Genomic DNA, 56,603 nt, shown 5'->3' with positions numbered 1-56,603 from the left:
AATGCGTCGAGCGCAACGAGGCCTATCCCAGCGCTTTCCACTTCGATACCGGCATGAACCGGCTCGGTTTTCGGCTCAATGAGGCCGTCACCGTGCGTGAGCGCATTGCGCGGCTGAGCTATGCGCCGCAGATGGTGATGAGCCATCTGGCTTGTGCCGATATTCCGAGCCACGAGAAGAACCGCACGCAGCTGGCGCTATTCGGCTCTGTGCTGAACCAGTTCCCGGGCATTCCGGCTTCGCTCGCCAATTCCGCGGGCCTGATGACGGGGCGGGACTATCATTTCCAGATGGTGCGGCCGGGCATTGCGCTTTATGGCGGCCGCGCCGTCGTCGGGCGCAAGAACCCGATGGCGACGGTGGTGACGCTGCATGCGCCGGTCTTGCAGGTGCGTGAAGCGCGGACTGGCGAGACGGTGGGCTATGGCGCTTCCTATTCGCTGTCGCGCGATAGCCGCCTGGCGGTCATCGGCCACGGCTATGCCGACGGTTTTCTGCGCGCGCTTTCCGGCAGCAATGCACGACCGGGCGCAAAAGTGTTCGTGCGCGGCAAGCTTTGTCCGGTGATCGGCAAGATTTCGATGGACCAGAGCGTCGTCGATATCACCGAACTTGGCCCCAACCTGCCCAAGCCCGGCGAAGGCGTCGAGATATTCGGGCCCAATATCGGCCTCGACGAGCAGGCCGATGTGGCAGGCACGATCGGCTATGAGCTTCTTACGTCGCTCAAGGGGCGCTATACGCGCAACTATGTCGGCAATGGCTATCTGCCGGAGTAATTTTGTTCCCTGTTTGTTCTTGAGCGGACCGAACAAAATTGCTAGCGTTGGTGCTAAGAGGGAATCGACCGGATTGGCGCTGAACCCAAGCACATATGTGATCCTGCTGCGCGCCATCGGGCCGGTGACGCACAAGCTCATGACCATGGCCCAGTGGCGCGAGGCCTCGGAAGCGGCCGGCTTTGTCGCGCCGGAGACCCTGGTCAACACGGGCAATATGATTGCAGGGTTTGATGGCACGGAAGCGGCGGCTGTGACGACCACGGTTGGCGTGTTGCGCAGCTTTGGGCTCGGGGACAATGTGGTGCCGGTGGTGCGCAAGCCGGCGCTGCTGCAGAAGCTCATCAAGGCCGATCCGATTTCCGAAGCGGCGGCAGAGCGGCCGAACCAGACCGGGGTCTACTTTTTTGCCAGCAAGAAACCGGATTTCGACTGGCTGAAGCGCCATGACGGGCCGGAGACGGTGCATGTGGTGCATGACCATCTCATCGTCGATTTCAGCAGAGATGTGGCGCAGTCGGGAAAACTGATCCGGCTGATCGACAAGAATTGCGGGACCAACACCTCCCGGAACTGGAATAGCGTGCGGCGCATCGCCGAACGATGCGCAGCGCGAGAGAACGCATAGTGGCCAAGAACAAATCCAATTTCGTCTGCCAGTCCTGTGGCGCGGTGACCACCCGCTGGCAGGGGCGGTGCGATGCCTGCGGCGAATGGAACACCATTGTCGAAGAGCTGGTGGATAGCGGCATCGGCGCTGGGCCGAAGGCGGCGAAATCAGGCGGGCGGCCGGCTAATCTGCTGCCGCTGTCGGGCGAGACGGAAAGCGCGGCGCGCGTCGTCACAGGCATTGCGGAACTGGATCGCGTGACCGGCGGGGGCTTTGTGAAGGGCTCGGCGCTGCTCGTTGGCGGCGATCCCGGTATCGGCAAGTCGACGCTGCTGCTGCAATCGGCGGCGGCGCTGGCCAACAAGGGCAAGCGGGTCATCTATGTGTCGGGCGAAGAAGCCGTGGCGCAGGTGCGGTTGCGGGCGCAGCGGCTGGGGCTTGGCGAGGCCGATGTGCTGCTGGCGGCGGAGACCAATGTCGAGATTATTCTGGCGACGCTGGAGAATGGGCCGCCGCCGGATTTGGTCATCATCGATTCTATCCAGACGCTGTGGACCGATCGGGTGGAAAGCGCGCCGGGCACGGTGACGCAGGTGCGCACTTCGGCGCAAGCGCTGACACGGCTGGCGAAGAAGTCGGGCGCGGCTGTGGTGCTGGTGGGGCATGTTACGAAAGACGGGCAGATCGCGGGGCCGCGTGTGGTGGAGCACATGGTCGACGCGGTGCTCTATTTCGAGGGTGATGCGAGCCACACGTTCCGAATCCTGCGCGGGGTGAAGAACCGCTACGGGGCCACCGACGAAATCGGCGTTTTTGCCATGACCGAGCGCGGACTGGAGCAGGTGGCGAACCCTTCGGCGCTGTTCCTCGACCAGCGCGATCAGGACGCCGCGGGTTCCGCCGTGTTTGCCGGCATGGAGGGCACGCGGCCGATCCTCATCGAAATCCAGGCGCTGGTGGCCCCCTCCCCGCTTGGTACGCCGCGGCGCGCCGTCGTGGGCTGGGATTCCCAGCGGCTTTCCATGGTGCTGGCGGTGCTCGAAACACGTTGCGGTGTGCGGATCGGCGCCAATGACATCTATCTCAATGTCGCGGGCGGGCTGAAAATCAACGAGCCGGCGGCGGATTTGGCAGTCGCAGCGGCGTTGATTTCGTCGCTGACCGGATCGCCGCTGCCCAAGGAAGCGGTCTATTTCGGCGAAATCTCGCTGGCCGGCGGGGTGCGGCCGGTGTCGCATGCCGGGCTGCGGCTGCGCGAAGCACAGAAGCTGGGCTTCCAGTCGGTGGTCACCGGGCGCGTCAACAATGTGGACAAGACGGCAGGGTTCGAGGTCACGGAGTTTTCGCAATTGTCGGAAATGGTTGGCCGAATTGCGGCCAATGGCAAGAAGCCGGTGGCCGAGCCGGAAGGCTGGTAAGTTAAGAATCTCTGAATGTTTGACCTCCTCGCGCGCTCGTGGCCTTGGCAGGGGCGCGCAAAGTCGCTAATGGTCGCGGCAACAGGCCGACGGCAAGTGGAGCTAGCGAAGACATATGCTGACAGCGTTTGACGTTGGTGTGGGTGTCCTGGTGTTGATTTCGGCAATTCTGGCCACGGCCAGAGGCCTGACACGCGAGGTCCTGTCACTGGCGACCTGGGCCGGTTCGGCCGCCATCGCCATCTACATGTATCTCTACCACCCTGACATCGCGCAGCAGTATATCGCTGAAGAAATCGTGGCCAATATCGCTACGGTCGTGGTCAGCTTCATCGTTTCGCTGATCGTGCTGCATCTGCTCACCATGCGCATTGCCGATTTCGTGGTGGACAGCCGCATCGGGCCGATCGACCGCACGCTGGGCTTTATCTTTGGCGTCTTGCGCGGCGTTTTGATTGCCATCGTCATCACCATTTTCGGCGTCTGGCTGCTTGGGACCAACCTGCCGGAATGGGCGCGCAATTCGCAGTCGCTGCCCTATCTCGACAATATGGGCAAGACCCTGATCTCCATGCTGCCTGAAGGGCTCGAGCAGCAGGTCAACGACATTCTGCAGGGCGGCGGCGCCGACCTGACTTCGGATCCGGAAACCCCGGCTACGCCCCAGGAAACCGTGCCGCCGGTCGACCCGACCGTGGACGGCACCGTCGACCCGACCGAAGCGCCGATCGAAGGCGAAACGCAGACCTGATCCGGGACGGGCGCCCAGCGCCCGCCTCAGGCCTGCCGCCCAATTCTGTCATTGGTCGCCGGCCAAAAAATGCGCTATTGGCGTGAACCAAGAGACCGGCTCGGCCGGCGCTGACCGCTTTGGCGATCGGTGAGCAGAACGATATGGAGAAGTTCGGTGACCCACCCGAGCGACGACGATTTCGATCTTGAAGGCGACACGCTGCATGAAGAGTGCGGCGTGTTTGGCATTTTGGGGCATAGCGATGCTTCGACGCTGACCGCATTGGGGCTGCATGCCCTGCAGCATCGTGGCCAGGAAGCCGCGGGGATCGTCAGCTTCGACGGGCGCCAGTTCTACCAGGAAAAGCGCATGGGCCTGGTGGGTGACCACTATACGGACCCTGCCCTTCTCGCCAAATTGCCCGGCACCATGTCGATCGGCCATACGCGCTATTCGACGACAGGCGAAGTGGCGCTGCGCAACGTGCAGCCGTTGTTTGCCGAGCTTGAAGCCGGCGGCATCGCCATTGCCCACAACGGCAATTTCACCAATGGGTTGACGCTGCGCAAGCAGATCATCGCCACCGGTGCCATCTGCCAGTCGACCTCGGACACCGAAGTCGTGCTGCACCTGATCGCCCGTTCGCGCCACTCCTCCACCACCGACCGCTTCATAGATGCGATCCGGCAGATGGAAGGCGGCTATGCCATGCTGGCACTGACACGCACCAAGCTGATCGCCGCACGCGACCCCGTGGGTATTCGTCCATTGGTGATGGGTGAGCTCGACGGCAAGCCGATCTTCTGCTCGGAGACTTGCGCGCTCGACATAATTGGCGCCAAGTACATTCGCGACGTCGAGAACGGCGAAGTCATTATCTGCGAAATCCAACCCGACGGTTCGATCTCGATCGAAGAGCGCAAGATGGCCCGCAAGGCGCCGGAGCGGCCGTGCCTCTTCGAATATGTCTACTTTGCCCGTCCCGATTCCATGGTTTCGGGCCGTAGCGTCTACAAGGCGCGCAAGCATGCCGGGATGAACCTTGCCAAGGAAGCGCCGGTTGAGGCTGACGTCGTGGTCCCCGTGCCCGATGGCGGTACGCCGGCGGCAATCGGCTTTGCGCAGCAGAGCGGCATTCCGTTCGAGCTGGGCATCATCCGCAACCACTATGTCGGCCGCACCTTCATCGAGCCGACCCAGCAGATCCGCGCTTTTGGTGTGCGTCTAAAGCACTCGGCAAATCGGGCGGAGATCGCCGGCAAGCGCGTGGTGCTGATCGACGATTCCATCGTGCGCGGTACGACCTCGGTGAAGATCGTGCAGATGATCCGCGATGCCGGGGCGACGGAAGTGCATATCCGCGTCGCGAGCCCGATGATTTTCCATTCGGACTATTATGGCATCGACACGCCCGATCCGGACAAGCTGCTGGCGAACCAGTATCACGACATCGAATCCATGTGCCGGTTCATTGGCGCTGACTCGCTGGCATTCCTGAGTATCGACGGGCTCTATGAGGCTGTCGGGGGCGAGAAGCGCAACAATGCGGCGCCGCAGTTCACCGACCACTATTTCACGGGCGATTACCCTACCCTTCTCACCGACCTTAACGGTCGCTCCAACAACGATCCCAAGCAGATTTCGCTGCTCAAGGAAGCGGGTTAATGACTGAAAATACCGAACTGACTGGCAAGGTTGTGCTGGTCACCGGCGCGTCGCGCGGCATCGGCTATGCGGCGGCTGTCGAGGCGGCTCGCCGTGGCGCCCATGTGATCGCCGTGGCGCGTACCGTGGGCGGCCTTGAGGAACTCGACGACGCCATTCAGGAAGTGGGCGGCTCTTCGACGCTGGTTCCGTTCGACCTGCGCGATGGCGACGCTATCGACCGGCTGGGCGCGGCGATCTTCGAGCGTTGGGGGCATCTCGATGGCCTCGTGGCCAATGCCGGCATGCTTGGCACGCTGAGCCCCGTGCCGCACTTGAAGCCTGACGAGTTCGACAAGGTTTTTGCGATCAACGTCACGGCTAACTACCGGCTGCTGCGCTCGCTCGACCTGTTGCTGCGGCAGTCGGAGGCCGGCCGTGCGGTTTTCATATCGTCAAGCTCGGCGCGTTCGGCCCGGCCGTTCTGGGGCCTCTACGCTGCCAGCAAGGCTGCGCTCGATGCGTTGGTGAAGTCCTATGCCGGCGAGATGAACACCACCAATGTGAAGACCAATGTCTTCTATCCCGGCGCCGTGCGCACAGCGATGCGGGCCAAGGCCATGCCGGGCGAAGACCCGAACACCCTGCCCCAGCCGTCTGACATTGCGCCGAAGCTGGTTGACCTGTTGAGCCCAGGCGTCACCGAGAATGGCCGGCTCTACGACGTGACCAAGGGTGCGTTTGAGGACCTTTGAGGTCAATTTCCACAAACGCTGGCTGTCGCCCCGGCGAAGGCCGGGGTGACAACCGGGTTTGTGGCAGCTTCTCAGCGCAACAAACAAAAGGCCCCGGATCGCTCCGGGGCCTTCTTGTTTGTTACGCGCCTTCGCTCGGCTGCAACGGGGAGACCAGCACCTTGTCGATACGGCGTCCGTCGAGATCGACGACCTCGAAATGCCACCCTTCGCGCTCAAAGCTCTCGCCGGTCGCCGGTAGTCGGTTCAGTATGGACAGGATGTAGCCGGCCACGGTCTCGTAGCGGGCATCCTTGGGCACGACGATCTTGAAGCGCTCGGAGAAGTCGTCGACCGGCATCCAGCCGGCAACGAGCCACGAGCCATCCTGGCGCTGCACGATGGCCGGATCATCGCCCGGCTCTTCGTTGTAGACGCCGGTGATGACCTCAAGCACGTCGCCAAAGGTGACGATGCCCTCGAAGTGGCCGTATTCATCGACCACCAGCACCATTTTAACGCTCGACTGGCGGATGGCTTCCACTACGTCCAGAGCGTCTGCATGCTCCATGACCACCGGCAGCGGCTTGACCAGCTTTCGCAGGTCCGGCTGCTGGCCGGTGGCAAGGGCGGGCAAGAGATCCGCCAGGATCAGCACGCCGAGGATGGAATCGGCGTTGCCTTCCTGCACCAGCACCTGCGAATGCGAGGTGCCGAGGATGATCTTGAGATTGTCCTCAAAACTGTCTTCGAGATCGACCGAGACGACATCGAGACGCGGCGTCATGAGGCCGCGAGCCGAACGATCGGCGAGGCGCATGACCCCCGAGATCATCGAGTGCTCTTCGGTTTCGAACACACCGGCAGAGGTGGCCTCGGCGATGATGGTGCGGACCTCTTCCTCGGTCACCTGCTCTTCGCTCTGGCCGCTCTGGCCAAGGAGGCGAAGCACCAGCTTGCCCGAGACGTCGAGCAGCCAGACGATCGGCGAACCGACAAGCGCGATGATGGCCATGGGCTGAGCCACATAGGAGGCCACCATTTCTGGATTACGCAAGGCGATCTGCTTGGGGACCAGTTCACCCAAAATGAGCGAGCCATAGGTGATGAGGACCACGACAAGGCCAACGCCGCCGACATCGGCGATATTGGCCGGCACGCCGACTTCGGCGAGCCAGACGCTAAGGCGCGAACCCAAGGTCGCGCCGGAGAAGGCACCCGAGAGAATGCCGACGAGGGTGATACCGATCTGAACGGAGGAGAGAAACTTGCCCGGGTCATCGGCCAGTCTCATGGCCGTGGCTGCGCCTTTGTTTCCTTGGTCTGCCATGACCTTGAGGCGAGCGGAGCGGGACGAAACAACGGCCAGTTCGGACATTGCCAAGGCGCCGTTCACGAGAATCAGAACGACGACGATGATGATTTCTGTAAGCAACAAAGTGCAAAGTTGACACGCCGCTACCAATGGCGGGGTGCTACGACATCAGCACTATAGGGCAACGCCGGCCGGTGTGAATAGTCCAATGGACTGAATTGGTGGGGACCATTTTGTCCCCAACCCGTTGTCATATCCGAAAAAGCCGGAAATCCGGCCCTCTGACCCTATTTCTTGTCCGCGTAGGGATTTTTTCCGCCGCGCAGCCAGAGGCGGATCGGCGTGCCGGGCATGTCAAAGCTCTCGCGGAGCCCGTTGATCAGGTAGCGCTGATAGGACATGGGCACGACTTCCGGGCGCGAAGCGAAGACGATGAAGCTCGGCGGACGGGTCTTGGCCTGCGTCATGTAACGCATCTTGAGGCGGCGGCCGGAGACGGCCGGCGGCGGATGGCTCTCGGTCATGGCAGCAAGCCAGCGATTGAGGCGGGCCGTCGAAACGTGGGAATTCCAGGTGCGCTCGATCTCGAAGATCGCCTGCATCAGTTTGTCGATATTGCGACCGGTCAGGCCCGACAGGGTGACGAGCGGAATGCCGCGAAGCTGCGGCAACAGGCGCTCGCACTCTTCGCGCAGCTCGGCGAGCTTGGCGTTCTTGTCCTCGATCAGGTCCCACTTGTTGAGCGCGATGACCATGGCGCGGCCTTCGCGCTCGACGAGATCGGCGAGGGCAAGGTCCTGCTTTTCGAAGGGAATGGTGGCATCGAGCAGCAGCACCACGACTTCGGCATATTGGATGGAGCGCAGGCTATCGCCCACGGCCAGTTTTTCGAGCTTTTCGGTGACACGGGAGCGGCGACGAATGCCGGCCGTATCGACGAGATTGATGGTGCGGCCTTCCCATTCCCAGGGCACGAGAATGGAATCGCGGGTGATGCCGGCTTCGGGGCCGACGAGCACGCGGTCTTCGCCGACCATGCGATTGACCAGGGTCGACTTGCCGGCATTGGGGCGGCCGACAATGGCGACGTTGAGATAGCGGCGCGGGTTCCAGCGCAGGGTCGCGTCGTCACCCTCGCCTTCAAGCATGTCGGGGGTGATGTCGACATCGACCTCGGGGAGGTGATCGAGATCATCAACCGCGTCTGCGGCTTCTTCGGCTGCCTTCTTTTCGGCTGCCGTGTCGATGGCGGCGGAAACGATGGAATAGAGTTCCGAAAGGCCCAGGCCATGCTCGGCCGAGAGCGCGATGGGCTCGCCGAAGCCGAGCTTGAAGGCTTCCACCAAACCATGCTCGGCGGACTTGCTTTCGGCCTTGTTGCCGACGAGGTGCACGTCCTTGCCGGCTTTTCGCAGGACCTGGGCAAAGCGCTGATCGAGCGGCACGACACCGGCGCGGGCGTCGATCATGAAGAGGATGACGTCGGCTTCGCGGATGGCGAGCTCGGTCTGCTGGCGCATGCGGTCTTCGAGGGAGCCGTCCTTGACGTCCTCATAGCCGGCCGTATCGAGCACGCGGAAGGTGAGGTCCGCAATGTGCCCCTCGGCCTCGCGGCGGTCGCGGGTCACGCCCGGCGTATCATCGACCAGCGCGATCTTGCGCCCGACGAGGCGGTTGAACAGGGTCGACTTGCCGACATTGGGGCGACCGACAATGGCTACTGTGACCGTCATGGCCGCTCCCGAGCTGGTTCTATCTTACTGAGCCGCAGGCGCGGGCGCAGCCTCGTCACCATCGACGATGGTTTCGATGGCATCGGCGGCGACTTCGGCGTCCGAAGCGGTTTCTTCAGCGATGAGGCCGGCCGAGGTCATCTGCGCGATGTAATAGGCCACGCGATTGCGGATGCCTTGCTGGGCCAGCGGATCGTTGAGGACGGCTTCGAAAGTCGTCTTGGCGGCTGCGGCATCGCCGGCCTTGAACTGAGCAAGGCCAATGAGCTCGCGAGCGACGCGGCGCATCGGATTATCGTCCGTGGCAATGGTGCCGACGCGGGCTTCGACATCGGCGAGAGTGCCAGTATCGACGAGCAGTGTTGCGGCCTGCAGCAGTGCCAATTCGCGCAGGCGCACGTTGGACTGGGCATTGGCGAGCGCATCATAGGCGGCCACGGCACCGGCGGTGTCGCCCGATTTTGCGAGCAGCGAGGCCTTGGCGAATTCGGCAAGGACCGGATAGCCGCCCGAACCATTGGCGGCGAGCGCATCGAGTTCGGCCTGGGCGGCGGCAAGGTCGTCCTTGTTGGCACTATCGAGGGCCGCATAGAGCTCCTCGGACGAGCGGGCCGACTGGCTGTTGGTGTACCAGGCCCAGCCTTCGTTCACCGCCACGACGGCAACGATGGCCACGGCCGCGCCGATGACGAATGGCGCAATACGGCGCCAAAGCGCGCGCATGCGGTCGGAGCGCAGCTCCTCGTCAACTTCACGGAAAATATTGTCCTCGGCCATCTCGGTCTCTGGGTCTCAAGCAAATCCGGGGCACGTTTATCACGCTGCCCCCGGAATGCAAATTGCACGGCGCAAAACCAAGGTTATTAACCGCTACCATGGCATTAATGTCTGTGTGTGCCGCCGATAGGCTAAATTGCGGCCATGGCAGAGACCTCCAGATGAGTGCCAGGCGCGACCAGACCATCGACATGTTTCGCGGGATCGCCATCCTGCTCGTTGTGCTGTTCCATTTTACCGCCCGCCTGCCCGCCTATGCGCTCAACATCACCGAAGGCGCGCCCTGGCCGGTATTTTTCGGTTGGGTCGGGGTCTATTTCTTCTTCATCATCTCGGGCTACTGCATCTTCATGACGCTGGAGCGCTCGGCGACCGTCGGCGTTTTCCTCGCCCGGCGCATTTCGCGCATCTATCCGGCCTTCGTTGCGGCCGTATTGATCCTCTTCGTCTTCGGGCTGGTCGCCTACATTCCCTCGGTGCCAGAGGCGAAGTTCCATGTCATTCCGCCGAACTTGCTCGACGTGGTGATGAATCTCTTTTTCGTCGGCGAAATCGGGGAATGGGTCGACGGTTCGTTCTGGTCGATCGCAGTCGAGGTGAAATTCTACGTTCTGGTGGCCCTGCTCGCCGGTGTCTTTCATGACCGGGTGCGATTTACGCGGGTCTTTGCCTGGCTGGCGCTGGTCATGGCGCCAATCTGGGCGGTTTCAACGCTGTTTTCGCACCTGGGCAGCGGGCCGATCACGCCGCAATCCATGCTCAAATTCCTCGCCATTGCGCCCTATCTCAGCTTTTTCGCCGTCGGTATTCTGGGGCGGCAGTTCGAGGCGGGCACAAAGGGCACCGGCAGGCTGCTGGCAGCAAATGTCGTCGTCTCAACCGTGGTGGTCTGGATCGAGGCCTATTCGTTCGAATTGCACGATGGCTGGCTGACCGCGACCGTCTGCGCGCTGGTCTATCTTGTGCTCGTGGCGCTATTCCTGCGCTTCGTACAGGGCAAGGCGTTCCCGACCCTGCCGGGCCTCTCGTTCGGCATTGCCCAGATCGGGCTCCTCAGCTTCTCCTGGTATTTGATCCACGAAAATGTCGGGATCAGCATGCTGACGACGCTCGATCTCTATATGCCGGCACATGCGGCCTTGCTCGTCACGGTGGCTTCAACCTTCCTGCTGGCCATCGGCTTTGCCGCCTTGTTCGAGTGGCGGTTCAGGAAGCCGGTTGAACGTCTGGCCATGGCGGTGCTTGACTGGATCGGACACCGCGCGAACTGGCTGTCTCCGCTGCGCACGGCTGCAGCAACTCCGGCCGAATAATTCCTAGCGGCTCAGCGGCCATTCGGCCAGGTATTCGGGCCTGCGCATGCCCGGCAGCGTATGCACCAGCCAGAAGGAGCGCACAGGCCAACGGAAAGGCCTCCGCAGGATCAGATCGGGCACCTTTCCCGGACCGTACCAGATCGTCAGATGCGGCTCCATGGATTGCGGACCCACCGACAAGCCGAACCGCTGCATTTGCTGGCGGATATCAGCATAAAGCGCCTTGGCATCGCGGGCGCCATTGGAACAGGTGAGGACGACGGGATATTGCGCGCTGACACCGCCCAGCGAGCGCTTGGCGCCAAAGGTGCGGACCATGTCAAAGGCCAGTTCGAAGCCGGGCCGCCTTATCGCATTGCCGATTTCGAGCGCGTCATCCAGCAGGTCGCCCGCAATCTCCCTGCCCTTCTCGACGATGTGCAGCGACACGTGCTGTCGCTCGGCCCGCACAACCTTGCGAACGCCGTGGCGCAACGCCAGCATCCGTGCGCCGCGCTCCATTTTCTGCGCCAGCGCGGGGGGTGGTATCAGGGTGAAATAATAGCGGTGGTCCAGCGCCCTGGCCTCTTCCACAGCGGCCTTGCCTCCGAAAAAATCGAGTTGCATCTCCATGGCACAGCTCTATGTTCCTTGTTTGTTCCACGCTACAATTGCCTGTCGCCGAGGTCAATCGATGTGGCCGCCGTGAGTCGCACAAAGAGTCCGTTGACTCCTTCTTAATGTTGTGTTCACTCTTTGTTCACACATGGGAGGGACGACGTGTTGAACGGGGTGCGACGTGGACTTTCATTGATTTTGCTGCTGGCGATGCTGGGGCCGCTCCAGGCGAAGGCGACCGAGGAGGCTGGGTCGGCTTTCGTGGAGGCGCTGGAAAATATCGCCGCGATTAGCCGACCGGGCCAGGTTGGATATGCGACCATCTGGGACGGCAACAAGTATGTGCAGTGTTACACAGTGGACGCCGGAACCACGCGCTGCGAAGCGGCGGGCTCGCTGATGCAGCCTTCGCTCAAGCGCGTGATGCGCTCGGACGACCTCCTCGCACTTGGCTGGACGAGGGACGACAGTTTCGGAAATTTCGTGAAGACCTTCCCGTCTGAGGCCGGTCCGGCAGACATTGCGGCTGCCGCAGTTGCGGCCTTGACCGAAGCCTATGATGCCGAGCCGGAATGGTTCGAGGTGCAAACGCAGTGGCTGCCGGACACCGAGTGCCCACCGCGCAATGGCCCGACGCAAAATCTAGCCGGCATGATCAATGCCATGCCGGCGTCCGTGATAGCGTGCTCCTATGCAGAAGCGGCCCTGTTGCAGACGGCGGCGCTGGCAGCATCACCGGACCTTTACGAGCCGGCCATCGCCGCCGAGATTCAACGATTGCGGATCAATGCGAGTGAGCCCGTATTCGCAGTTTTTGACGCTGGCATCGGCTATGTACAATGCGCGCCCGATCAGGCGTCATCGGCACTCTATTGCGAGGCGCAATCGCCCGAAAGCTGGCCGGCCCTGGCGACAATCCTTACGCCCGAGCGCGTCGGCCTCTTGCATAGCGCAGGATATAGCGATCCCGGCCGTTCTCCCAATTACTGGAAGAACTATGCCATGGATCGCCAAACGGATTTGGCTATTGCCGGGGAAATCCTAACCCTCTTGCGCGATGTCTATGGCTTCACCGGCGAATGGGCTCTGGAGGTTCATACGGACTGATCGGCTGGTAGCCGGTTCATGGCCGTACGAACGTTCACCTCAAATCGCTCTGCCTGAGCGATCTGACCGGCCAGGGGCCAGTCGGTGCTCACTCCCACTCGATCGTGCCGGGCGGCTTGGAGGTCACATCATAGACGACGCGGTTGATGCCGCGGACTTCGTTGATGATGCGGGTGGCCGTCTTGCCGAGGAAGTTCATGTCGAACTGATAGAAGTCGGCCGTCATGCCATCGACTGAGGTCACCGCGCGGAGGGCGCAGACAAACTCGTAGGTGCGACCATCGCCCATGACGCCGACGGTCTGGACGGGGAGGAGCACGGCAAAGGCCTGCCATATCTTGTCGTATTGGCCGGACTTGCGGATTTCGTCGAGGTAGATGGCGTCAGCCTGACGCAGGATGTCGAGCTTTTCGGGCGTAATGCCGCCGGGACAACGGATGGCGAGGCCCGGGCCCGGGAAGGGGTGGCGGCCAATAAAACTGTCCGGGATGCCGAGTTCGCGGCCGAGCACGCGGACTTCGTCCTTGAACAGTTCGCGCAGGGGTTCGACGAGCTGCATGTTCATGCGCTCGGGCAGGCCGCCGACATTGTGGTGGCTCTTGATGGTGACCGAGGGGCCGCCGGTGAAGGACACACTTTCGATGACGTCGGGATAGAGCGTGCCCTGGGCCAGGAACTGCGCGCCGCCGAGTTTTTTGGCTTCTTCTTCGAACACTTCGATGAAGAGGCGACCAATGATCTTGCGCTTGGTCTCGGGGTCCGACTGGCCTTCGAGTTCACCGAGGAACTGCTTGGAGGCATCGACATGGACCAGCGGGATATTGAACTGATCGCGGAACATGGTGACGACCTGTTCGCTTTCGTTCAAACGCATCAGGCCGTGATCGACATAAATGCAAGTGAGCTGGTCGCCGATGGCTTCGTGGATCAAGACGGCCGCGACCGAAGAGTCGACGCCACCGGAGAGGCCGCAGATCACCTTGCCGCTGCCGACCTGGGCGCGGATCTTCTCGATCATCTTCTGGCGATAGGCGGACATGGTCCAATTGGACTGGATGCCGCAAATCTGGTGCACGAAATTGGCGTAGAGTTTGGCGCCATCGGGGGTGTGCACGACTTCGGGGTGGAACTGCACGGCCCAGATGCGGCGGGCCTCATTCGCGATCATGGCGAAGGGCGCGTTGGGCGATGTGCCCACGACTTCAAAACCTTCGGGGATCGAGACGACGCGATCGCCATGGCTCATCCAGACCTGATGGTCGGAGCCGGTGGCCCAGACGCCGTCGTAGAGAGCGCTCGGCTTTTCGACGTGAACGTCGGCTCGGCCGAATTCGCGGTGATGGCCGGCTTCGACCTTGCCGCCGAGCGACATGCATAGCGCCTGCTGGCCGTAGCAGATGCCGAGGATCGGCACATTGGCCGCGAACACCGCCGGATCGATCGTCGGTGCGTTTTCATCGAGCGTCGAGGCAGGGCCGCCCGAAAGCACGATTCCCTTGGGGTTCAGGGCCGCAACGGCTGCGGCCGTGGACTGGAAGGGATGGATTTCGCAGTAGACGCCGGTTTCGCGAATGCGTCGCGCAATGAGCTGCGTGACCTGCGAGCCGAAGTCGACAATGAGAATGGTGTCTTGGGCGGGGGCGGTGTCTGCGTGCGTCATGGCGAGGCTTTAGAGCAGAGCAAAAGATTCCGCAAGCACCCGCGCTGCAAGGCTGGACTGACGCGGCAGCACACGGCACAAGCACGCTCCGCGGGATCGACCGGCGCGATGAGGCGTTAGGGCGAGGAGACCCGATCTGGACCATCCCTGATGAGCAATGACAACCGCCTCCTTGGTGCCGACTTTTTGCGGGCGACTGCGTGCCTCGGCGTGCTGCTGCATCACCTTGCCTTTCGCATGGATATGAATGCCGTGCCCGATGCCGCAGAGCCGGTGCTGCGGTTTCTCGTCTATGGCAGCTTTGGCGTGACGGTGTTTTTCGTGCTCAGCGGCTTTCTGCTGGCGCGGCCGTTCTGGCTGGCGCTCGATACGGGCAAGCCGATGCCGTCGCTCCGCACCTATGCGCTGCGGCGGCTGGCGCGGATCGTGCCGGGCTTCTGGTTGGCGCTGGTGGTCAGCCTGTTGCTCGACCTGTGGCTGGGCGGAAAAGTGCTCGATAGCGAGCGGATCATCCGTTTTGTCGCGGGGCTTTTGCTGGTCAGCGATTGGCATTGGTTGACGCTGTTTCCGGTCGACAATAACGGGCCGCTCTGGTCGATCGGCTTTGAGGTGACGGCCTATCTGCTGTTGCCGCTGGGTATGGCGGGAGTCTTTGCGCTCAAGGCGCGGCGCTGGCCGGCGCGGCTGGCCTGGCTCGCGGTGATCGGCGTTGCGCTCGTCGTGCATGCTCTGGTGGTGCAATATGCGCCTATCGACGAGGTCGAGCGCGGCTGGAACCATGGGCTGGTGGGCGGCGCCAAGGCTTGGATGCCGCGGTTCAATCCCATTGGGTTCTTTGCGATTTTCGCCGTGGGGTCGCTGGCGGCTGGGGTGCAGGTGATGATCCAGACCCGGCGCGGGATCGGCATGGATGTGATTGGCGGGCTTGCCGTCTTGGCAACCGCACTGATCATGGCGCTCAATATCGGCGGGTTGACGGAGGGCTTTGGCTGGCTCGGCATTCCCTATGCCTTCCCGGTCATGCCACTGGCGGTCGGGATCGCGCTCGCCACCCTGCCCTCTTCAATCTATGTCGGACGATTGCTGGACAATGGACTCGCGCGGTTTATCGCGCGTATCTCGTTCGGCATCTATGTCTGGCACTTCGTGGTGATGTGGCTGATCGAAAAGCTTGTGCGCGGTGCCTTCCGCACGTCGGGCGATGACGGTTGGGAAACGTGGCTGCAGACAAGTGCCGCAGTGCTGGTGATCACGACGATTATTGCGACGTTGAGCTTTTATCTGCTCGAGCAACCGGCGGTGCGCTGGGCCCGAAAATTCGAGCGGGCCGACAGGCGCGAGCCTGCCGGCGCCAAGGCGATCAGTTGAGGATGCCGATTGACAGGTTCAGCAGCGTCGCGAAGCTGACCCATGCCAGGTAGGGCAGGAAGAGCGAGGCTGCGAGGCGGTCGCGGTTCCAGTTGACGAGAATGAACCCGACAATGGCGAGCCACATCACGACGATGATGGCAAAGGCCGCCCAGATCATCTGGCCGATGAACCAGACCGGCGACCAGGCCCAATTGAGCGCCATCTGGCCGTACCAGAGCTTTGACGAGGTGCTGGTGGGGTTGTCGACAAAACTGCGCCAACCGGCAATGGCGATCAGCACATAGAGCGTGAACCAGACCGGGCCAAAAATCCAGTTGGGTGGATTGAAAGGCGGCTTGTTGAGGCCCTCGTACCAGGCGCCGGGGATGGACTGGGTACCGATCAGCGCGCCGACGCCGATGACGACGAGAAGGAACGTCGCGAGGGCGATCCAGGAGCGCGGTGTTTGGTAGTCGGTGGTGGTGGCGGACATTTTTGGGCCCTTTTGCTTCCTATGCCACTGAAACGAAGCAAAAGGGCGGTCGGTTCACTTGAGCAGCGCCCTCGCGCAGACGTCATCGCCGGGTTTATCCCGGCGATCCATCTTGTCGGATATCCCATGGACCACCGGGACAAGCCCGGTGGTGACGATGAAGGGGATGGAGAGCGCCTGTTACGCCGCCTTGCGGATCAGGTGGCAGTAAAAACCATCGGTGCCGGTGCGATGCGGGGTTAGCAGGATGCCACCACCGGCAGTTGCCAGGCCCGCAGGAAGATCGGTGACCAATGTGCTGCGCCAGGCTTTGGCAATGTCCACGCTCGACAGATCCGGATGCGCGGCAAAGAGAGCGGCGACCTGATCGTCGTTCTCTTCGGGCAGGATCGAGCAAGTGATGTAGACCAGAGTGCCGCCCGGCTTCACAAAGCGCAGCGCTTCTTGGAGGATGGCGGCCTGATCGGCCTGGCGTTGAGCCAGAAGTTCGGGGGTCAGCTTCCACTTGGTATCGGGACGGCGCCGCCAGGTGCCCGTGCCGGTGCAGGGCGCATCGACGACGACGCGGTCCATCTTGCCCACGAGATCATCGAGAGCGCCGGGTTGAGGCGCGCGCACCTGGGCATTGCGCACGCCGTTGCGCTTCAGGCGATCATAGATCGGCGCTAGGCGGTTGCGGTCGCTGTCATAGGCAAAAATCTGGCCCTTGTTGCCCATGGTCGAGGCAAGAGCGAGGGTCTTGCCCCCTGCCCCGGCGCAGAGATCGAGCACTTGTTCGCCCGGCTGGGCGCCGGCAAGGGCCGCGACCATCTGGCTGCCCTGATCCTGCACTTCGAACCAGCCCTTTTGGTAGCCTTCGTCGGTGGTGACATTGGGCGTGCGCGCATCGCGCGGGCCGGCGGGCATGGTGAAGCCCATCAGTGCGTATGCGGTCGGCTCGGGCGAGAAGCGGGCCAGGGATTTTGCCACTTTTTCGGGTGTCGCCTTGAGGGCGTTGACGCGCAGGTCGAGCGAGGGGCGACCGGCCATGGCCTGGCCTTCGGCGGGGAGGTCGACGCCAAAGGCCCGCTTGAGCGAAGGGAGCAGCCATTCGGGCATGTCGGCCTGGGTGGCAGCATCTGCAGCGTCGAGGCTAGCGGTCGCGCCAGCGATTTCTTCGGCGGTCAGGGGCTCCGGCGCGTGGCTATCTTCGGCGAAGGTGGCGTTGAGCGCCTCGGGCGTTTCCTTCCAGTCGCGCAACACGGCGGCGAGGACGAGGGCGCGCGGCGTGTCGGCGCCCATGGCGAAAGCATAGGATGAGCGGCGGCGCAGGGCGTCGTAGACGAGATTGCCGATGGCGGCGCGGTCGCCGGCGCCGGCAAAGCGATTGTTGAGACCCCAGGCCTTCAGCGCTTCGGAAACCGGCCGCTTGCGGGTTTCGACATCGGTCAGAACTTCAATGGCGGCAGCGATACGGCCGGGCAGGCGCATGGGATTCAGGCCTCGGGAAAGGAGCAGACATTGACGCGATTGCCGGCGATATCGACGAAGTCGAACCAGCTCATGGCGCCATTCTGGTTGATGGGGGTGACCTCGCGGCCGTCTTCGGTCAGCGCGTCGTGCAGCGCTTTTATGTCAGGCGCGAAGAAGTTGAAAGCAACATAGTGCTGCTCGGGCATCTGCTCGACTGGAATGAGCGTAAGCGCAGTCGAACGCGGCTCCTCGCCCGCGATACGCAGGCCGATATGGCCGGCCGAGCGGAAGATTTCGGCCATGCCGAAGAGTCGCTCATACCATGCTGCGGCCGAGATGGTGTCTACGGCCGGAATGAAGATCGTGTCGATGCGGGAGATCAGCGGCATGGCTCAGCTCATCAAGAGGTGTCCGATGAGCCATAGCCAGAAGAGGCACAGGACAGCAAGGCCAAGCGTATAGGCCACGAAGCGCTGTCCTACATTGTTGGTGGTGACGTGAATGGCGGCGTGGATGTAGCGCAGCGCTACAAAGGCCAGGGCCAGAACAGCCTCCACCCAGCCCACCGCACCAAGATGCAGGGTCAGCAGCGCGCCGACAAAGAAGAGCACGGGTAGCTGGAACTGATTGTCGAGACTATTGGAAAGGACCCGCGCCTTGAGCGGATAGGCGGTGCGCTCAACGGCTATGTCGGCCATGCGGATTTCGCCGCGCATGACGCGCGGCACGCGTTCGCGGCCCAGCCAGAAGAGCAGGCCCAAGGTCAGCGCGACCTGTGCGGCCATGGCGAGCATCAACAATTTCTCGACTAAGGGCACTGCGTTCATTCTCCGCCGGAGAGTCGATTTTTTGGACTAAGCATCTATGGCGGAACGGATTTTTCGCGAAGACAAAACCGTCACATCAAGTTTCGCTGCGCTAGGCGCTGCTTTCGTCCGCGGAACGCCAGACCGTTTCTGCCGTGGTTTCAGGGTCCTGAACGATGACCTCGGCGCCTTGGTCGTTGGAATTGCGGGCGTCGTCGATGGCCGACTCGATGGCGGCTTCGCGGGTCTTGAACGGGGCCGAAACGCTGCCGCGATTGGTATGCTGCCAGCAGCCGTCGCGCAGATAGACGATGAAATGACTTTCGCTCATGGGCTCCTCCGTTTTCTGACAACGAAAGAGAATGACGGCGCGTTGCATGCACCCGCGCCGTCAAAACAGATTATCTGCCGCTGCGATAGTTCGGGGCTTCGCGGGTGATGGTCACGTCGTGGACGTGGCTTTCATTGAGGGCGGCGCCGGAGATTTTCACGAAGGTGGCGTTCTCGCGGAATTCCTTCAGCGTGTGCGCACCGGTATAGCCCATGGAGGCGCGGAGGCCGCCGGCAAGCTGATGCAGCACGGCACCGGCTGCGCCCTTATAGGGCACTTGGCCCTCGATGCCTTCGGGCACGAGCTTCATCTGGTCGCGCACGTCCTGCTGGAAGTAGCGGTCGGCCGAACCGGCACCCATGGCGCCAACCGAGCCCATGCCGCGATACGACTTATAGGAGCGACCCTGGTAGAGGTAGACTTCGCCCGGGCTTTCGTCGGTACCCGCGAGCAGCGAGCCGACCATGACGCAGGAAGCGCCACCGGCCAGTGCCTTGGCCATGTCGCCCGAGAATTTTATGCCGCCATCGGCGATGACCGGAATGCCGGCCTTGTGACCTTCTTCGGCGCAGGACATGACGGCAGCGAGCTGCGGCACGCCGACACCGGCTACGATGCGCGTCGTGCAGATCGAGCCCGGGCCGATGCCGACCTTGACGGCATCGGCGCCGGCATCGATCAGCGCCTTGGTGGCTTCCGCGGTCGCGACATTGCCGGCAACGATGCGGGTGGAGTTGCTCTCGCGCTTCACACGCTCGACGGCTTCTGCAACGCGGACGGAGTGGCCATGGGCAGTGTCGATGACGAGGAGATCGACGCCGGCATCGATGAGGGCCAGCGAGCGTTCGAAACCGCCATCACCAACGGTGGAGGCAGCGGCGACGCGCAGGCGACCCTGTGCGTCCTTGACGGCGTTCGGGTGGAGCTGAGCCTTCTCGATATCCTTGACGGTGATGAGGCCGATGCAGCGATAGTCTTCGTCGACCACCAGCAGCTTTTCGATGCGGTGACGATGGAGGAGGATTTTTGCCTCTTCCTTGGAGACGCCTTCGCGCACCGTGATCAGGTTCTGGTGCGTCATCAGCTCGGAGATCGGCTGGGACGGGTTGGAAGCGAAGCGGACGTCGCGATTGGTCAAAATGCCGACGAGCTTGCCGATGGCGCGGCCCCCGGCGCCGCCGTTCTGCACGACCGGAATGCCGGAAATGCGGCTCTTCTGCATGAGGGCGAGGGCATCGGCGAGAGTGGCGTCGGGGCCGATGGTGATCGGATTGACGACCATGCCGCTCTCAAAGCTCTTCACCATGCGGACCTGTTCGGCCTGTTCTGATGCCGAGAGGTTCTTGTGAATGACGCCGAGGCCGCCGGCCTGGGCCATGGCGATGGCCATATTGGCTTCGGTGACGGTGTCCATTGCCGAGGAAATGATCGGCAGGTTCAGCGCTATGTCCTTGGTGACATAGGTCGAAATGTCGGTTTCGGTAGGCAGGACATCGGAGCGCGCGGGCTGGAGCAGCACGTCGTCGAACGTCAGAGCCGCGTCGCCGGTAATCGTGGTAATAATCTTCGCCAAGGCCAGACCCTTCCTGCCTTCTGAACATCGTCAGATCTATTGGAATATGAACCGGCGGGTGTACTCGCGGGTTCAGGTTGGCGAGGGTCAATAGCATTGGTGCCCCAGCTTGCATAGGGGCGATACCGGGGGCAGCAATGCGCCTAGCCCCCTAGCTCAACGGGCCTGCCGGTGCTATCAGAAAAAGGTTTGGCGCACTGACTTTGCCAAACCGCGCTTGTGGGAAGCACCCCAAACCTGCCCGGCGCAGGGAAATTCCGCCCATCGTTGCCTAATATTCATTGGCCAAGCCCAAATGTTGGGCTCATAGTGATCGGGCTGCATCTCTCCTTGCACGATTCCCGGTTTAGACTCGTGATCCGCGTTACCCCGCTCATTCTTGCGGTCGCCCTGTTCATGGAACAGATGGACTCGACCGTCATCGCCACATCCCTGCCCGCCATCGCCGCCGATATCGGCAGCGATCCGATCGCGTTGAAGCTGGCGCTGACGGCCTATTTCGTGGCGTTGGCTATTTTCATTCCGTTGAGCGGCTGGATGGCGGACCGGTTCGGCGCCAAGAACATTTTCAGGCTCGCGATCTTCGTCTTCATGCTGGGCTCGCTCGCCTGTTCCTTCTCCTTTTCCCTCGAAACCTTCGTGATCTCGCGCTTCTTCCAAGGCATTGGCTCGTCGATGATGACGCCAGTGGGGCGCCTGCTGCTGGTGCGATCGACGCCGCGCAATGAACTGGTTTCGGCGATGGCCTGGCTCACCGTGCCGGCGCTGGTGGCGCCGGTGACTGGGCCGCTGATTGGCGGGTTTCTCACCACTTATCTGAGCTGGCACTGGATTTTCTGGATCAACATCCCGATCGGCATCATTGGGATCATCCTCTCGGGCATTTACCTGAAAGTGCCAGATGAGCGGACGCCGCGGCCCGTCGACCTTGTTGGCTTCTTTATCGCCTCGGTGGCCTTTTCGGGCACGGTTTTTGGGCTTTCGGTCATCAGCCTCCCGGCCCTGCCGATCATCTATGGCTATCTCACCATCGCCGTGGGTGTGACCGCCGGCATTCTCTATTTCCTCCATGCGCGGCGCACGCGCTATCCGCTGCTCGATCCAAAACTGTTCCGGCATCGGCTGTTTCGCTCCTCGATCACCGGCGGCTCGCTGTTCCGCATCGGGGTTGGAGCTATCCCCTTCCTGCTGCCTCTGATGCTGCAGCTTGGTTTTGGGCTCAATCCGTTCCAGTCGGGCGCCATCACCTTTGTTTCGGCCATCGGCGCCATCATGAGCAAGTTCGTGGCCGAGCGGGTGTTTGCGCGCTTCGGCTTTCCGCGCGTGCTCGCCTTTGCCTCGATTTTCGGAGGCCTCCTCATAGCGGCGCAGGGTTTTTTCACCGCCGAAACGTCAACCCCGGTGATCATGGCCGTGCTGCTGGCGGGCGGCGTCTTGCGCTCAGTCTTTTTCACCGGCTCAAACGCGCTTGGTTATGCCGATGTGTCGGACGAGGAGACCAGCCAGGCCACCGCCATTGTCGCGGTCTGCCAGCAGCTTTCGGTGGCGTTTGGCGTCGCGGTAGCCGGTGCCATTCTTGAAGTCACCCGCCACTACACCGATGGCCAACTGTCGCTGCTCAATTTCCAGATCGCCTTTTTCGCCGTGGGCGGGCTCAGCGCCCTGGCAAGCCTTGTCTATCTCACCCTCCCCAAGAATGCCGGCGCCGATGTGTCGGGTCATCGCGCCTACAAGGAGTAGCGGGACGGCAAAAACCGCCCCGATTTGCCAAGTGTCGAGAACCACGCCCCTCATCCTCGCCACCGCGCTGTTCATGGAAAACATGGACTCGACGGTTATCGCGACCTCGCTCGCTGCCATCGCCGAAGACATCGGCACGGACCCGATTTCGCTGAAACTGGCGCTGACGGCCTATCTCGTGGCGCTCGCCATCTTCATTCCGATTTCGAGCTGGATGGCCGACCGGTTCGGGGCGCGGCGCGTGTTCCGCGTGGCCATGCTTGTCTTCATGATCGGCTCGATCTGCTGCGCCTTTTCGAGTTCGCTGGCCCAGTTCGTCGGCGCCCGTTTTATTCAGGGCATGGGCGGCGCCATGATGGGCCCGGTGGCGCGCCTCGTGCTGGTGCGGGCAACGCCACGCCACCAACTGGTCGATGCCATGGCCTGGCTTACCATTCCGGCGCTGATCGGGCCCATTGTCGGCCCACCATTCGGCGGCTTCCTCACCACCTATTTCTCCTGGCACTGGATTTTCATCATCAACGTGCCGATCGGCGTTTTGGGCATCATCCTTGTCGGCTTCGCCCTGCCCAATGAGCACCGAAACAAGCCGCGCAATATCGACGGGCCAGGCTTTGTCATGGCCGGTCTTGCCTTTGCGCTCTTCGCCTTTGGCTGCTCGGTGGTGAGCCTGCCCGCCCTGCCCCCGGTCTATGGCGTGATCGCCGCCGTCGCGGGCATGGTGCTCGGTGTCTTCTACACCCGCCATGCGCTGCGGACGGAATTTCCGCTGCTCGACCTGCGATTGCTCGCGGTGCGGAACTTCCGCATCGCAATTGTCGCGGGCACCTTCTTCCGCCTCGGCCAGGGCGCGACGCCCTTCCTATTTCCGCTGATGCTGCAGCTCACCTTCGGCCTCTCGCCGTTCGAGAGCGGCATGGTGACCTTTGTCGGCGCCATCGGCGCGCTGGCGGCAAAATTCGTCGCCAATTGGATGTTTGCGCATTGGGGGTTCAAATATCCGCTGGTCTGGTCGACGGCCATTTCGGCAGCCGGCATCGTGGCCATGGGGCTCTATACGCCTGAGACGCCGATCCCGCAGATCCTTGCCGTCCTCACCTTCACCGGCTTCTGGCAATCGACCTTCTGGACCGGCTCAAACGCCTTCACCTTCGCCGACATCGAGGACAAGGATGCTGGCCAGGCCAATGTGATCAGCCAGGTCTGGGGCCAGCTAATGTTCGCCATGGGCGTGGCATTAGGCGGCGGCACGCTGGAACTGGTGCATCGCCTGCGCGGCGGCGGCGAACTGGCGCTCGTCGACTTCCACATTGCCTTCTATGTGGTGGCGACTGTGGGGCTAGTGGCAACAGTGCTGTTCCTGACGCTGCCAAAGAATGCCGGGCATCAACTTTTAGGCAAGCCGCACATGCATTGAACGATCAGGAGACGGCCGCGCTAGCCTGTCTCGCCCGCTCAGGGCCGCTCGCCTCCCACCAATCGGCAAGTCCTTCGATGAGCGGCAACACCTGCGCACCGGCGGGAGTGAGATCGTATTCGACGCGCAGAGGATAGCCGGGAAAAGCCGTACGCATCACCAGCCCCACCGCTTCGAGTTTGCGCAATTCCATCGCCAGGATGCGGTGAGAAACCGTGGGGTTATCGCGCCGGAGATCGCTGAACCGCTTGGTCCCGTCCTTCAGATAGTAAAGCAGGAGGGCCGGCCAGCGTCCGGACAGGGCGCGCATCACATCCTCAATGGGGCAATTGGAAACCAGCGTCTGCATTGGGGCTCTCGTGGTTACAAAAATGTCCGTAATTTACTTAGGGGCGCAGGGGGTTAGGTTCCACCCCGCTGGCCAGCATCATTTGACACTTCTGGAAAGATGACCAATGGAACCGATCCTTGTTTACGGCCACCCGGCCGGCAGCTCCATGGGGCTCATTGCTGCCTTCGAATGGCTGGGCCAGCCCTATTGGCTCTGCCGCGTCGACATGCTGGGCGAGATGCGCCAGCCGAACTATGCGCAGATCAACGCCCGCCACGAAACGCCTGCCCTGATCACGCCGGCTGGCCAGCCCGTTACCGAGACCATGGCAATAGCAGCCTGGCTGGCTGCCCGCGATGGTGACCACCGCATCAGCTATGCGCCCGAAAGCGCTGAAGCCGACCGGATGTGGCAATTGCTGGGGTTCATCAATACTGGCTTCACCGGCGCCTTCAGCCCGCTCTGGGCTGCGCTCGAAATGGAACCGCCGAACCCGGTCCTGCAGGAAAATCTGCGCATCTGGGGGCGCGAGAGCGTGATCGAACGCCACGACAAGCTCGAAGCGATGATCGGCGACGGTCCCTATGTCGTGGGAGACAACCCCTCGCTCGCCGATGCTGTGTTGATCGGCGTCGCCCGCTGGCTCGATTTTCATGAGGTAGCGAAGGCGGAGCGCTGGCCGAAGCTCGCCGCCCTGCGGCGTCGCCTCGAAGCCGACCCCGCTGTGATCTTTGCGCTCGCGCTGGAGAACGGCGAGACACCTGTGGGATCAGGCTCGTTCAAGGGCCATGTGGCGCTAGCCGATGTGATCGACCGTTACGGTCAGAAGGCCGCCTAACCCCAGGAGGCCGCGGTCAGTCCGCGGCCTCTTCCTGATCGGTATCGGCACGCCCTTTGAAACCCTTGGCCACCAAATAGGCCTCCGCCGACTCGCTGCGACTTGAAGGCGGCTTTACGTGCATGGTGGTCTTGAAGTGGCGCTTCAGCATGTGCAGCAGCTCATGCTCGGTGCCGCCCTGGAAAACCTTGGCGACGAAGGAGCCGCCGGGATTAAGCACCTGGATGGCGAAATCGGCGGCGATCTCGATGAGATGCACGATGCGCAGGTGGTCCGTGGGGCGGTGCCCGGTCGTCGGCCAGGCCATGTCGCTCATCACCACATCAGCCTTGTGGCCACCCATGGCGGCAAAGAGCTGATCGGGTGCGTCGTCGTGCGTAAAATCCTTCTGGAGCAGGATGACGCCGGGAATGGGGTCCATTTCGAGATAGTCGATGCCGACGACAAGCGGATGCTCGGCCGTCGAACCCACCGCCTTGGCCGCGACCTGCGACCAGCCGCCGGGCGCCGCGCCGAGATCGACGACGCGCATGCCCTTCTTGAAGAGCTTTTGCTTCTCGTCGATTTCTTTGATCTTGAAGGCCGCGCGCGAGCGATAGCCTTCCGAACGGGCGCGGGCCACATAGGGATCGTTGAGCTGGCGCTGCAGCCATTTGGTGGACGAGGTCGTCCGCCCCTTGGCGGTCTTCAGCCGGATTTTTAGGTCCTTGTCGGACTTGCGGCCGCCTGTGCCGAGAGCCTTATCCACCATTTGCGTTTCTCCGCTTGGGGCGGCTCGGCCGCTTGTGAACCTTATCTGCATCCATGAGAGAAATCAGGATGCCTTCGCGCAGGCCGCGATCGGCCACGCGCACCCGCTCGGTCGGCCATTCACGCCGAATGGCTTCAAAGATGGCGCAGCCGGGCAGCACCAAATCGGCGCGATCCCGGCCGATGCACGGATGCGTCACGCGACGGTCAAAGGGCATGTTGAGGAGGACGCGCATGATGTCGTCGACTTCCTGGCTTTTCAGCCAGAGCCCATCCACCTTCTGCCGCTCGTAGCGCTCGAGACCAAGATGCAGTCCCGCCAGCGTCGTCACGGTGCCCGATGTGCCGATCAGGTGCACGGGATGCGCCGCAATCATCTGGCGCAGCTTCTCGCGGCCGCGGAACTGTTTCAGGTGTTCCGAGACAAAGCCGACCATGGCTTCAAACACTTCGGGGGTGACATTGACCCCACCAAAGCGCTCTGCAATGGAAACAACGCCCACCGGCAGTGACTGCCAGGAGCGAATCGAAGCCGACATGCGCCCCTGCGAGCGCGGGCGGCCGCCGCGGAAATCGAGCCAGGCGAGTTCCGACGACCCACCGCCGATGTCGAACATCAGCGCCCCCTGGGCCGTATCGTCGATGAGATCGGCGCAGCCGGTCACGGCCAGTTCGGCCTCGGTGCGGCGGTCGACGATTTCGAGTTCGAGCCCCAGTTCGTCCTTCACCCGGCCCAGAAATTCCGGGCCGTTTTCAGCGGCGCGGCAGGCCTCGGTGGCGATGAGGCGCATGCGCGTCGGCTGGTGATCGCGCAGCTTGTTGCGGCACTGCTTCAGCGCCTCCATGGTGCGTTCCATGGCCGCATCCCCGAGGCGACCGGTCACCGAGACGCCCTCTCCGAGGCGCACGATGCGCGTAAATCCGTCGAGCACACGGAAACCGTGTTCGTGCGGACGCGCAATAAGCAGGCGGCAATTGTTGGTCCCGAGGTCGAGCGCCGCATAGAGCGGGCCGCGAGCGCGCCGGGGCGCATGGCCTGTCCGCGACTCCGCCACAGGTGGCGCAGCCGTACCCCTTGCCTTCCGATCCTGAGCGGAAGGCGTGCGGAGCGCCGTGCCGGTCCGGGGGACCGACAAGGCAGCGGACCGATTCGGATCGGTCACCTGATTCTCCTGACGCGGCGCGGTCGCTGGCCGGTATTTCCGGCCGCGCCCAAGGCGCAGCTTTGGTGTTGCATTGTTGAAAAAGACGGTACTTCAACGGGGCGCCAAGCGCAATGCACACAATGGTTGGGCAAACTTGCACCATCCCCGCTTGCAATCCTCGTCCGCTTTGTCTAATGAGACCCCGCGCCGCCACGGAAGCCCTGCTTCTGAGGATAACGGCCCAGCCAGCAGGCTCTGCTGGGGAATAGTTCAATGGTAGAACAGCGGACTCTGACTCCGTCGATCTTGGTTCGAATCCAGGTTCCCCAGCCAAAATTCTTCTAAATTGTTGCTACTACAAGCAGATGAGCGCTAGCGCTGTTTTGCTACCGGCGCACGCCCAGTCTCGACATTTTTTCGCTTAGCGTTCGGCGGGGCACTTGCAGGGCTTCGGCGGCGGCGGTGATGGAGTCGTTGTGGCGGGTCAGTTCGGCCTCGATCAGGTGGCGCTCATAGGCGGCGACGCGCTCGGCTAGACCCCCGGTCGAGTGGGATAGATCGCGCATGGCCGGGCCGATGATGGCGCCGAGCGAGCGTCCCGTTGCGTCGAGGCCGATGGCGAAGCGATCGGCGGCGGCCTTCAGTTCGCGGACATTGCCGGGCCAGTCGTGGTGCATCAGGGCTTGGATGTCGGCGGGATGCAGTTGCGGCGCCGGTCGGCCGAAACGTGCCGCTGCCGCGCCGAGGAAATGGTGGAAGAGGAGGATGCAATCTTCACCACGCTCCCGCAACGGCGCCAGGGTGATGGTTGCGAGGTTGAGGCGGTAGTAGAGATCGGCCCTGAAACGTCCGGCCTTGCTTTCCTCGGCAAGGTCGACTTTTGAGGCGGCCACGATGCGCAAATCAAGGGGTATCTGCTTGTTGGAGCCCACCCGCTCCACCACCCGCTCCTGAATCACTCGCAACACCTTGGCTTGCGCCAGAAGCGGCATGGATTCGATTTCGTCGAGCAATAGCGTTCCGCCATTGGCATATTCGAATTTGCCGACGCGCTGGGCCCCTGCCCCGGTAAAGGCGCCGGCCTCGTGGCCAAAAAGTTCGCTCTCGATCAGCTCGGCGGGAATGGCCGCGCAATTGACGGCGACGAAGGGCGCTTTGGCGCGGGGCGAAAAGTCGTGGAGGCAGCGCGCGACGACTTCCTTGCCGGTTCCGGTCTCGCCGAGGATGATGACATCGGTAGGGATATGCGCCAATTCGCGTACCGTGTTCCGGAGCTGCTCCATGGGCGGTGAATTGCCGACGAGGCGCGTCGCCAGTTCCGCCTCGCCACCATCGAGCCGGCGGCGCAAATCAGCGATTTCGCGCTTGAGCGCCACCTGATCGACCGCCCGCTTGAGGCTCGCCACCAATTCGTCGGGCACATAGGGCTTTTGCAGGAAATCGAACGCACCCTGTCGCATGGCTTCAACGGCCATGGGGACGTCGCCGTGGCCAGTGATCAGGATAACTTCCGAATGCACCATACGCTCGCGCACTTTTCGCAGGAGATCGAGCCCGGAAAGGCCGGGCATACGCACATCGCTAAGAATGACATGGGGGCGGATTTCGTCGAGCCGCTCCAGCGCCGAGGCTGCATCATTGGCGACATGCGTGGCAAAGCCCGATAGGCGCAGCCACTGTTCGAGGGCCGTGCGGATCATTTCTTCATCGTCGACGATGAGCACGCTCGCGTCAGTCAATGCGTTCTCTTTCGGTTGTCGCCGCGGCCAGCGGCAAAGTCACGGTAAAGCTTGCGCCCCGGCCGGATGGGCTGACAGCGCTGATGCTGCCGCCGAGATCGCGCACGAGCCCATAGGAAATCGAGAGGCCCAGCCCCAGGCCTTCGCCCGGCCCCTTGGTGGAATAGAAGGGATCGAAAATGCTGGACAGCGCCTCGGCCGGGATGCCGGCGCCGGTATCGGTAACGACAACGCTGACCTGCCGGCCGGCTGTGTGCACACCAATGGAGAGCACCCGCACCTTTTGCCCCGCCATGGCGTCGACGGCATTGGTGAAGAGGTTGATCAGCACCTGCTCGATATGGACTGGATTACCCGTCACCTTCAGGGGCAAAACGGGGCGGCCATATTCGACGTCGATACCCAATTGCCGCAGCTTGTGGTCGACGAGGTCGAGCGCATTGGCGATGACCGCGCCCAGATCGGCTTCAATCGGCGCCGGTGGCTGTTTTCGTGCAAAGGTTTTCAAATGGCCGGTGAGCGCGGCCAGACGGTCGACGATTTTGTCTATCTGCCCCAGGACCGAACCGATCTCTTCGTCCTGCCGCCGCGTGGCCAACAGCTTGGCGCTGGCCAGGTGCGTTGTGAGAGCCGAAACGGGCTGACTCACTTCATGAGCAACCCCGGCCAAGGCCTGGCCAAGACTCGCAAGTTTCGCCGCCTGAACCAGATGCGCCTGCACCTGCCGCTCGGCATCTTCGGCGCGAATGCGTTCGGAGATTTCCTCGCGCAGCGCTTCGTTGGCGATGTGCAGATCCTCCGTGCGCTCGGCGACCCGCTGTTCCAGCCGCTCATGCTCGGCGAGGCGCTGGGCCACCAAGCGCCGTCGCTGTGCCAGAAGCGCCAGGATCATCAACAGCGCAGCGACGCCGAGGCTCGCCGCCGTTGCCGCGAGCCAGGCATCGCGAAAGAGCGGTCCGGTAGGGGTAAAGGAAATGATGCGCCACTGATGCGCCGGCAAGCGTAATTCATCGACCATGAACACGCCTGACGTGTCCGCGTCTTCCCCGGCGATATAAGCGAAATTGGCGCCACGCGACGGCCAGACGGCCGATGCCACGGGCGCTTCGCGCGCGCCCTGCGGTCCATAGCGCAATTGCGGCGCGATGCGCGCATAGTCGGCCTGGGCCACCGGCGCAATCGGCCGATAGCGCCAGTCGGGCCGGGTCGAGAGAATGGTGATATTGTTGACATCGACAATGCCGATCAGTTCCCCCGAACGCCACCAATTGGCTTCGATCTCACCCAGATTGATCTTGGTGACGGCGACGCCGAGCGGCCCGTTTTCCCCCTCGATCCGCCGCGCCAGAAAGTATCCCGCGACACCCGTCACCGTGCCAACGGCGTAGAATTTTGCGTCGCCATCAGCCATGGCCTCTTCGAAATAGGGCCGATAGGCCAGATTTTCGCCCACAAAGCTGTCATAGGCCCACCAGTTCGATGCAGCGACAACATGGCCATCTTCGGCCATGACGAACAGCTCGCCGGCCCCCGCCGTATCGTTGAGCCGCGACAGGAAGCCATTGGCCAATTCCCGGCGTTCGCCATTGTCGGGCTCTGCGAGCACCGCCCGGACTTCTGCCGCCAGAGCCATGCTCGAGGGCAGATAATGAAAGCGCTCGATCATGGCTTCGAGCGTCCGGTCGAACAGCACCAGGCGCCGCTCGGCCTGTTCGCCCACACTGCGAATGGAACCGGCCAGCGTGAATTCGAACGCGACCCAGCCGCTTGCCACCACCGCCAGCAAGGCGGCGGCGATCAAGAGAAGCTGACGGCGTCCCAACAATTCACGCAGGGCAAAGCGGCTCGACATCTGCACTTCTGGCAATAAATTGCCAGCCTCCGACGGTCATCTTGGCAATTTTCCGCCAACTTTGCCAGAGCACCGTGCGAAAACCGCAGGTCTGACCTGCAAATTTGACTTGGCACACCCTTTGCAGAGCTGGGGCTAGACCGGCGGAGGAGCCGGCTACAAGATCACCCACGGGAGGACACCCAATGAAAAAGACTATCGCCACCTTGGCCCTGGCCACACTCGCCCTTTCCGGCACCGCCTTTGCGCAGGCCTATCCGACCAAGCCGATCACGGTGGTCGTGCCCTTCTCGGCCGGTGGCCCGACCGACACGGTGGCGCGTCTCGTCGCCGAAGTGATGAGCGGGGATCTCGGTCAGCAGGTCGTGGTGCAGAATGTCGGCGGCGCCGGCGGCACGCTGGGTGCCGGCCAGGTCGCAACTGCGCCGAACGACGGCTATACGCTCCTGCTGCACCATATCGGTATGTCGACCGCGCCGACGCTCTACCGCAGCCTGCCATATGTTCCGCTGACCGACTTCGCCACCATCGGCCTCATCACCTCGGTGCCGATGACGCTCGTCGCCCGCAAGGATTTCGAGCCCAATACGCTCGAAGAGCTGCTGGCCTATATCAAGACGAATGGCGAAAACGTCACCTATGCCCATGCCGGCATCGGGTCGGCGAGCCAGCTCTGTGGCATGCTGCTGATGGAATCGACCCAGACCGTCATGACGACCGTGCCCTATCAGGGTGCGGGTCCGGCCATGACCGACATCATCGGCGGCCAGATCGACATGATCTGCGACCAGACCACCAATACGACGTCGCAGATCCAGGCCGGCGAAGTGAAGGCCTATGCGGTGACCTCGCCCGAGCGCCTTGCAAATCTGCCCGACCTGCCCACCACCAAGGAAGCGGGGCTCGATCTCGAAATCGGCGTGTGGCACGGGCTTTATGCGCCGGCCGGTACCGACCCGGCGATCATCGAGCGCCTCGAAACCTCGCTGCAGGCTGCGCTCACCAATGAGACGGTGATCGCCCGCTTCGCCGAGCTCGGCACGGCCCCGGTCACGGCGGAAGAAGCGACGCCCGCAGCACTGACCGAGATGCTGACCAGCCAGATCGAACTCTGGCGCGGTGTCATCGAGGCAGCCGGCGTTTACGCCGAGTAAGTCAGACCATTTCGCTGCGTATCTGCGACCCGCGGTTTTCCGCGGGTCGTCCCCGACGCACATGCATCTCATTCATCTGGGGAGGCGGCCATGCTGGCCAAGTTTTCACTCCGGGACCTCCTGGCGGGCGGCATCTTCGTCCTTGCCGGAGCCTATTTTGCCCTCGAAGCGCTGAATTATGAGGTCGGCACGCCTTTCCGCATGGGCCCGGGCTTCATGCCGCTCTTGCTTGGCGCCGTGCTTGCGGCCCTTGGAATCGGCGTTGCCGCCAGCGGTTGGGAAAAGCCGGACCGGGAGAAGCCGCTTCCGCCCTCATGGCGCGGTATCGTGCTCATTGTCGGCGTCGTCATCTTCTTCGGCGCCACCATTCGCGGCCTCGGCTTCGTGCCCGTCGTCTTTGTCGCCGCCTTCGCCTCGGCCATGGCCAGCCGGCTCAACTCTCCCCTCTTCGCTGCCCTCCTCGCCGTGGGGCTCACGGTTCTCTGCACGGCCATTTTCGTCATCGGCCTCGGCATGACGGTGCCGTGGTTCGGGCCCTGGCTTGGTCAATAGGAGCGCAAAATGGATATCATCGGCTTTCTCGGCCTCGGCTTTTCCGTCGCCCTAGACCCCATCAACATTCTCTACTGCTTCATCGGCGTGCTGCTCGGCACCCTGGTCGGCGTGCTGCCCGGCATCGGCCCCACGGCCACGATCGCCATGCTGCTGCCAATCACCTTCTCGCTGTCACCGGCCGCTGCGCTGATCATGCTGGCAGGCATTTACTACGGCGCCCAATATGGCGGCTCGACTACCGCTATCCTGATCAACCTGCCCGGCGAAAGTTCTTCCGCGGTGACCGCCATCGACGGGTATCAGATGGCGAAGAAAGGCCGCGCTGGCCATGCCCTCGCCACCGCCGCTCTCGGTTCCTTCTTCGCCGGCACGGTGGGCACACTGCTCCTCGCCTTCTTCGCCCCACCCCTTGCCCGAGCGGCGCTCAATTTCGGCGCGCCGGAATACTTTGCGCTCATCGTCCTCGGCCTCCTCGTTTCCATCGCCCTGGCGCATGGATCGATCCTGAAAGCCCTCGCCATGATCGTGCTTGGCCTTTTGCTCGGCATGGTCGGCCAGGACATCTATACCGGCACGCCGCGCTTCACCTTCGGTGTGCGCGAGCTCTATTCCGGCCTCAACTTCGTCTCCGTGGCCGTGGGCATCTTTGGCGTCGCCGAAATCCTGCGCAATCTCGAAAACGAGAAGGGCCGCGAGGTCATGGTCAAGTCGGTGAGCAATCTCTGGCTCGGCAAGGAAGAATTCAAACGCATCATCGCCCCGGTCATCCGCGGCACGGCGCTCGGCTCTATTCTCGGCATCCTGCCCGGCGGCGGCCATATCCTCGCGTCCTTCGCCTCTTACTCGGCTGAAAAGCGCCTGTCGAAGAACCCGGAAGAGTTCGGCCATGGCGCCATCGAGGGCGTGGCTGGTCCGGAATCGGCCAACAACGCGGCCGCGCAAACCTCCTTCATTCCGCTCATGACCCTGGGCATTCCCGCCCACCCGGTCATGGCGCTGATGGTCGGCGCCTTCATCCTCCAGGGCATCACGCCCGGCCCGAATGTCATCAACGACCAGCCGGCACTGTTCTGGGGCATCATCGCCTCGATGTGGATCGGCAACCTCTTGCTGGTAATGCTCAACCTGCCGCTGATCGGGCTCTGGGTGAAAATGCTCACCATTCCCTATCGCGCGCTGTTCCCGGCCATCGTGCTCTTTGCCTGCATCGGCTGCTATTCGATCAACCAAAACGTCTTCGACATCTATGCCATCGGCTTCTTCGGCATTCTCGGCTATGGGCTGATCCGCTTGGGTTGCGAACCGGCGCCGCTGCTGCTCGGCTTCGTCCTCGGACCGCTGCTGGAAGAGCATTTGCGCCGCGCCATGATCATCTCGCGGGGCGATCCGATGATTTTCCTCGAACGTCCGATCTCGGCAACGCTTCTCGGCCTGGCGCTCCTCGCCGTGCTGATCGCGATCCTCCCCTCGATCCGCAAGAAACGTAAGGAAGTTTTCGTCGAGGAAGACTGAGTTTCCTCAAAAACCAAGAGTTGGCGACAGGTGTCGCCAACTCTGCTTTTCGGGGCGGTCAGTTCACGAGCGTCCCGGCAAAACCGTCCGATGCGATTGCGGTGCACAGATCGCTCCACTCACAGCCCGCGCAAGCCGCGCGCGTTTGCCCCGCGCGAAATGCCGCGCGCCAGGCGATAAGCAGTTCGGGCCTGACCTCTATCGTCACTCCGGGCGCAATAGGTGCACCCAACAGGCGGCCGACATCGTCGGCCGCCTTTCTGTCGCGTTCGATAACGCTCTCGTTTCGACAATGCGCCGTCGCATCACCCAACAAAGGCGCGCAGATGTCGTCGGGGCCGTCGACGATCCCTATATTTTCGCCCGCCGACAATCGCGCGGCGATTGCGTCATAGTTCCGCATGAAATCGGCGGAATAACCTTTGCCCACATAGGTCAGCAAGCAAAGCAGGTGATGCGGGCGAAGCCGGATGGTCATGAGTGCTTCGTGGCCACTCGACGGGAGAGCGCGTAGAGAAGCGCGGCACCCAGTGCTGACTTGAGGAGACCGCCAACCAGGAAGGGCAGCGCGCCAAAGGTGAAGGCGTCCTGCGCGCCAATCATGACGGCGAGCCACGCAGCACCGAGAGCAAGGCACATAGCATTGCCCAACAGCATGGCGAGGAAAGCGAGAATGGGCCGCTTGCCATTCCAGCCGCGCTCGGCAAGCCACCCGGTCATGGCGGCGACGAGCGGAAAGGCGAAGAGATAACCGGCAGTCGGCCCGACGAAATGATGCGCACCCGCTGCGCCACCCGACAGCACCGGCATGCCCAAGGCCGCTTCCATCAGCCAAGCGATCACCGTCAGCGCGCCAAGGCGCCAGCCATAAACGGCGCCGATCAAGGTTACCGCCAGCGTCTGCATATTGACCGGCACAGGCACCAGCGGCACCTCGACATAGGAGGCTGCGGCGAGAAAAAGCGTGCCCGCAACAACGGCGCCAGCCTGCCAGAGCAGCGACTTGTTCTGGATGCCGATCAGGGCAGATGCGGCGGGTTTATCAGTGACCATTCCATGGCTCCTTCATAATTATAGATAATTTCATTTATCTATCGCTAAAAGAATCCATAGATAGATCGGCCTGGCAAGGGCGTGCGTCCTCGCGGGGCGAAATTAGTTGCGGATTATCGGGGGGCGCGGCCGCCCAAAAGCACGTGCCGCTTCAGGATCGAGCCGGCATGCTCCACCTGCCCCGCCCGTAAGGCGGCGAGAATCGCACTGTGGTCACGGTCGGTCGGCGCCTCCCATTCGGCGCTCCATCCCGAAAACAGGAAGCGAGCACTTGCGGCCTGCAGATCGTCGATGGCCTTCAGCAGCCTCGGCATGCCACAGGGCGCGAGCAGTGTGCGATGAAACCTGCGATTGGCCTGCTCCCAAGCCTGAACATCGGGGGCATTGTCGCCCTCGTTGTTGATCTCTTCGGCCTCATCGAGAATGGCGCGCGTCAGATGCGGCGCGGCGTTTTGCAGCGCCAGAACCTCCAGCGCGGCCCGCATTTCAGCCACTTCCCGCACTTCCGCGCGCGAAAAGCCGGCCACCCGCACCCCGCGTCGCGGCACGCTCACCGCCAGCCCCTGCGCCTCGAGCCGCCTGAAGGCTTCGCGCACCGGCACGTGGCTTGCGCCGAATTCCTCGGCAACGTGATCCTGCCGCAATGGCGTACCCGGTTCGAGCGCTCCAGAAATGATCCGATCGGCCAATATCCTGGCGATCTGGTTGGCGAGGGTATCGTCTTTGGCCATGGTCCTGGGGAGATGAGCTGGGGTCGCAAGAATGAAGCGGTTTTGTCATACACCGGTCGGAAAAGGCGTGCACGCCTTGATCGGCGAAACTTGCCCCATCGTGACTTCTCCATGATAGTGCACCCACACCGTGCAAGTTGGAAAAATGCCTTCATCCCAAGCCGATAGAAGCAGTGCTGCATCTGACGTTGAAGGCCTTGCCCTCGTTGCCGAACTCAGCGCCGTCATCATTGCCGCCAGTGTGGATGAGCCCATGGTGCTGGTGCGTCCCGATGTGCCGGTCGACACCCTTCCCGCCGGTCCGCTGCAGTCCGGACATCGAACGCTCGAAGCAGGCCTTCGGGCCTGGGTCGAGCAGCAGACGGACCTCCACCTTGGCTATGTGGAGCAGCTCTATACGTTCGGCGACACCGACCGCATCGACATGCCCGGTCGCGGCGGCAGGTCGCTTTCCATTGCCTATCTCGCCCTCGTCCGCGCCTTGCGCGCCTCCGCCCGCAGCGGCGCCCGCTGGCAGAATGTCTACACCTATCTGCCCTGGGAAGACTGGCGCGATGGCCGGCCCGCCGTGCTGGAAACCATCGAAACCTATCTCAAGACCTGGGTGAAGGACTCAGGAGACACCGGTACCCTGCGGGAAAAGCGAGCGGCCCTGGCTTTCGGCCTCGGAACCGATAGCTGGAGCGACGAGCTGGTGCTCGATCGCTACGAACTCCTCTATGAAGCGGGCTTTGTGCGGGAAGCCCGGCGCGACGGGGAATCCCCCCCCCTTACCGCGATGGTCGACCACCCGATGGGCCTCGACCACCGGCGCATCCTCGCCACTGCGCTTGGTCGGTTGCGCGGCAAGATCAAGTATCGCCCGGTCATCTTTGAGCTCATGCCCGAAAGTTTTACGCTGCTCGATCTGCAGCGCACCGTCGAGGGCCTCTCCGGCATACGGCTGCACAAGCAGAATTTCCGCCGCCTGGTCGAAACGCAGGGATTGGTGGAGGAAACGGGCGAACTCCAGACCGAGACCGGTGGCCGGCCCGCCCGCCTGGTCCGCTTCCGCCGCGAGGTTCTGCTGGAGCGCCCCTCCCCGGGCCTCAGGCTATCGAGCACGAAGCGCCCCGCGAATTAGCGCTTGACGTGACCTTATACTCAGTCCTAGCATAACCTTACCGGCGCAGAGACGCCGGTTTTGTTTTGACCCCTAATACTCAAATTGAGTATATTTGGAGGTAGTGCGTTGCAGGTCTCGGAATCCACTTCTGGCATCATGCCATTACCCCTCGTCTATGAGCGGGTGCGGCACCATGTGCCTGCCTTCGAATGGCCGCTTCTGGCCGTCGATGTCGAGGCGATCCTGCGTCTCAAGCGCGAGAAGAACGCCACCATTCTCGCTCACAATTACCAAGCCCCGGAAATCTTCCACACGGTCGCCGATATCGTCGGCGACAGTCTCGCCCTGGCGCGCGAAGCCGCGGCGACCGATGCCGATATCATCGTCATGGCCGGCGTGCACTTCATGGCCGAGACCTCGAAACTGCTCAATCCGGACAAGCGCGTCTTCATTCCCGATAGCCGCGCCGGCTGCTCGCTCGCGGAATCCATCACTGCGGCAGACGTGCGCGAACTGCGCCGCCGCCACCCCGGCGTGCCTGTCATCACCTATGTGAACACCTCGGCCGCCGTGAAGGCCGAGTCCGATATCTGCTGCACGTCGGGCAATGCGCTGAAGATCGTCCGATCGCTGGGCGTCGATCGCGTCATCATGCTGCCCGACGAATTTTTGGCCCGCAATATCGCGGCGCAGGCACCCGAAATCGAAGTGATCACCTGGGCCGGCCATTGCGAAGTGCATGAACTCTTCACGCCCGATGACATCCGCGCCGTGCGCGAAAGTTATCCCGGCGTCACCGTGATGACCCATCCCGAATGCCCGCCCGAAGTGGTTGCCGAAGCCGATTTCTCCGGCTCCACAGCGATGATGGCTGACTTTGTCGCCGACAAGCGCCCGCAGCGCGTGGCGCTCGTGACCGAATGCTCCATGGGCGACAACCTCGCCCAGCAGTTCCGCGACGTCGAATTCGTAAAACCGTGCAATCTCTGCCCGCATATGAAGCGCATCACCCTGGGCAATATTCGCGCGGCGCTCGAAGAAGAGCAGCACGAGGTCCATATCGATCCGCTCCTGGCCGACCGGGCACGCGCCGCGGTCGAGCGCATGTTGGCGGTCGTCTGAGGCCATCGATATGCGCCAGAATCCAGTCATCGTCATTGGTGGCGGCATAGCCGGCCTCGCCACAGCCCTGCGCCTCGCACCGCTCCCGGTTGTCCTGATCACCGCCTCTCCGCTCGGCACCAATGCGGCTACGGCCCTCGCGCAGGGAGGCATTGCCGCTGCAATCGGCCACGACGATACCCCGCAGCTTCACACCGATGATGCGCTCGCCGCTGCCGCCGGGCTCGGCGATCCGGCGATGACCCAACGCATTACCGAAGCGGGCCCAGCCGCCATCGCCTGGCTCTTGGAACAGGGCATCGGATTTGATCGCGCGAGCGACGGAGCCGAAATCGCCCTTGGCCTCGAGGCCGCCCATTCGCGCCGCCGCATCGTCCATGCCGGCGGTGACCGGACAGGCCGGCGCGTCATCGACGGTCTCATCGAGGCCGTGCGCAACACACCATCGATCACCCTTCTCCAAGGAAGAGTGCTCGACCTGGCCATAACTGCAAATGGCGATGTTGGTGGGGTCACCTATCTGCCCGCTGGCGGACGGCAGGCATGCGACGCAGAGCTTCTGCCCGGCCGCGGCGTGGTGCTGGCGACCGGCGGTGTCGGCGGCCTCTACACTCACACGACCAATCCCGTCACCGCCATCGGCACGGGCCTCGCCCTTGCCGCCCGTGCGGGCGCGGTGTTGCGCGACCTTGAATTCGTGCAGTTCCATCCGACCGCCATCGCCATCGGCCAGGACCCGATGCCGCTGGCCACCGAAGCCTTGCGCGGCGAAGGCGCTATTCTCGTCAATGCAAGCTGCGAGCGATTCATGGAAACCGTGCCCGGCGCCGAACTGGCGCCGCGCGATATCGTCGCCAATGCCGTCTTCGGGCAGATTGTCGCCGGGGAACAAATCTTCCTCGATACCCGCCCCACCCTCGGCCAAGCGGTCCATACGCGCTTCCCTGGCTTTTCCGCTCTCTGTGCATCGGCCGGCCTCGACCCGGCCAAACAGCCCATCCCAATCAGACCGGCCGCGCACTACCATATGGGCGGCGTCAAGGTGGATGCCTCCGGACGAACGACCGTGCCGGGCCTCTGGGCCTGTGGCGAAGTCGCCTCCACGGGCCTCCATGGTGCCAATCGGCTCGCCAGCAATTCGCTTCTCGAAGCCGCAGTTCAATCCGCCTGGATTGCCGAGGACATCAAGGGCAGCGCTGCCGCTGAGGCAACGCGCCTGGAGCCAAATCGAAGAACCCCATCCATGGGACAAGCCCCGGCCAATTTGCGTCGGCAGATGGATTGCGACGTCGGCGTGGTCCGCGATGCCGCAGGCCTGCAACGCGTCATACGGAACTTCTGGTTCGCCCTGAACGAGAACGCGCCGGACGCAACACTCACAGCTCTGCTCATCGCCGTTTCGGCCGAGCGCCGCCACGAAAGCCGCGGCGCACATCAGCGGGCCGATCATCCCCGGACGTCGAACACTCCCCGCCACACCGAAATAACGCTGATGGAAGCCCTCAACAGCGCCAGGGAACTGGCTGAAAGCCGGATCGAAGCCATGGAACCCTTTGCATGAACGAGACTTTTTCGTCCCTGACCCTGCCGCGCCTCATCAACGAGCCGATCGTTCGCGCGGCCCTGCTCGAAGATTTCGGCCGCACCGGCGACATCACCAGCGATGCCGTCATCCCCATCGAAGCCACGGCCAATTGCGCCATCGTCGCCCGTGACCCCGGCGTGGTCAGCGGCGTGGATCTTGCCGCCCTCGCCTTCGCTCTCATGGACACCTCCATCGCGATTTCCGTGCATCGGCCCGATGGCAGCAGAGTTGCTTCCGGCGACACTGTCCTAACCGTCTCCGGCCCCGCCCGCGCCATTCTCGGCGCTGAACGCGTCGCGCTCAATCTCCTTTGCCGCCTCTCCGGCATCGCCACCGCGACTGCTGACCTCGTCGAAGCCGTGCGCCCCCATGGCCACGCCAGGATCGCCTGCACGCGCAAAACCACGCCCGGCCTGCGGGCGCTCGAAAAGGCTGCCGTGCGGGCCGGGGGCGGAGCCAATCACCGCTTCGGGCTCGATGATGCCATCCTGATCAAGGACAATCACATCGCCATAGCCGGCGGCGTGCGCACCGCCATCGAACGCGCCCGCGCCGCAGCGGGCCATCTGGTCAAAATCGAGGTGGAAGTCGATCGGCTCGAGCAACTCGACGAAGCCCTGTCCGTCGGCGTCGACGCCGTGCTCCTCGACAACATGGACATTCCGACCCTGACAGAAGCCGTGCGCCGCACCGGCAAAAGCGCCATCAAGGAAGCCTCCGGCCGCATCACCGCCAAGACCGCGCCGGCCATAGCCGCGACGGGCGTCGACATCATTTCGGCCGGCTGGCTCACCCATAGCGCGCCCATTCTCGACCTCGGTTTGGACATAGCGGCCCCCTAATACCTATATAGGGCTGGGATAGGCGTTGATGTCCGAGTATCAACGCGTCGCGTCCAAGGGCGCAGGTTCGAAGATTAGCCGTGGAGACCACGATGTCAGTCCCGTCAGCAACCAAGCGATTGACCACACGCGATATCGGTCGCCTGCGCCAGCGCGCCGAACCCATCGCCATGCTGACCGCCTATGACAGCGTCATGGCGACCCTGGTCGATCAATCCGGCGTGGACATTATCCTTGTCGGCGACAGCCTCGGCAATGTCGTGCTCGGCCACGAAACTACGCTGAAAGTGACCCTTGCCGACATGATCCGCCATGCGGCGGCCGTCGCGCGCAGCACCGAACGCGCACTCGTGGTCTGCGACATGCCCTTCGGCACGACCACCGATCCGGAAACCGCACTTCGCAGCGCAGTGGACATTCTCCAGCATTCGGGTGTGCAGGCGGTCAAGATCGAAGGCGGCCTGCCTATGGTGCCCGTCATCAAGCGGCTGACCGACTACGGCATCCCCGTCATGGCCCATATCGGGCTCATGCCCCAGGCCGTCCACCAATTGGGTGGCTATTACACCCATGGAAAGGCGGCAGAATCCGCCGAACGTCTCTCGCAAGAAGCCCGCGCCCTCGAAGAAGCCGGTGCCTTTGCCATCGTGCTCGAATGTATCGTCCCCGACGTCGCCACCGCGATCACGAATGAACTAACCATCCCCACCATCGGCATCGGCTCCGGCCCTGGCTGCGCCGGCCAAGTGCTGGTGATCAACGACCTCATCGGGCTGAACACACGCCCTGCCCCGAGCTTTGCCAAGCCACGGGCGGATGCCGCCGGGCTGGTGCGGACGGCCGTCGCCGACTATGTCGCCGAAACCAAGGCCTCGGCCCTGCAAAAGCGCGCCGGCGCCGCCTGACCTATCTGGACCACCCCTTGATGACAAAGATCCTTCGCACGATTTCCGAATTGCGGGCCTGGCGCAATGCGCTGCCGGCCGGCACCCAGCTTGGCCTCGTGCCCACCATGGGTGCCCTCCATGAGGGTCATATCAGCCTCATGGACCTCGCCCGCACGCATTGCGACACGGTCATTGCCAGCATTTTCGTCAATCCTCTGCAGTTCGGGCCCAAGGAAGACCTCGCGCGCTATCCCCGGCCGATCGAGAGGGATATTGCCCTGCTCGAGGCAGCCGGCGTCGATGCACTGTTCCTGCCCGAACACACCGAAGTCTATCCCGCCGACAACTCCACTTATGTTGTCGAAGAGGCGGTCTCCCTGCCCCTCTGCGGCGCCCTGCGCCCCGGCCATTTCCGCGGCGTCGCCACGGTGGTGCTAAAACTTTTCAACCTGACCCAGCCGCACTTTGCCTTCTTTGGGCAGAAGGATGCGCAGCAATGCGCCGTGATCGAGCGCATGGTGCGCGATCTCAACGTCCCCGTCGAAATCGTCCGCGGCGCCATTGTGCGGGAAGAGGACGGATTGGCGATGAGTTCGCGCAACGTCTATCTCGACCCCGCCCAACGCGCCATTGCCTCGCTGCTCTATCAGAGCCTCCTTGCCGCCTCAGAGGCCTACGAGTCCGGCGAGCGCGATGCCGCAAAGCTGGAAACCATCGGCCGTGCCATCTTGGCCCAAGAACCTGGTATCGAGGTTCAATATTGGGAAGTCCGTGACCGCGGGAGTCTCGCTCCGCTTAGGACAATCGGCGCCGACGGTTGCCTCCTCGCCCTGGCGGCCTATCTCGGCAATACGCGCCTGATCGACAATTTTACCCTCGGGGCCTGAGCTCGTGCCCGGCGCGGCACTTCCCTCAGGGGTGCCGCTGCCCTAGCCATAGCATGGCCGCCTGCTCCCCCCTCCCTGCAAAATACCCCTCGCGTCCCTGCCGCTTCGGCCATGCGTGCCCAATCCGCAACTTCGCCTTGCAAGAGTCGTTATAACGTCATAACACTACTTCGTGCAGCGGTTTGGAGAAGCCGCTGGCATGAGGATGGGAGAACGACAATGAAAGCATGCAAGGGATGGCACCTGGCCACAATCGGCGCGCTGATGGCGACGAGCGTGGGGACGCAGGCAGCCGAGATTTCGTTTCTGACGCATTGGGGGCCGGATACGGTGGCGCTGCTCGACGCCGCCATCGATAAATATGAAGCCGCCAATGCCGGCGACACCATCACCGTCCGCGCCGTGCCCTTTGGCGATCTGCTGACGACGCTCCGCACTTCGGGCGGCGGCGCCGGTGGCGCGACCATTGCCGGCATTTATGATGCCTGGCTGCCGGACTTGGTGCGCGATAGCCTCGTCAGCGCCGCGCCAGAAGCCGTTGCCAGCGATACTACAGCCAATTGGCCGACTGGCGTCGTCAGCGCCGCCTCGGTCGGCGGTTCGCTCTATGGGATTCCCAATGAAATCGACGTCTATGCGCTCAACTACAACAAGCGCCTCTTCGAGGAAGCCGGCATTGCCGAGGCGCCCAAAACCTGGGACGAGTTCCTCGCCGCTGCCGAAAAGCTGACCGATGCCTCAAAGGGCCAGCAGGGTTTTGGGCTGATCAATTCCTGGGCCGCGGGCGTGCTGCATCCCTTTGCCTCGCTGCTCGTGTCCAATGGCGGCGACCTGATCGTCGATGGCAAGCCGGTGCTCGATAGCCAGGCGGCCAAGGAAACCTTCGAGCTTTATGAAAAGCTCGTCACCTCGGGCTTTTCCGACCCTGCCATGGCGACAGCCGACGCCAATACAACCGGGCCTTTCCTCGACAATTTTGTCTCGGGCAAGACCGGCATGATCATCATGGCCAATTGGTGGGAATCCGCCCTCAAGGCCGGCATGGGCGATGCCTTTGCCGATATCGCCACCGCGCCCATTCCGGTCGGCCCCTCGGGCGACACGGCGCGCTCGATTTCCTACTCCTGGATGACCGTGGTCAACGCCCAGGCAGCGCCCGAAGAACAGGAAGCCGCCTGGAAATTCCTCTCCTGGCTCAATGGGCCGGATTCAGGCGAAAACGGCGCCTCTGCCATGGGCGATATCCTGATGTCCATGGGTATCCTGCCCTCGCGGACTTCGGACGTTGCCGCCTTTGGCGACCGTCTTTCGAGCGATCCGTTCCTCCTCGGCTATACGGAAACCCTGTCCGACGCAAAACCCTTCCCGGTGGTGCTGGGCGGCCAGGAATTCTCCGAATCCCTGCAGCAGACGCTTGAAGCGCTGCAGTTCGGCCAGGTGACCGCCGCCGATGCCCAGGCCAATGCCCAGGCAGACGCCACGGAAATCCTCGAACGCAACGCCAAATAGTCATCCATTTAGGCGGGCGGGGCCGCATGCCCCGCCCGCATTTCCTACCCCAGGCAGATTTTCCGGATGACAGGCCGCCAGACCCGCTCGACCATCGGCATGCTCGCGCCCGCCACGGGGCTCATTGCCATTTTCGTCCTCGTGCCCATGGTGCTGACCATTGGCCTCTCATTCACGCAATGGTCGACGCAAACGGGTTTTGAAACCGCCAGCTTCGTGGGTCTTGCCAATTTTGCCGACCTCCTGGGGCCGACATCCATCGGCCGCGACTTCCGTGCCGCCTTTGGCAATACCGCGATCTATACCGCGCTCTCGGTGGCACTGATCCTGCCGCTCTCCGTAATGCTCGGCCTTCTCGTTCACCAGACCTTTGCCTCCGGCGGCATCCTGCTGCGCACCGTGCTCTTTTCAAGCTACATGGTGCCGATGATCGCCGTGGCGCTCGTCTGGTCAAAGCTCTATTCGCCGACCGAAGGGCCGATCAACCAGATGCTCGGCTGGGTCGGCGTCCCGCCGCAGACTTGGCTCTCCTCGCCAAGGACGGCGCTGGTCTCCATTGTCATCCTCAATGTCTGGCAGCAGGTGGGCTATTTCACCGTGCTCGCCGTCGCCGGCCTGACGCAAATTCCGCGCTCGCTCTATGAAGCCGCGCTGGTCGATGGTGCCTCAGCCTGGATGCAGTTCTGGAGGATAACGCTGCCGCTCCTGCGCAATACCTTGCTGTTCTCGGCCGTGATCGCCGTCATCAATGCCGTGCAGGTGTTCGAACCTGTGGCGCTGATCACCCAGGGCGGCCCGGTCAATTCCACCAATGTCATGACCTACCATATCCGCCGCGTCGGCATTGAACGCGCCCAGGGCGGGCTCGGCTCGGCCATGGCCGTCACGCTCATGCTGTCGCTGATCGTGGTGATCGTCCTCTTGTTCACCCTGTTGCGCGACCGGGGAGAACAACGATGAGCGCTATGCGACCCTATAGGCGCCATCCCCGCACCTGGCGGCGCACCGCCCTGACCCTCGTCATCCTCGCCATTGCCGTGGCCGCCGCCTTCCCGCTGGTCTGGATGGTGCTGTCGAGCCTTAAGACGCCCGAAGAAAGCATGCAGGTGCCGCCCGTCTGGTGGCCCGGCTCGCCCAGTCTCGACGCCTTTACCGAGGTTGCCGACGTCGTCAACCTTGGCCGCTCCTTCGTCAATTCGGCTTTCATTGCCATCGTGACCACCGTTGCCATCGTGGTCACCAGCCTCATGGCCGGCTATGCCTTTGCCAAATATCGCTTCAAGGGGCGCGATTGGCTCTTTGCGGTCCTGATCGCCACCATGTTCCTGCCGCCCATCGTGACGCTGATCCCGCTCTATCGGCTCACCGGCTATCTCGGGCTCAATGCCAATCTGCTTGGTGTGGTCGTGCCCAATCTCGCCAATGCCTTCGGCATTTTCCTCATGCGCCAGTATATAAAGGGCGTGCCCGACGACCTCATCGATGCCGCCCGCGTGGATGGCGCCTCCGAGTTCCTGATCCTTTTCAAGATCGTTGCGCCCTCGGTCCTCCCAGCCATCGCGGCACTGACTCTCTTCGCCTTCGTCTACCACTGGAACAGCTATCTCTGGCCGCTGACCGTGTTGCAGGGCAATACGGATCAATATCCCATCGTCATCTCGCTCAGCCGGCTCCTGAGCTACAATCGCGGCGCCATGAATACCGGCCTCGTCATGGCCGGGGCGACCCTCGCCGTGCTGCCGCCGGTCATCCTCTTCGTCTTCCTCCAGCGCTTTTTCGTCGATTCCATCGTCGCCACGGGGGTGAAGGGATGAGCGCGGTTCTTGCCATCGATCTCGGCGGCACGCGCTGCCGCATTGGTCTTGCCGATAGCGCCGACCCGGCCAACGTGACGCTTGTCGAAGATGTCGCCGCGCCCCAATCGTGCGCTGACTTTCTGGATCTCGTTCGCGCCCTGCTCGCCAAGCATAAGGCCAGCGCTCTTGGCTTAGGCATACCAGGCCTCGCCCAAGGCACGGTCTGCCGCTGGGTGCCGAACCTGCCTTATCTCGACGGGCTCGATCTCGCTCAAGCTCTGCCCGGCATCTCCATCGGTCTCGGCAATGACGCGCAATTGAGCCTTCTCGCCGAAGTTCGTGCCGGCGCTGCGAAAGGGCTTTCTGATGCTGTCCTCCTCGCCATCGGCACCGGCATCGGCTCGGCCGTACTCGCCTCCGGCACGATCATTGCCGGTCACGCCGGCGGCGCCTGTTCATTCGGCTGGGCCACCGCCGATCTCGCTGACCCAGGCGAAGATGTCAGCGGCTGGCTCGAACGTCAGGCGGCCGGAAGGGCGCTTGATCAGTTGGCACAAACAGTCGGCCTCGCTAGAGGCCATGATCTCATCGCTGCCGCTCGCTCCGGCGATACCGCAGCATTCGCGCTGCTGGCCCGGCCCATGGATGCGCTGGGCGCAGCCGCTGGCTCGGCCGTTGCGCTGCTCGATCCGGCTGCCATCATCATCGCCGGCGGCGTCGCCGAGGCTTTTGACGTCATCGAACCGCTGCTGCGGAAAACCGTCGACCGGCGTCTGCCGCCACACCTGCGCGGCGTTGCCCTGTTGCCGGCGCAGCACGGCGCCCGGGCCGGGCTGGTCGGCGCAGCCTATGCCGGGGCACTCGGCCGGAACTGGAGGAGGACATAATGAGCGACGAACCTGCGGGCCTGGTGCGCCCCGACCGGCGCCGTCCGGAACCGCTATGGCACCAGGCGGAAATGGCGCTGCGCGACCTCATCGACCAGGGCGAATGGGCTCCGGGCCTGCAAATCCCCAATGAGGATCGCCTCTGCGAAATGCTCGGCATTTCCCGCATCACCCTGCGTCATGCGCTACGGAATCTCGAAGAGGCCGGCATGCTCCGCCGTGAGCATGGCCGCGGCACTTTCGTGCGCTCCGCAACCATGGTGGCCGGCGTCCGCGGCCTCACCAGTTTCACCGATGAAATGCAGACCCTTGCCGTTTCGCCGGGCACGCGCCTCCTCCTCGCGCAGGTCATTTCCGCGACAAGCGAAATTGCCGAGGCACTCGAAATCGCCGAGGGCGACAGCGTCGTGCAGCTCCGCCGCCTGCGTCTCGGCAATGGCCAGCCCATCGGCATCCAGACCACGCACCTGCCGTCCGCCCGTGTGCCCGGCCTCTTTGAATACGCCTCGGACGTAACCTCGCTCTATCGCTGGCTCAAGGACAATGCCGGCATTGTCCCGGTCAAGGCCAAGGAAGTCTATCGCGTCGGCGCCGTCGCATCAGGCGATGCCGCCGATCTCGAACTGCCCGTCGGCACCCCGGCCTTCGAGGTCGAGCGCATCACCTTCGACCAACGCAGCCCCTTTGAATTTGCGGTCTCCACCATGCGGGCCGACCGCTACGAAATCCGCTCAACCCTTTACGTCTAGTTTTGAAAGGCCAGACCCCATGTCCACTCTCTACATTTCCAAGCTCGCGGCCATCGCCGAGAAAACTGCCGGCGAAAACGAAGCCGCATTCGAAGCCGCGTCCAAGGCCATGAGCGAGACCCTCGCCAATGGCGGCCTCGTCCATCTCTACGGCTCGGGCCACTCCGTTCTGCCCGTGCAGGAAACCTACCCGCGCTACGGTTCCTACCTCGGCTTCAATCCGCTGACCGACCCGCGCGTCATGTGGCACAATATTCTGGGCGCTGGCGGCGTGCGTGAACTGCTTTGGCTCGAACGCACCGAAAAATATGCCGAAAAGTTCCTCGATCATCAGCCGCTCAATCCCGGCGACACCATCGTCATCTTCGGCCATTCGGGCAGCAATGCCTCGGGCATCGACACTGCCCTCTACGCTAAGGAACGAGGCCTCACCGTGATCGCCATCACGGCCAAATCCAATGCCAGCAAGCCGGCGACCCATAGCTCCGGAAAACGCCTGCCGCATGCTTCCGACATCGTCATCGACACCGGCGCGCCGGTGGAAGACGCCATCGTCGACATCAAGGGCTGGAGTCGTCCGGTTTCGGGTTCCTCGACCGTCCTTGCCATGATCATGATGCACGAACTGGTGTCGCGGACGGCGCAGAAGCTTGCCGACAAGGGTATCGAGCTGCCGGTCTTCGCTTCGCCCACCATTCCGGGCGTCACCCTGCACGACACCGACATCATCTATGGCCAGTACCGCGAAAAGATGATCGACGCGCAGTCCAAGCATCTGGCCCAGTTCAAGAAAACAATGGCCAACGAAGGCTGAGCCCCGCCAAAAGGGCAGCAAAAGGCACGAGCAGGCTCACCTGCTCGTGCGAAAGGGTCCTCAGTCCACGGCCACCATGACATCGGACGCCTTGACGACCGCATAGGCCTCTCTGCCAACCTCAAGCCCCAGCTCGTCGACCGCCTGATTGGTGATGGAGGCCGTCACGACCGAGCCGCCAATGTCGATGCGGACATGAGCCGTGGTCGCGCCCTTCACCACTTCCACGACTTTACCCTTGAGCTGGTTCCGGGCACTGATCTTCATAGGCACACCTCCATTTTAAGAAGATAGATAGACCCGATGCCACAGGTCGAAAACCCACGGCGGGAAATCCACATCGCTGCCTGCGTCATCGAACGGGCCGACGGCAAGATCGCGCTGGTCCGCAAGCGCGGCACCTCGACCTTCATGCAGCCGGGCGGAAAGCTCGAACCGGGTGAAGCCGCGGCCGATGCGGTCCTGCGCGAAGTGGAAGAGGAGCTTGGCGCTCGCCTCAAAGGCCCCCTCGAACCGCTCGGCCGCTTCTCCGCCACCGCCGCCAATGAGCCTAATGCGCGGGTCTTCGCCGACGTGTTCTGGTGCCGCAGCAATGAGCACCTTGCCGTTCAGGCCGAAATCGAAGAGCTGCGCTGGATCGATCCCGAGGCACCAGGCGACATCGCCCTCGCTCTCCTTACCAGCGACCATATCCTCCCTGCCCTCTTACGCCGACGGCAGGGCTAGGCTCTCGAACTGCCGCGCCTCTTCCACCAACCAATCGCAAAAGAACTGCGACTTGCGATGCTGCCGATTGCGCCGGACGACGACATAGCTCTGGCCACTGCCTACGAAGCCATAGGGCGCGACCAACCGGCCGGAGGCAAGATCGTCTGATACCATCGGCCAGGGCGCAATGCAGATGCCCAACCCCGACAGCGCGGCCTCGATCATGAAGTAAAAATGCTCATATTCGACGCCCTCTTCGTCCGTCACCGCCGCCCCGGCCTGGCTTCCCCAGACCTGCCAGGCATGCCGTCGGCTGCGCGTATGCAGCAGCGTGAATTTTTCGAGATTTCCGCCATGTCGATCATAGAGTTTTGGCGAAATCACCGGCCCGATCCGCTCGGGAAAAAGCTCGATGACCTCGGCATCCAAGGGCCAGGACCCGGGCGCCGCCCGAATGGCGACATCGAAGGCATCGCGCTGAAAATCGACCGCCTGGCTCGATGCTGACAACCGCACTTCGATATCGGGATAGGTATCGCTGAACCGATAGAGCCGCGGGATCAGCCAGCGCATGGTGAAAGTGCCGGGGCACGACACATCGAGCGGCCCCTCCGCCGTATCCGCCACCGAGCGCACCGCCAGATCCATCTGATCGAAGGCAAGACTTAGCCCCGCCAGCAGGGTCGCCCCTGCCCCAGTAAGCTGCATCCTGTTCTTCGGACCGGCAAACAGCGCCACGCCCAAAAGATCTTCCAGATGCTGCACCTGCCGGCTGATGGCGCTGTGCGTCACATGCAGTTCTTCGGCCGCCAGCGTCATGCGGCCATGCCGGCCGGCGGCTTCGAAAGCCCTGAGCGCATTGAGAGATGGCAGACGACGCATTTGTGCATTTTCCGAACATCGACTGTTCAGACTTATCGTTTTCCAACCGCCAAAACCAATGCTTTCCTTCAGGCACATTGTGACGAAAGGAAACAAGCCCATGTCAGCCCGCCACCAGGATGGCAGCGCCGGCGACGCCAATTACGGCGTCATCGGCACGAATTACCGCCGCTATCGCCAGCCCGATCCACATATCGCCGGTTTCATTCTCAAGGCTCTCGGCAATGCCCGCACAGTGCTCAATGTCGGTGCCGGCGCCGGTTCCTATGAACCCACTGACAGAGAGGTAACGGCCGTCGAACCCTCCGAATCCATGCGCGCCCAGCGTCCGGCGCATCTGAGCCAGGCGATCGACGGCGCCGCCGAAAACCTGCCCTTTGCCGATGGTACGTTCGACGCCAGCATGGCGACATTCACCGTGCACCAGTGGAAGGACCTCCAGGCCGGCCTCGCCGAAATGCGCCGCGTCACCAGCGGTCCCGTTTTAGTCCTGACATGTGATCCCGCGCGGCTCGACACCTTCTGGCTCAATGACTATGCGCCCGAAGCGATCTCCGTCGAAGCCAGCCGCTATCCATCCATGGATGCGATCGCCGCGGGCCTCGGCGGCTCCGTCGACATCCTGCCAGTGCCCATCCCGCTCGCCTGCACCGATGGTTTCAGCGAAGCCTATTACGGCCGGCCCGAAAGCCTCCTCGATCCCGGCGCCCGCCTCGCCAATTCGGCCTGGAGTTTTGTCGATCCATCCGTAGGCGAGCGCTTCGCAAAACACCTTTCGGACGACCTGCAATCGGGCCGATGGGACCGCCAGCATGGCCAGTTGCGCTCACAGCCCTTCTTCGAAGGCTCGCTTCGCCTTCTCGTGGGGCGGCCGTGATGTCGACCATGCGGTGTGTCCAAAAGCCCAGGCTCGCGGACACACCAGTGGCGTTTTACCACCAGCGGGGATGCCCCGGCGTCAGTCCATTGGCCGTCGCTGCATCGATGGCGGCGATTTCTTCCGTCGCAAAGCTCAGATTGTTGAGCACACCGAGATTGTCCTGCAATTGCCCCAGGGTCCGGATGCCGATGAGCGCCGAGGTCAGTTCGGGCCGGCGCAGCACCCAGGCTAGTGCCATTTGCGGCAGGGTCTGGCCGCGCGCCCTGGCGATAGCCGCAAGCTTGCCCACGGCATCGAGCGTTTCGGGCTTGATCCGGTCGGCCTTGAGGAACGGATTGTTGCTCGTGCCGCGAGCACCTTCGGTATCGCCGCTATTGTATTTGCCCGACAGCACGCCCTGCGCCAGGGGTGAAAAGGCGATCATGCCGATGCCCAATTCGCCGCAGGCATCGACCGTCTTGTCGTCCTCGATCCAGCGATTGAGGATGGAATAGCTCGGCTGATGCAGGATGCAGGGCACGCCGAGATTTCTAAGAATGGCATGGGCCGCGCGCGTCTCGGCTTCCGGATAATTGGAAATGCCGACATAGAGCGTCTTGCCTTGAGCGACGAGCGTTGCCAGCGCGCCCATGGTTTCTTCGAGCGGCGTCTTGGGATCGAAGCGGTGCGAATAGAAGACGTCGACATAGTCGAGGCCGAGGCGCTTCAGCGACTGATCGGCGGAAGCGATTAGATTCTTGCGGCTCCCCCATTCGCCATAGGGGCCGTCCCACATCTGATAGCCGGCCTTGGACGAAATGATCAGCTCATCGCGATAGGGCCTGAAATCGCGTGCCATCACCTGCCCGAACAATTCTTCGGCTGAGCCGGGAGGTGGACCGTAATTATTGGCGAGATCGAAGTGGGTGATCCCTGCATCGAAGGCGGCACCGAGCATTTCGAAGGCCGAAGGATAGTCCCGCGCGCCACCAAAATTCTGCCAGAGGCCGAGGCTGATGATGGGCAGTTTCAGGCCGGAGCGACCGGCATGGCGATATTGCATGGTCTCGTAGCGACCGGGGGCAGCGCGATAGGTCATGATACGTCCAGGAGTGGTAGGTCGGGCCTCAGGGCCGACAAGGGACGAACCATTTACAACGGCTGCCCCATCCTGCCCAGCCGTGGCAACAAATAGACTTGGCCGGGCGCATGCCCAGCCAAGTCCTTGCTTCAGATTGCCAGCAGGCGCGCGGCCTGGCGCAGCGCCGCAGCGGTACGATTGGCACCACGCATAAGCTGGGTACGGGCAAAACCGATGGTTTCCGGCCCATGCGTCCCAAGCTCGCTCGCCACGGAAAGCGTGGGGAGCCCAGGCACCGGCAGGGCTGGATCGTGGGTAAAGCGTGGGCCACGCGTATAGTTGAGCGGCACGAGGATGCGGGCGAGCTGCTGGATCGCCGCATTGGCCCGGGCCTCTGCCACCGTGCCGTCCGCAATACCGGCATAGAAAGCGTCGAGCGAAGCGCTTAGGCCGGCAAGTTCAGAAGCGACGGGATCGAGCAAGGCGGCATCGGCACCCGCCGCCTTCTGGTATTTTTCCAATGTGGCTTTGAACTCGGCTGAGGTCTCGCGCCAGTCAAACGGCAAGACCGGTGCATTGGCCACCGCCATGATGCCGGCGAGATAGACCTTGATGTCGCGAATGAGAATGTCGCGGTCGGCAATGTCCATCAGATCGTTTTCGGTGTGCCAGGCAATGTTCCCGCCGCAACCGCCGACCGTGTAATAGTTCATCTCCTTGCGCTTCTCGACTGTCATGGTCGAAGACAGCATGAAGAAGCTCGAAAGCCCGATATTGTTGAAGGAATAGTCGCCGGCGCGCAGCGGACGTTCGCCATGGAACGGCAGATCAGCAACCTCGCGGATGACATCGGTGCAAAGGCCATTGGCCTCGCTCATCACCGCGACATTTTCATAGACGTCGGCCCAACGGCAGCCAGGGCTGTCGCAATTGACCTGGGCGACGCAGTTCTCGTCGAGATCGAGCGCGAAGGCATCGGCATACCAGGCCGAGCCGGCATAGCGGCCAGTAGAGTGGCCCGGCCACCAGGCGATGCGCACCGAGCGGCGGAGATCGCCACGGTTGTGCCAGAGCACGCGAGCGATTTCGAGCATGGCGGCGTCGCCGGTGGCATTGTCGCCTACGCCCACGTCCCAACTGTCGTAGTGCCCGGCGAGCAGCACGAACTTTTCCGGCTCGACCGTGCCGGGCACATTGACCACCGGCACGATGGACTTGAACCAGCCCTCTTCGAGCCGGGTCTTGATGGTGACGCTACCACCAGCCTTGGCCAGCGCGATCAGTTCCTGTCCGTCGGGATTGTTGACGACGGCAACCGGGATCACCGGCTTGCGCGGCAGACCATCGAGATCGGGCGAACCCCAGACCGACGAACAGATACCCCAGTGCCGGTCGACGCCCGGATTGACGGCGATAACGCCGATAGCGCCCTTCTCCTGAAATTCGAGCACCTTGTTGGGCGAGGCAAAGCCATCCGTCAGCACGATCTTGCCGCGAATACGCTCTTCGGCGGCCGCGGCTTCGTCCCGGTTCTTCTCGTAAAAGCTGCCGACGCTGGCGGCTAGTGCTCCCGGCACATGGTGCAGCACGCCGCTCATGCCTTCCGGGCAGCTCAGCGAATAGGCGGGAGGCTTGGAGGCATAGGTCTTGCCATTGGCTTCGACCGATGCCTCATATGGAATGGAGAGATAGAGCGAGGCTTCGAGCATTTCGACCGGGACGCCAAGCTCTCCAAGGCGCCGTGCGATGTCGTGGGCTGAGGCTTCGACGTCTTCCGGCTTCCAGCGCGGCATGGTGGAAAAGGCTTCCACCAGTGGCCATGCCGCGTCGGCATTGACCTGGGCGATGGCGTTTTTGATGGCCGTGTCGAGCATGCTGAACCCTCTCTACAAAAAGTGACGGCCCACGATGCCCCAAGATAAATTGTACGACAATCCGGATTGTACGACAATTTTCCGCTAGGCTTTGCGAAACACCCTCGTTACAGTCATTCCAACACGCCGTCGCACCGATTTGACCAAGACGGCCAAATGCAGGATGACCCACCCATTTTCCCTTGGGGCGACCGATACTAATGAGCGACTTGCGTAGAATCTTTCAGGTTGATGCATCGCACATGGCCGATGAGCTGGCGGAGGAGAGCACGCAAACGCGCCAGCTCGCCCGCGATCGGGTTTTTGATTCCGTCCGCACCGCCATCATGGAAGGTCGCATCGCTCCGGATACACGCCTGACCGAACGCGAACTCTGCGAAGCCTTCGGCATCAGCCGCACTGTGGTGCGCGAAGTCGCGCGCCGGCTCGAAGCGGAAAAGCTGGTCAATGTCATCCCGCACAGTGGCCTCCGCGTTGCCCGGCTGACGCGAAAACACGTCCACGAAATCTACGAAATCCGCACCGAGCTTGAAGCCATCACCGTGCGCAGCTTTCTTGCCTGCGCCACGGACGAAGATATTGCCGCAGCCCAGGATTTCGGCCGTCGGCTCCTCGAAGCCGGTTCGAACGGCGACAAGGTTGGCATGGCAGAAACCATGTCGAAATTCCTGCGCTTCATGACCGATGTCGCGGATAACCAGATCGCTGCTGAAATGCTCGATCAGCTCCGCTCGCGCGTCAACATGCTCCGCATCTACGCCATGGACGAGCCGGGCCAGCTCGAAACCGGCATGGAGGGCGTGCGCGCCATTATCGCTGGCATCACCGCCCGCGACATCGCCGCCGCCGAGCGAGCCACTCGGATCTATGTGCGTCGCTCCGCCGACGCCGTGCTCCGCCATATGGACCGGGATGAATAGTGCCGCGCACGCTCCCGATACTTTCTCTTCTTTTCTCTCTGGAAGGCTTTTGATGACACCGCTCTCATCCGCCATGCCGGCCCTGGCGCCGGATACTGCCCCCATTTGCGATCCGGTGACGTTGGAGATCATCCGCGGGGCGATCATGGCCACCCAGCGCGAAATGGAAGCGCTGATCGAGCGCACGGCCATTTCCGCCTTCATCCGCGAAAAGAAAGACTTTTATACTGCCCTCTTCGACGAGCGCGGCGTCATGGCTGTGGGTTCGATGGTCCCGATCTTCGGTGATCTCACCTCGCCAGTCTTCGAGCATTTTCCGCGCGAAACCATGAAGCCGGGCGATCTCTACTGGTACAATGACTGCTATGGCTCGAAGGGCGCCGTGACCCATTCGAACGACCAGGTGCTGCTGGCGCCGGTCTTCCATGGCACCCGCCTCTGCGCCTTCGTGATGAGCTGGGCCCACTTTGCCGATATCGGCGGCCTGCACCCCGGCTCGATCAGCCCCGATGCTACCTCCATCTATCAGGAAGGCATCATCATCCCGCCGACCAAGCTGATCGATGCCGGCGTCGTCAACGAAGCAACCCTCGCCATCTTCCACCGCAATTCGCGCTTCCCGGCCCAGAGCGAAGGCGACATGTCCGCGCTCATGGCCTCGGTGAAGCTCGGCGTCACTCGCGTTGCCGAAGTCGTCGCACGCCACGGCGCCGATACGGTTTCCGACGCTCTCGCCCAACTCCTCGACCGCACGCGCACCCTCGTGCGCCGCCGCCTCGCCGAAACTTTTGATTACGGCACCTACAAGTTCTCCGACCAGATCGACAGCGACGGCCACGGCAATGGTCCGTTCAGCCTGCGCTTCGCCATCACCCGCGAAAAGGGCGCCAATGGCGAAGATCGCTTCATTTTCGATGCGACCGAAAGCGACGACCAGGCGCCCGGCCCGGTCAACCTGATCATGAACAAGGGCGTGCCCGGCATGGCGCTGGGGCTCTATTTCCTCGGCGGCGACCCCAGCCAGGTGGTCAATGCCGGTGGCCCGCTCGCCATCGATGAAGTGCGCCTGCGCGAAGGCTCCATCGTCCAGCCGCGTTTCCCCGCTCCGCTCGGCATGCGTGGCCTCACCATGATGCGCATGCTTGCCGTGCTCAACGGCCTCGTCAACCGCGGCAAGGGTGGCGCCCCGGCGGCGCATTCGGCCTATGTCGTCACCATCATGCGCGGAACCTTCGGCAAAGAAACCGGCACGCCAAAGCCGTTCCTCCTCGCTGACGGCATCGGCGTCGGCTATGGCGCCCGCGACTTTGCCGATGGCATCGACGCGGTCTATTTCGTGGCGCAGGAAAACTATCCCGTCGAATTCCTCGAAGGCGGCTATCCGATCCGCCTGCGCCAATATGGCGTCGTGCCCGATTCCGGCGGCCCCGGCCGCTTCCGTGGCGGCACCGGCATCATCCGCGAATATGAAATCCTCGCCGATGAAGCGCTCCTCGCCATCCGCATCGACGGCGTCAAGAACCCACCCTGGGGCTATGCCGGCGGCATGTCCGGCGGCGGCGGCTCAATCGTCGTCAATCCCGGCACGCCCGAAGAGCGCAAGATCCCGCCGCTCTCGGACGGCACCGCCCTCAAGAAGGGCGATATCCTGCGCATCCGCACCGGCGGCGGCGGCGGCATGGGCCACCCCTATGATCGCCCGGCCGAACGCGTGCTCGAAGACGTCCGCGGCGGTTTCGTCACCGCTGAAGCAGCAAAAACCTTCTATGGCGTCATGATTTCAGACGATCAGCTCGACGTCGAAGCCACAGCAAAGCTGCGCGCCGACCGTCCGGCCATCAAACCCTTCCACCGCAATACCTATATCGATGAGCTCGCCTGATATGGCCACGGAAAACCCAACCAATCTCGCCGTTGCCGTTGATATCGGTGGCACCTTTACCGACGTCGCGCTGGTCGACGGCGCCGGCCGCTCCTGGCGCGCCAAGACTCCATCCATCCCTTCCGATCCATCGGAAGCCTTCCTCAACGGCATCCGCCTTGCCCTGCAGCAGGCCGGTGCTTCGGCTGCCGATCTAGATCAGGTGCTGCACGGCACGACCGTTGCCACCAATATGATCCTTGAAGGCAAGGGCGCGCGCACTGCGCTCGTCACCACGCGCGGCTTCCGCCACGTGCTGGCGATCGGCCGTCAGGACATTCCGCGCAAGGCGAACCTCTATACCTGGGTCAAGCCGGTTCCCCCGGTGCCATCGAGCCGCATTGTCGAGATCGACGAACGCATCGCTGCTGGCGGCGCCGTGCTCGAAGCGCTCGATGAAGCGACCGTTCGCGCCGCCGCCGAAAAGATCCGAGGCATGAACGTGCAGGCCGTCGCCGTCTGCCTCATCCATGCCTATGCCAATCCGGCGCATGAGCGGCGCGTCGCCGAAATCCTGCGTGAGGAACTGCCGGGTCTCGCCGTCACCGTCTCCAGCGACGTGCTGCCCGTGGTGCGCGAATATGAGCGCAGCCTCACCACCGTGCTCAACGCCACGGTCATGCCGGGCGTCACCACCTATGTGAAAAACCTCGAAAAACGCCTCGACGACGAGGGCGCAACCCCGCCGTTGATGCTGATGCAATCCAATGGCGGCGTTGCCGGCGCCCCGAAAATCCGCGTCGCCCCGGCCCTCACCGCTCTTTCCGGCCCCGCTGCCGGCGTCGTCGGCGCCCGCGCCGCGGCTGCCGCCTGCGGCATCGAAGACATCATCACCAATGATATCGGCGGCACGTCGGCCGATATCTGCCTCATCAAGGGCGGCCAGATCGGCCTCACTCAGCACGGCGCGGTCGGCGAATGGCCGCTGGC

55 protein-coding genes and 1 tRNA gene (2 of these 56 running past the window's edge) are annotated in these 56,603 nt (G+C 62.9%); 33 read left to right on the top strand and 23 right to left on the bottom strand.

What is annotated here, in order from left to right:
• From alr to J7557_RS07265, 6 genes are all read left to right on the top strand, one after another.
• A protein-coding gene (gene alr / locus J7557_RS07290) for an alanine racemase (RefSeq protein ID WP_291418816.1) crosses the window boundary here: on the top strand, positions 1-779 show its 3' portion. Its footprint begins 349 nt before the window's first position; only the last 779 of its 1,128 coding nucleotides appear in the window; the start codon falls outside the window, past its left edge; its stop codon occupies positions 777-779.
• Between the two features lie 73 nt (positions 780-852).
• Positions 853-1,407: a DUF1697 domain-containing protein gene (locus J7557_RS07285; protein ID WP_291418814.1), complete on the top strand. Its 555-nt coding sequence runs from the start codon at positions 853-855 to the stop codon at positions 1,405-1,407.
• On the top strand, positions 1,407-2,807 hold the full coding sequence (gene radA, locus J7557_RS07280; protein WP_035083783.1) for a DNA repair protein RadA: 1,401 nt from the start codon (positions 1,407-1,409) through the stop codon (positions 2,805-2,807). The genes J7557_RS07285 and radA overlap by 1 nt, the downstream gene beginning before the upstream one ends.
• Before the next feature lie 115 nt (positions 2,808-2,922).
• The gene (locus J7557_RS07275) at positions 2,923-3,558 is read left to right on the top strand and encodes a CvpA family protein (protein WP_291418810.1); all 636 of its coding nucleotides are present in this window, start codon (positions 2,923-2,925) and stop codon (positions 3,556-3,558) included.
• Between the two features lie 156 nt (positions 3,559-3,714).
• Entirely contained in the window at positions 3,715-5,205 is a 1,491-nt protein-coding gene (gene purF / locus J7557_RS07270) for an amidophosphoribosyltransferase (protein WP_291418808.1), read from the top strand.
• Positions 5,205-5,939: an SDR family NAD(P)-dependent oxidoreductase gene (locus J7557_RS07265; RefSeq protein ID WP_291418806.1), complete on the top strand. Its 735-nt coding sequence runs from the start codon at positions 5,205-5,207 to the stop codon at positions 5,937-5,939. Before purF ends, J7557_RS07265 begins: the two co-directional genes overlap by 1 nt.
• A 121-nt stretch (positions 5,940-6,060) precedes the next feature.
• On the opposite strand, the gene J7557_RS07260 is transcribed toward J7557_RS07265, so the two are convergent.
• The 3 genes from J7557_RS07260 to J7557_RS07250 all read right to left on the bottom strand — a co-directional run bounded on the left by J7557_RS07260 (position 6,061) and on the right by J7557_RS07250 (position 9,743).
• Positions 6,061-7,338, bottom strand: coding sequence for a hemolysin family protein (locus J7557_RS07260; RefSeq protein ID WP_291418971.1), 1,278 nt, complete (start codon positions 7,336-7,338; stop codon positions 6,061-6,063).
• Positions 7,339-7,520: 182 nt separating this feature from the next.
• Positions 7,521-8,966, bottom strand: a complete 1,446-nt coding sequence (gene der, locus J7557_RS07255; protein WP_291418804.1) for a ribosome biogenesis GTPase Der — start codon at positions 8,964-8,966, stop codon at positions 7,521-7,523.
• A gap of 24 nt (positions 8,967-8,990) precedes the next feature.
• Complete coding sequence (locus tag J7557_RS07250) at positions 8,991-9,743, bottom strand: tetratricopeptide repeat protein (RefSeq protein WP_291418802.1); 753 nt, start codon at positions 9,741-9,743, stop codon at positions 8,991-8,993.
• A gap of 161 nt (positions 9,744-9,904) precedes the next feature.
• Here J7557_RS07250 and J7557_RS07245 point away from each other — a divergent pair, with 161 nt between their 5' ends.
• Positions 9,905-11,056 carry an acyltransferase gene (locus tag J7557_RS07245; RefSeq protein WP_291418800.1) on the top strand — a complete coding sequence of 384 codons (1,152 nt, stop codon included), beginning with the start codon at positions 9,905-9,907 and terminating at the stop codon, positions 11,054-11,056.
• A gap of 3 nt (positions 11,057-11,059) precedes the next feature.
• On the opposite strand, the gene J7557_RS07240 is transcribed toward J7557_RS07245, so the two are convergent.
• On the bottom strand, positions 11,060-11,671 hold the full coding sequence (locus tag J7557_RS07240) for a hypothetical protein (RefSeq protein WP_291418798.1): 612 nt from the start codon (positions 11,669-11,671) through the stop codon (positions 11,060-11,062).
• 177 nt (positions 11,672-11,848) lie between these two features.
• Here J7557_RS07240 and J7557_RS07235 point away from each other — a divergent pair, with 177 nt between their 5' ends.
• Entirely contained in the window at positions 11,849-12,763 is a 915-nt protein-coding gene (locus J7557_RS07235; protein WP_291418796.1) for a hypothetical protein, read from the top strand.
• Between the two features lie 88 nt (positions 12,764-12,851).
• On the opposite strand, the gene guaA is transcribed toward J7557_RS07235, so the two are convergent.
• Positions 12,852-14,423, bottom strand: coding sequence for a glutamine-hydrolyzing GMP synthase (gene guaA / locus J7557_RS07230; protein WP_291418794.1), 1,572 nt, complete (start codon positions 14,421-14,423; stop codon positions 12,852-12,854).
• Between the two features lie 150 nt (positions 14,424-14,573).
• Here guaA and J7557_RS07225 point away from each other — a divergent pair, with 150 nt between their 5' ends.
• Positions 14,574-15,791, top strand: a complete 1,218-nt coding sequence (locus tag J7557_RS07225; protein WP_291418792.1) for an acyltransferase — start codon at positions 14,574-14,576, stop codon at positions 15,789-15,791.
• Here J7557_RS07225 and J7557_RS07220 read toward each other — a convergent pair.
• The 6 genes from J7557_RS07220 to guaB form a co-directional block, all read right to left on the bottom strand.
• On the bottom strand, positions 15,784-16,266 hold the full coding sequence (locus J7557_RS07220) for a TspO/MBR family protein (RefSeq protein WP_291418789.1): 483 nt from the start codon (positions 16,264-16,266) through the stop codon (positions 15,784-15,786). The two genes, J7557_RS07225 and J7557_RS07220, sit on opposite strands and share 8 nt — an antisense overlap.
• 180 nt (positions 16,267-16,446) lie before the next feature.
• Positions 16,447-17,736: an RsmB/NOP family class I SAM-dependent RNA methyltransferase gene (locus tag J7557_RS07215; RefSeq protein WP_291418787.1), complete on the bottom strand. Its 1,290-nt coding sequence runs from the start codon at positions 17,734-17,736 to the stop codon at positions 16,447-16,449.
• Positions 17,737-17,741: 5 nt separating this feature from the next.
• Positions 17,742-18,107 (bottom strand): VOC family protein, encoded by a 366-nt coding sequence (locus J7557_RS07210; RefSeq protein WP_291418785.1) that lies wholly within the window; start codon positions 18,105-18,107, stop codon positions 17,742-17,744.
• A 3-nt stretch (positions 18,108-18,110) separates the two neighbouring features.
• On the bottom strand, positions 18,111-18,545 hold the full coding sequence (locus J7557_RS07205; RefSeq protein WP_291418783.1) for an MAPEG family protein: 435 nt from the start codon (positions 18,543-18,545) through the stop codon (positions 18,111-18,113).
• A 91-nt stretch (positions 18,546-18,636) separates the two neighbouring features.
• Positions 18,637-18,855, bottom strand: a complete 219-nt coding sequence (locus tag J7557_RS07200) for a DUF2188 domain-containing protein (RefSeq protein WP_291418781.1) — start codon at positions 18,853-18,855, stop codon at positions 18,637-18,639.
• A gap of 70 nt (positions 18,856-18,925) precedes the next feature.
• Entirely contained in the window at positions 18,926-20,428 is a 1,503-nt protein-coding gene (gene guaB / locus J7557_RS07195) for an IMP dehydrogenase (RefSeq protein ID WP_291418779.1), read from the bottom strand.
• A 354-nt stretch (positions 20,429-20,782) separates the two neighbouring features.
• Between guaB and J7557_RS07190 the strand changes: the two genes are divergently transcribed.
• Positions 20,783-22,168 (top strand): MFS transporter, encoded by a 1,386-nt coding sequence (locus J7557_RS07190; protein WP_291418777.1) that lies wholly within the window; start codon positions 20,783-20,785, stop codon positions 22,166-22,168.
• 31 nt (positions 22,169-22,199) lie between these two features.
• Complete coding sequence (locus J7557_RS07185; RefSeq protein WP_291418775.1) at positions 22,200-23,585, top strand: MDR family MFS transporter; 1,386 nt, start codon at positions 22,200-22,202, stop codon at positions 23,583-23,585.
• A 4-nt stretch (positions 23,586-23,589) separates the two neighbouring features.
• Here J7557_RS07185 and J7557_RS07180 read toward each other — a convergent pair whose 3' ends face one another.
• Entirely contained in the window at positions 23,590-23,934 is a 345-nt protein-coding gene (locus J7557_RS07180) for a helix-turn-helix domain-containing protein (RefSeq protein WP_291418773.1), read from the bottom strand.
• A gap of 106 nt (positions 23,935-24,040) precedes the next feature.
• On the opposite strand from J7557_RS07180, the gene J7557_RS07175 reads away from it, so the two are divergent.
• Positions 24,041-24,754 (top strand): glutathione S-transferase family protein, encoded by a 714-nt coding sequence (locus J7557_RS07175; protein WP_291418771.1) that lies wholly within the window; start codon positions 24,041-24,043, stop codon positions 24,752-24,754.
• A gap of 16 nt (positions 24,755-24,770) precedes the next feature.
• On the opposite strand, the gene J7557_RS07170 is transcribed toward J7557_RS07175, so the two are convergent.
• Both J7557_RS07170 and J7557_RS07165 read right to left on the bottom strand, forming a co-directional pair.
• A complete protein-coding gene (locus tag J7557_RS07170; protein ID WP_291418769.1) occupies positions 24,771-25,505 on the bottom strand; it encodes an RlmE family RNA methyltransferase in 735 nt (244 codons plus the stop codon).
• On the bottom strand, positions 25,495-26,667 hold the full coding sequence (locus tag J7557_RS07165; protein ID WP_291418767.1) for a Ppx/GppA phosphatase family protein: 1,173 nt from the start codon (positions 26,665-26,667) through the stop codon (positions 25,495-25,497). Before J7557_RS07165 ends, J7557_RS07170 begins: the two co-directional genes overlap by 11 nt.
• A 241-nt stretch (positions 26,668-26,908) precedes the next feature.
• Here J7557_RS07165 and J7557_RS07160 point away from each other — a divergent pair.
• Positions 26,909-26,982, top strand: a tRNA-Gln gene (locus J7557_RS07160).
• 53 nt (positions 26,983-27,035) lie between these two features.
• Here J7557_RS07160 and J7557_RS07155 read toward each other — a convergent pair.
• On the bottom strand, positions 27,036-28,388 hold the full coding sequence (locus J7557_RS07155; protein WP_291418765.1) for a sigma-54 dependent transcriptional regulator: 1,353 nt from the start codon (positions 28,386-28,388) through the stop codon (positions 27,036-27,038).
• The gene (locus J7557_RS07150; RefSeq protein ID WP_291418763.1) at positions 28,381-30,240 is read right to left on the bottom strand and encodes an ATP-binding protein; all 1,860 of its coding nucleotides are present in this window, start codon (positions 30,238-30,240) and stop codon (positions 28,381-28,383) included. The genes J7557_RS07155 and J7557_RS07150 overlap by 8 nt, the downstream gene beginning before the upstream one ends.
• A 185-nt stretch (positions 30,241-30,425) precedes the next feature.
• Here J7557_RS07150 and J7557_RS07145 point away from each other — a divergent pair, with 185 nt between their 5' ends.
• From J7557_RS07145 to J7557_RS07135, 3 genes are all read left to right on the top strand, one after another.
• Positions 30,426-31,394 carry a tripartite tricarboxylate transporter substrate-binding protein gene (locus J7557_RS07145; protein WP_291418761.1) on the top strand — a complete coding sequence of 323 codons (969 nt, stop codon included), beginning with the start codon at positions 30,426-30,428 and terminating at the stop codon, positions 31,392-31,394.
• 90 nt (positions 31,395-31,484) lie between these two features.
• The gene (locus J7557_RS07140; protein WP_291418758.1) at positions 31,485-31,946 is read left to right on the top strand and encodes a tripartite tricarboxylate transporter TctB family protein; all 462 of its coding nucleotides are present in this window, start codon (positions 31,485-31,487) and stop codon (positions 31,944-31,946) included.
• 9 nt (positions 31,947-31,955) lie between these two features.
• On the top strand, positions 31,956-33,461 hold the full coding sequence (locus J7557_RS07135; protein WP_291418756.1) for a tripartite tricarboxylate transporter permease: 1,506 nt from the start codon (positions 31,956-31,958) through the stop codon (positions 33,459-33,461).
• Between the two features lie 58 nt (positions 33,462-33,519).
• Here the strand turns inward: J7557_RS07135 and J7557_RS07130 are convergent, their stop codons facing one another.
• The 3 genes from J7557_RS07130 to J7557_RS07120 all read right to left on the bottom strand — a co-directional run bounded on the left by J7557_RS07130 (position 33,520) and on the right by J7557_RS07120 (position 35,245).
• Positions 33,520-33,939 (bottom strand): DUF1284 domain-containing protein, encoded by a 420-nt coding sequence (locus tag J7557_RS07130; protein ID WP_291418754.1) that lies wholly within the window; start codon positions 33,937-33,939, stop codon positions 33,520-33,522.
• Positions 33,936-34,514, bottom strand: coding sequence for a biotin transporter BioY (locus J7557_RS07125; RefSeq protein ID WP_291418752.1), 579 nt, complete (start codon positions 34,512-34,514; stop codon positions 33,936-33,938). Before J7557_RS07125 ends, J7557_RS07130 begins: the two co-directional genes overlap by 4 nt.
• Positions 34,515-34,627: 113 nt before the next feature.
• Positions 34,628-35,245, bottom strand: coding sequence for a GntR family transcriptional regulator (locus tag J7557_RS07120; RefSeq protein ID WP_291418751.1), 618 nt, complete (start codon positions 35,243-35,245; stop codon positions 34,628-34,630).
• A 145-nt stretch (positions 35,246-35,390) separates the two neighbouring features.
• Here J7557_RS07120 and J7557_RS07115 point away from each other — a divergent pair, with 145 nt between their 5' ends.
• From J7557_RS07115 to J7557_RS07060, 12 genes are all read left to right on the top strand, one after another.
• Complete coding sequence (locus J7557_RS07115) at positions 35,391-36,368, top strand: hypothetical protein (protein WP_291418749.1); 978 nt, start codon at positions 35,391-35,393, stop codon at positions 36,366-36,368.
• 138 nt (positions 36,369-36,506) lie between these two features.
• Positions 36,507-37,472, top strand: coding sequence for a quinolinate synthase NadA (nadA, locus tag J7557_RS07110; protein ID WP_291418747.1), 966 nt, complete (start codon positions 36,507-36,509; stop codon positions 37,470-37,472).
• A 10-nt stretch (positions 37,473-37,482) separates the two neighbouring features.
• Entirely contained in the window at positions 37,483-39,033 is a 1,551-nt protein-coding gene (locus tag J7557_RS07105; RefSeq protein ID WP_291418745.1) for an L-aspartate oxidase, read from the top strand.
• Entirely contained in the window at positions 39,030-39,899 is an 870-nt protein-coding gene (gene nadC, locus J7557_RS07100) for a carboxylating nicotinate-nucleotide diphosphorylase (protein ID WP_291418743.1), read from the top strand. Before J7557_RS07105 ends, nadC begins: the two co-directional genes overlap by 4 nt.
• 92 nt (positions 39,900-39,991) lie before the next feature.
• The gene (gene panB, locus J7557_RS07095; RefSeq protein ID WP_291418741.1) at positions 39,992-40,804 is read left to right on the top strand and encodes a 3-methyl-2-oxobutanoate hydroxymethyltransferase; all 813 of its coding nucleotides are present in this window, start codon (positions 39,992-39,994) and stop codon (positions 40,802-40,804) included.
• A 20-nt stretch (positions 40,805-40,824) separates the two neighbouring features.
• Entirely contained in the window at positions 40,825-41,673 is an 849-nt protein-coding gene (gene panC, locus J7557_RS07090) for a pantoate--beta-alanine ligase (RefSeq protein WP_291418739.1), read from the top strand.
• Positions 41,674-41,892: 219 nt separating this feature from the next.
• Positions 41,893-43,182, top strand: coding sequence for an ABC transporter substrate-binding protein (locus tag J7557_RS07085; RefSeq protein ID WP_291418738.1), 1,290 nt, complete (start codon positions 41,893-41,895; stop codon positions 43,180-43,182).
• A 66-nt stretch (positions 43,183-43,248) separates the two neighbouring features.
• Positions 43,249-44,142, top strand: a complete 894-nt coding sequence (locus J7557_RS07080; RefSeq protein WP_291418736.1) for a carbohydrate ABC transporter permease — start codon at positions 43,249-43,251, stop codon at positions 44,140-44,142.
• 5 nt (positions 44,143-44,147) lie between these two features.
• Entirely contained in the window at positions 44,148-44,996 is an 849-nt protein-coding gene (locus J7557_RS07075; protein ID WP_291418969.1) for a carbohydrate ABC transporter permease, read from the top strand.
• Complete coding sequence (locus J7557_RS07070) at positions 44,993-45,865, top strand: ROK family protein (RefSeq protein WP_291418734.1); 873 nt, start codon at positions 44,993-44,995, stop codon at positions 45,863-45,865. Before J7557_RS07075 ends, J7557_RS07070 begins: the two co-directional genes overlap by 4 nt.
• A complete protein-coding gene (locus J7557_RS07065) occupies positions 45,865-46,614 on the top strand; it encodes a GntR family transcriptional regulator (RefSeq protein ID WP_291418732.1) in 750 nt (249 codons plus the stop codon). The genes J7557_RS07070 and J7557_RS07065 overlap by 1 nt, the downstream gene beginning before the upstream one ends.
• A gap of 19 nt (positions 46,615-46,633) precedes the next feature.
• Complete coding sequence (locus J7557_RS07060) at positions 46,634-47,428, top strand: sugar isomerase domain-containing protein (protein ID WP_291418730.1); 795 nt, start codon at positions 46,634-46,636, stop codon at positions 47,426-47,428.
• Positions 47,429-47,488: 60 nt separating this feature from the next.
• Here the strand turns inward: J7557_RS07060 and J7557_RS07055 are convergent, their stop codons facing one another.
• Positions 47,489-47,695, bottom strand: coding sequence for a molybdopterin-binding protein (locus J7557_RS07055; RefSeq protein ID WP_291418728.1), 207 nt, complete (start codon positions 47,693-47,695; stop codon positions 47,489-47,491).
• A gap of 36 nt (positions 47,696-47,731) precedes the next feature.
• Here J7557_RS07055 and J7557_RS07050 point away from each other — a divergent pair, with 36 nt between their 5' ends.
• Positions 47,732-48,154 (top strand): NUDIX domain-containing protein, encoded by a 423-nt coding sequence (locus J7557_RS07050; RefSeq protein ID WP_291418726.1) that lies wholly within the window; start codon positions 47,732-47,734, stop codon positions 48,152-48,154.
• On the opposite strand, the gene J7557_RS07045 is transcribed toward J7557_RS07050, so the two are convergent.
• A complete protein-coding gene (locus J7557_RS07045) occupies positions 48,134-49,018 on the bottom strand; it encodes a LysR substrate-binding domain-containing protein (protein WP_291418724.1) in 885 nt (294 codons plus the stop codon). The two genes, J7557_RS07050 and J7557_RS07045, sit on opposite strands and share 21 nt — an antisense overlap.
• A gap of 100 nt (positions 49,019-49,118) precedes the next feature.
• Here J7557_RS07045 and J7557_RS07040 point away from each other — a divergent pair, with 100 nt between their 5' ends.
• A complete protein-coding gene (locus tag J7557_RS07040) occupies positions 49,119-49,895 on the top strand; it encodes a class I SAM-dependent methyltransferase (RefSeq protein WP_291418723.1) in 777 nt (258 codons plus the stop codon).
• 55 nt (positions 49,896-49,950) lie between these two features.
• Here the strand turns inward: J7557_RS07040 and J7557_RS07035 are convergent, their stop codons facing one another.
• Entirely contained in the window at positions 49,951-50,976 is a 1,026-nt protein-coding gene (locus J7557_RS07035) for an aldo/keto reductase (RefSeq protein WP_291418721.1), read from the bottom strand.
• A gap of 131 nt (positions 50,977-51,107) precedes the next feature.
• Positions 51,108-52,832 (bottom strand): M28 family peptidase, encoded by a 1,725-nt coding sequence (locus J7557_RS07030; protein ID WP_291418720.1) that lies wholly within the window; start codon positions 52,830-52,832, stop codon positions 51,108-51,110.
• A 200-nt stretch (positions 52,833-53,032) separates the two neighbouring features.
• Between J7557_RS07030 and J7557_RS07025 the strand changes: the two genes are divergently transcribed.
• The 3 genes in view from J7557_RS07025 to J7557_RS07015 are tightly spaced (at most 52 nt apart) and all read left to right on the top strand, a layout consistent with a single transcriptional unit that may run on beyond the window.
• Positions 53,033-53,752, top strand: coding sequence for a GntR family transcriptional regulator (locus tag J7557_RS07025; protein ID WP_291418719.1), 720 nt, complete (start codon positions 53,033-53,035; stop codon positions 53,750-53,752).
• 52 nt (positions 53,753-53,804) lie between these two features.
• Complete coding sequence (locus J7557_RS07020; protein WP_291418718.1) at positions 53,805-55,634, top strand: hydantoinase B/oxoprolinase family protein; 1,830 nt, start codon at positions 53,805-53,807, stop codon at positions 55,632-55,634.
• A gap of 1 nt (position 55,635) precedes the next feature.
• A protein-coding gene (locus tag J7557_RS07015) for a hydantoinase/oxoprolinase family protein (RefSeq protein WP_291418716.1) crosses the window boundary here: on the top strand, positions 55,636-56,603 show its start. Its footprint extends 1,063 nt past the window's final position; only the first 968 of its 2,031 coding nucleotides appear in the window; it begins with the start codon at positions 55,636-55,638; its stop codon lies beyond the right edge, outside the window.

Origin of the sequence: Devosia sp., from assembly GCF_017744655.1 — a bacterium.
Taxonomy (GTDB): domain Bacteria; phylum Pseudomonadota; class Alphaproteobacteria; order Rhizobiales; family Devosiaceae; genus Devosia.
Note: the sequence above shows the minus strand (reverse complement) of the source record. Positions and strands in the feature narration are given on the sequence as shown.

Bases quoted from the DNA above. Each gene is read 5' to 3' on its own strand.
- J7557_RS07275 (WP_291418810.1), top strand. From the start codon at position 2,923: ATGCTGACAGCGTTTGACGTTGGTGTGGGTGTCCTGGTGTTGATTTCG.
- J7557_RS07265 (WP_291418806.1), top strand. From the start codon at position 5,205: ATGACTGAAAATACCGAACTGACTGGCAAGGTTGTGCTGGTCACCGGC.
- der (WP_291418804.1), bottom strand. From the start codon at position 8,966: ATGACGGTCACAGTAGCCATTGTCGGTCGCCCCAATGTCGGCAAGTCG.
- J7557_RS07250 (WP_291418802.1), bottom strand. From the start codon at position 9,743: ATGGCCGAGGACAATATTTTCCGTGAAGTTGACGAGGAGCTGCGCTCC.
- J7557_RS07245 (WP_291418800.1), top strand. From the start codon at position 9,905: ATGAGTGCCAGGCGCGACCAGACCATCGACATGTTTCGCGGGATCGCC.
- J7557_RS07240 (WP_291418798.1), bottom strand. From the start codon at position 11,671: ATGGAGATGCAACTCGATTTTTTCGGAGGCAAGGCCGCTGTGGAAGAG.
- guaA (WP_291418794.1), bottom strand. From the start codon at position 14,423: ATGACGCACGCAGACACCGCCCCCGCCCAAGACACCATTCTCATTGTC.
- J7557_RS07225 (WP_291418792.1), top strand. From the start codon at position 14,574: ATGAGCAATGACAACCGCCTCCTTGGTGCCGACTTTTTGCGGGCGACT.
- J7557_RS07220 (WP_291418789.1), bottom strand. From the start codon at position 16,266: ATGTCCGCCACCACCACCGACTACCAAACACCGCGCTCCTGGATCGCC.
- J7557_RS07215 (WP_291418787.1), bottom strand. From the start codon at position 17,736: ATGCGCCTGCCCGGCCGTATCGCTGCCGCCATTGAAGTTCTGACCGAT.
- J7557_RS07210 (WP_291418785.1), bottom strand. From the start codon at position 18,107: ATGCCGCTGATCTCCCGCATCGACACGATCTTCATTCCGGCCGTAGAC.
- J7557_RS07205 (WP_291418783.1), bottom strand. From the start codon at position 18,545: ATGAACGCAGTGCCCTTAGTCGAGAAATTGTTGATGCTCGCCATGGCC.
- J7557_RS07200 (WP_291418781.1), bottom strand. From the start codon at position 18,855: ATGAGCGAAAGTCATTTCATCGTCTATCTGCGCGACGGCTGCTGGCAG.
- J7557_RS07180 (WP_291418773.1), bottom strand. From the start codon at position 23,934: ATGCAGACGCTGGTTTCCAATTGCCCCATTGAGGATGTGATGCGCGCC.
- J7557_RS07175 (WP_291418771.1), top strand. From the start codon at position 24,041: ATGGAACCGATCCTTGTTTACGGCCACCCGGCCGGCAGCTCCATGGGG.
- J7557_RS07170 (WP_291418769.1), bottom strand. From the start codon at position 25,505: ATGGTGGATAAGGCTCTCGGCACAGGCGGCCGCAAGTCCGACAAGGAC.
- J7557_RS07150 (WP_291418763.1), bottom strand. From the start codon at position 30,240: ATGTCGAGCCGCTTTGCCCTGCGTGAATTGTTGGGACGCCGTCAGCTT.
- J7557_RS07145 (WP_291418761.1), top strand. From the start codon at position 30,426: ATGAAAAAGACTATCGCCACCTTGGCCCTGGCCACACTCGCCCTTTCC.
- J7557_RS07140 (WP_291418758.1), top strand. From the start codon at position 31,485: ATGCTGGCCAAGTTTTCACTCCGGGACCTCCTGGCGGGCGGCATCTTC.
- J7557_RS07135 (WP_291418756.1), top strand. From the start codon at position 31,956: ATGGATATCATCGGCTTTCTCGGCCTCGGCTTTTCCGTCGCCCTAGAC.
- J7557_RS07130 (WP_291418754.1), bottom strand. From the start codon at position 33,939: ATGACCATCCGGCTTCGCCCGCATCACCTGCTTTGCTTGCTGACCTAT.
- J7557_RS07125 (WP_291418752.1), bottom strand. From the start codon at position 34,514: ATGGTCACTGATAAACCCGCCGCATCTGCCCTGATCGGCATCCAGAAC.
- J7557_RS07120 (WP_291418751.1), bottom strand. From the start codon at position 35,245: ATGGCCAAAGACGATACCCTCGCCAACCAGATCGCCAGGATATTGGCC.
- J7557_RS07115 (WP_291418749.1), top strand. From the start codon at position 35,391: ATGCCTTCATCCCAAGCCGATAGAAGCAGTGCTGCATCTGACGTTGAA.
- nadA (WP_291418747.1), top strand. From the start codon at position 36,507: ATGCCATTACCCCTCGTCTATGAGCGGGTGCGGCACCATGTGCCTGCC.
- J7557_RS07105 (WP_291418745.1), top strand. From the start codon at position 37,483: ATGCGCCAGAATCCAGTCATCGTCATTGGTGGCGGCATAGCCGGCCTC.
- nadC (WP_291418743.1), top strand. From the start codon at position 39,030: ATGAACGAGACTTTTTCGTCCCTGACCCTGCCGCGCCTCATCAACGAG.
- panB (WP_291418741.1), top strand. From the start codon at position 39,992: ATGTCAGTCCCGTCAGCAACCAAGCGATTGACCACACGCGATATCGGT.
- panC (WP_291418739.1), top strand. From the start codon at position 40,825: ATGACAAAGATCCTTCGCACGATTTCCGAATTGCGGGCCTGGCGCAAT.
- J7557_RS07085 (WP_291418738.1), top strand. From the start codon at position 41,893: ATGAAAGCATGCAAGGGATGGCACCTGGCCACAATCGGCGCGCTGATG.
- J7557_RS07080 (WP_291418736.1), top strand. From the start codon at position 43,249: ATGACAGGCCGCCAGACCCGCTCGACCATCGGCATGCTCGCGCCCGCC.
- J7557_RS07075 (WP_291418969.1), top strand. From the start codon at position 44,148: ATGCGACCCTATAGGCGCCATCCCCGCACCTGGCGGCGCACCGCCCTG.
- J7557_RS07070 (WP_291418734.1), top strand. From the start codon at position 44,993: ATGAGCGCGGTTCTTGCCATCGATCTCGGCGGCACGCGCTGCCGCATT.
- J7557_RS07065 (WP_291418732.1), top strand. From the start codon at position 45,865: ATGAGCGACGAACCTGCGGGCCTGGTGCGCCCCGACCGGCGCCGTCCG.
- J7557_RS07060 (WP_291418730.1), top strand. From the start codon at position 46,634: ATGTCCACTCTCTACATTTCCAAGCTCGCGGCCATCGCCGAGAAAACT.
- J7557_RS07055 (WP_291418728.1), bottom strand. From the start codon at position 47,695: ATGAAGATCAGTGCCCGGAACCAGCTCAAGGGTAAAGTCGTGGAAGTG.
- J7557_RS07050 (WP_291418726.1), top strand. From the start codon at position 47,732: ATGCCACAGGTCGAAAACCCACGGCGGGAAATCCACATCGCTGCCTGC.
- J7557_RS07045 (WP_291418724.1), bottom strand. From the start codon at position 49,018: ATGCGTCGTCTGCCATCTCTCAATGCGCTCAGGGCTTTCGAAGCCGCC.
- J7557_RS07040 (WP_291418723.1), top strand. From the start codon at position 49,119: ATGTCAGCCCGCCACCAGGATGGCAGCGCCGGCGACGCCAATTACGGC.
- J7557_RS07035 (WP_291418721.1), bottom strand. From the start codon at position 50,976: ATGACCTATCGCGCTGCCCCCGGTCGCTACGAGACCATGCAATATCGC.
- J7557_RS07030 (WP_291418720.1), bottom strand. From the start codon at position 52,832: ATGCTCGACACGGCCATCAAAAACGCCATCGCCCAGGTCAATGCCGAC.
- J7557_RS07025 (WP_291418719.1), top strand. From the start codon at position 53,033: ATGAGCGACTTGCGTAGAATCTTTCAGGTTGATGCATCGCACATGGCC.
- J7557_RS07020 (WP_291418718.1), top strand. From the start codon at position 53,805: ATGACACCGCTCTCATCCGCCATGCCGGCCCTGGCGCCGGATACTGCC.